The sequence below is a fragment of the Pseudoflavonifractor sp. HCP28S3_F10 genome, assembly GCF_052065415.1.
GTDB lineage: Bacteria > Bacillota > Clostridia > Oscillospirales > Oscillospiraceae > Pseudoflavonifractor_A.
Genome location: NZ_JBQHUB010000013.1, coordinates 1 through 56189 on the forward strand (window position 1 = coordinate 1; position 56189 = coordinate 56189).

Sequence of the window (56189 nt, forward strand, 5' to 3'; positions counted from 1 at the left end):
GCCTGACAACGCTGAAGACAAGACGGTGACCTGGACCTCCAGCGACGAAACCGTTGCAACCGTTGAAAACGGCAAGGTGACCGCTGTTAAGGCGGGTACCGCGACCATCACTGCCAAGGCTGGTGAGCAGTCTGCTTCCTGCGCCGTGACCGTGAAAAATAGCGATAGCGGTTCTTCCGGCGGCGGTGGCGGCGGCAGCAGCGTCACCACCTACGCCATCACCGTGAAGGACGCCAAAAACGGCGATGTGTCCGCCAACCGCAAGAGCGCCTCCAAGGGCACCACCATCACCCTGACTGTGGCCCCCGATAAGGGCTATGTGCTGGACGACATCACCGTGCTGGACAGCAAGGACAAGGAGATCAAGCTCTCCGAAAAGGGTGGCAAGTTCACCTTCACCATGCCCGCCAGTAAGGTCACCGTCCAGGCCACCTTCGCCGAGATCGTGGCAGAGCCTGAGAACCCCTTCGTTGACGTGGCTGACGATGCTTACTACTTCGACGCGGTCCTGTGGGCTGCTGAGGAGGGTATCACCGGCGGTACTTCTGCCACCACTTTCTCTCCCAACGCTACCTGCACCCGCGCTCAGGCCGTCACCTTCCTGTGGCGTGCTGCCGGCAGCCCCGCTCCCAAGAGCAGCGAGATGCCCTTCACGGATGTAGCCTCTGACGCTTATTACCACGACGCCGTCCTGTGGGCCGTGGAGAATGGCATCACCAAGGGCACCAGCGACACCACCTTCAGCCCCAACGCGAAATGCACCCGCGCTCAGATCGTCACCTTCCTGTGGCGTAGCCAGAAGTCTCCCGCCTCTGATAGCGTGAATCCCTTTACCGATGTGGCGGCTGACGCCTACTACAACACCGCAGTTCTGTGGGCTGCTGAAAACGGCATCACTGGCGGCACCAGTGCTACCACCTTCAGCCCCAACAATGACTGCACCCGCGCCCAGATCGTAACCTTCCTGTATCGCTGCTTGGGCTAAATAATCAGGGAACCATAGCACACCCCAGAAGCAAACCATGGGGCGGCGGTGTTTGCCGCCGCCCCATTCGTCTTAGAATGAGGTAATCGTATGAAGCGAAAGGACCGACCCAGCATCGTCCAAAAATTCGGTATCTTCCTGTTCCTGCTGGGCGCTGTCGCCAGTGTGTTGATTGTGTTTTCCTTCGTGCGGGACTATTCGATGGGAATGTTTAGCTCTGGAGCGGAGAATCTTCCCAACTTTGCTTTTGACAGTAGGCAGGATCAGGAACTGTTTTATGTGATGGAGATTTCCTGTTCGATGGGCCTGATGCTTGGTGGTCTTGGTTTATTCATTGAAGACATTCGGGCTTATCTGAAAGAGCGCCGGGGCCAGGATAAGCAGTAACGGCACAGCAGGCCATCTCTCCCAGCAAAAGAAAAAGCACTGGATGGCTGGCATCCAATGCTTTCCTATTTGTTTTCTCTTTTCTCTTTGCCCTCGGTTAGTGCCTCGATGCTTTTACAGAAGTCAATGTACCGCTGAGCGTCATTCGCAGACATCCCATGGAAGAAATCGTAAACGCATTTGGGGACAGCATTGGGAACTGCTGTTTCCGGAAATACCAGCGCATCAAGACTGATGTCCAGATCCTGCGCCAGGATAATGACGGTGTCAAAGCGAGGAATGCTCTGTCCGGTCTCTGCCTGTAAGACGGTCCGATAGCTCATTCCAAGCTTGATAGCAAGCTCTCTTTGCGTCTGATCCCGTGCTTTGCGCTTTTCGAGGACTTTCTCTCCAAACTCGTCTATCGGATCATGCACTATAACTCACCTCAAGGATATTCTAATGGATATTCGCCTCCTGATAAATCACCAAAGAAATCATACTGAGTGAGTAGAAACTCACTTTTATGGGCGGGAGATGGAGGTTTTACCGATGAAGAGATACAAAATTCGACAGAAAGGATGTGCATAACGTAAGGCGAACAGCTGCTTTCGGTTACGAAAAAGAACTGGAAGCGAGCTGCTGAGAAGAGGTGCGATTGGGTATAAGCTAAAGCTCACTTACCATGAGTTAAAATACACCTTCTTATCCGCACACCTGTTTCTCCCAGACCCGCCGACTGCACATCCGCTGAATATAGCCAGAAGAACGCCCCATGCAGGAAGTAGATCCTGCATGGGGCGTTCTTGCCGAATTTTGACGATTTCTGTCGGCTGTCGTTCTCCTCCTGTTCGTGTGCGTTTGCAAAAAGAACCAACACACGATCTATGGAAGGAGAATACAAATGAATCACAATGAAATGGTAAGCTATGTGGAGAATCTTCTGACAAGCTATCGCAACGATCTGCGCAAGCGCGACCTGCTGCGTTTTGAAATGACTCACTCCCGGAATATCACGGATGAGGAGGTGCTGGAGGCCATGGCCCTTGCCAAAGGCGACGGTATCGGCTCCCCCGGGGGCTACATCTCGGACAAGACCTTCTACATCGCGGTGAACTACCAGGAGAAGGCTGAGCGGCTGAACCGCGAGAAAGTGACTTCCATTTCGGAGGAGCTGGTCCGTTTGGAGCAGAAGCTCTCCCGTCTGGAATACTGCGTCAAGCAGCTGCCCTCCAGCCGCGCCGAGGTGATCCGTGGTCTCTACTTTGAGAAGAAGGAGCTGAAGAACCTCGCCCTTGAAATGCACATCAGTGACCGGACCGTGCAGCGGTACCGGGACAGCGCCATCGAGGAGCTGGCTTTGATGTATGAGACGCTGCAGAACGCGGGTGTGGAGCTCCGGGAGTAAAGACCCGGGGAAGGTCCTTCCGTGGCCACAGAGGGGCGCAAAAGCGCTTACAGGCAGCAAAATAACGGAGGAGGGGCTGTGTTCACGCAGCCTCTCCTCCATTCGAAGGGAGTGTTGTTACCAAAGCCGCATTTGGGCATCTGCCGATACCTTCGATAACAGCGGCGGCGTCATGTGCAGGAAATCACCGGCAGCTTGCGGCTGCTCCAGCCAAGGCGCGATCTGGTCTTTTCGCAGCACCAGCGGCATCCGGTGGTGGACTTCCCGCATGGATTCGTTGGCCTGCGTGGTCAGAATGCAGTAGCAGGGCTTTCCGTCCCGGACGGCATACAGTCCTGCCATATAGAGAGCTTCTTCTCCCGGCAGATTGAACCGGTACTTTCGTTTCTGTGCGTCCCACTCATAAAAGCCCGTAGAAGGGATCACACAGCGTTGTGAGGCGACGCTGGCACGGAACATGGGTTTGTCTGCCGCCGTTTCCGCACGGGCGTTGATGACCAGGTTTCCGGGCATTTTATAGCCCCAGGACTGCAGCTCCGGGTGGATACCCTCGTTCGTGGAGACCAGGACAGGCGCCGTGGCCGTGGGCCGGATCTCGCCGGGCGTCCAGGCTCCTGCTCCATGCCTGCGGTCTACCTCTTGTATGATTTGTAGAATTTCAGCACACTGTTCTGCCGTGAACTGATAGCGTCCGCACATCAAAACCACCGCCTATGCCTAAAGATCAGCTTGTGTACTCCAAGATATAGTATAACATGCGTGTCAAAAGAAATCGCCGGCATTGTCACGTCGCCAAATATTACCGCTTGCATAAATCAAACAAATGTTCTATTATTAAGCTGAATATCAGCCCTTAATTGAAAAATTGAAGGTCTGGTTTTTCTGAAAAAACTTTTGAATTGCGACCATCATACAAACAGGGGGTGACGCGCAATGGGACGCCATATTATCCATGCAGATATGAATTGCTTTCTATGCATCCGTTGAAATGCAGCGGCACCCGGAACTGCGTGACAAACCCCTTGCAGTTTGTGGGAGCCAGGAAGAACGGCACGGGATCGTACTGACCGCCAATTACATCGCAAAGCCCCGCGGCGTCAAGACCGGCATGGCCATCTGGCAGGCCCGCCAATGCTGCCCGGATCTGGTAGTGCTGCCGCCGGATATGGGGGAGTATATCCGGATCAGTAAAATGGCGCGGGAGATCTACGAGGACTATACCGACCAGGTGGAGCCTTTTGGCCTTGACGAAAGCTGGCTGGACGTGACGGGCAGCGTGGGGCTTTTTGGCTCTCCCATGACGATTGCCAAGGAGATCAGCGACCGGATCAAGTTTGAACTGGGTATCACAGCGAGCCTTGGGGTTTCAGACAACAAGATCACGGCAAAGCTGGGCAGCGACTATAAGAAACCGGATGCCATTACCCGGATTGAGGCGGACAATTACAAGGAGATCGTCTATCCGCTGCCGGTGGAGGACCTTCTCTATGTGGGGCCGGCTACCAGCAGAAAACTGCGCTCCGTCGGCATCAGCACCATAGGAAGGCTTGCTGAGTGTCCGGTGGATGTCCTGACACACAAGCTGGGTAAAATGGGCGCGATCCTCCATATGTTCGCCAACGGCCGTGATACTTCACCGGTGCAGAAGTCCGACCATATCCCCAACATCAAGTCTGTCGGCAACAGCGCCACGACGCCCCGGGATTTAGTCAATGACGAGGACGTCCATCTGATGCTTTTCCTGCTGGCGGAGAGTGTGGCCTCCCGGATGCGGGAACTGGTATCACGCTGTACGGTGGTAGAGGTTTATGTGCGGGATGTGGAACTCAACTCTTTTTGCCGGCAGCGCAAGCTGAAGAATCCGACCTGCTCCAGCGCTGAGATCGCCGCAGTCGCTTTTGACCTTTTCCGCAGGAATTATCATTGGGATAAGCCAATACGGAGCATTGGCGTCCGGGGCGCCGGCCTGGTGGAAATGGATTCCTGCCTGCAGCTGTCCCTGTATGATGACGATATAAAGCGGGACAGATGGGAGCGGATCGATCAGACAGTGGATGGATTGCGGGAGCGGTATGGCTATATGAGCGTTCGACGGGCCGTGACGATGATGGACCCGCTGCTCGGGCGGATCAATCCCAAGGATGACCACACGGTGCATCCGGTGGGCTATTTCGGAGGTTGATGACATGGAACAAAGGGAAAAACGCTATGTGCCGGTGATCGTCCGCTTTGACACAGACGGAAAAATGCGCCCCATGGAAATCGAGTTTTCCGAGGGACAGACCTTTCCGGTGGATAAGATCCTGGATGTACGCCGCGCCGCCTGCCAGAGTGTGGGCGGCGTGGGTGACCGCTATACCTGCCGCATCCAGGGAAAAGAATCCTATCTGTGGTTTGAGAAGGGGCGATGGTTTGTAGCTGCGAAACAGGTACAGGGAAAGTCATAAGAACCATGCAGGCCACCCCAATCAGGGTGGCCTTTGTTATAAATGATCGTCACTGGCGAGGCTGGCCTGTACTTCTAATTCCGCTTCGTCCAGGGAGAGCGCGTATGGGCAGGCGTGTTTCCATTCTGCACAGCTGTCAGAAGTCCTCCAGTGGGGCCAAATGCTGTGAGAGCGGCGTTCCACTGGTGAACTGTCGCCTCGTTGTCGTGATGATGTCCTTGCCTTGCCGTAAAACACCATGCTATAATTATGATGCAAAAAGGATATTCCCCGTGCATTATGCGTGGGGAATATCCTTTTGTAATTTCACAAAAGGAGGAAGCACCATGACGGCAGCAAAACGGAAAGAAAAAATGTTTTCTGATTACCCTGACGTTGTGACGGTCAAGCAGATGTGTTCCATGTTGGGCGGCATTGGCATGAAGACTGCCTATGCTCTTTTAGAGAGTGGCCAGATCCGCTATACGAAGATCGGCAAATCCTTTAAGATCCCGAAAGTGTTCATTATCGAATATTTAGTGGGTGAAAACTAAAAGTTTCGCCGTAGGGAATTCAAAATAAACCTTTTAGACGCATTGGAGGAGAGAACTGCGCATGGTATAATGATCCTGTCATTGGCAGGGCACTATGCCGCTACAAAAAGGAGGTTTATTATGGTAGCGGGCCATCTGCAAGTAAAGAAAAACTATTACTATATGGTGCTCAATTTCAAAGATGAGAGAGGAAACAGAAAACCCAAATGGATTCCCACTGGCATTCAGGTGGGCGGGAAAAAGAATGAAAAAATGGCGCAGGATATGTTGCTTGAAGCCCGTTGTAGCTACAAAGAAGCAATCATCCGTGTGACTGAGCCATCTGACATGCGTATGAACAGCAATATGCTGTTTGCGGACTATATGCTGAGCTGGCTCTCCATTATCAAAAACTCTGTGGAGGAAGTAACGTATGCGGGATATGAAATAAATATCAAAAAACGGATTGATCCTTATTTCCGTAAGCTCAAGGTTTCCTTGGCCGATCTGACTGCTTTGGACATTGAATCATTCTATGAGTATTGCTTCAATGATTTGAAGGTGAAAGGCAGCACTGTGCAGCATTTCCACGCCAATCTTCATAAGGCGCTAAAGTATGCGGTAAGACACGATTTGATCTCTGCAAACCCGATGGAAAAAGTAGATCGGCCGAAAAGCCGTAAGTTTGTTGGCTCATTCTATTCTCTCGAAGAAGTGGATGAACTTTTCAAATGCGTCAAAGGAGACCCGGTCGAATTTCCTATTCTTATGGCAGCATTCTACGGACTGCGGCGTAGTGAGATTGTGGGCCTTCGGTGGCAATCCATAGACTTTACCGGAAATACGATTATGATCGACCATACTGTTGTGCAGTTTCGCTCCGAAGGCCAAATGAAAGTAATCCCTAAGGATCGCACCAAAAATGAATCCAGCTGTCGGTCTTTGCCGCTGGTTCCGCAGTTTCGAGAACTGCTGCTCCGAATGAAAGAGCGGCAGAATCAGTGTCGCAAACTGTGCGGGAGCTGCTATACAGACAGTGGGTACATCTATGTAAATGACCTGGGCATTCCCTATAAGCCTAATTTTGTGACTCAACATTTCAAAGTCCTATTGAAGAAGAATGGCTTGCGCGACATCCGTTTTCATGATCTGCGCCATACCTGTGCATCGTTGCTTCTCAAGAACGGAGTGTCTATGAAAGAAATCCAGGAGTGGCTGGGACATAGCGATTATTCAACAACTGCGAACATTTATGCGCATTTGGATACAACATCAAAAAATACATCGGCCTTAAAGATGACTGGAGCATTGAGTATTGATCCTGGAATCAGCGCAATTTTTTGATTTCAGTCTCAGAAAGCGCCGACCTCGGTAAGCGAGAGACATGGCTAAAACAGACAAAAACGCCCGGTTTCTCTAAGCTGAGAAACCGGGCGTTTTTGTTTGGTGCCGGTGGTGGGACTCGAACCCACACGCTGTCGCCAGCGGCGGATTTTGAATCCGCTACGTCTACCAATTCCATCACACCGGCAAATTTGCCGAAATCCCCTCAGGAGAGAACTGTGGAGAGAACTCGGAAAATTGCTAAATAAAGTATACCTCGAAAGCCTTGAAAAATCAAGGGGTCGCCAGAACGATGGATTGTTAGACGTACTGGCTTTTGAGTCAGTCTCGTCTGCCATTCCGACACACCGGCGTACCAGTTTCCTATTATATCGGACGGGAAGGGATTTGACAAGAGAAAACAGAAAAATTTTGCCGCGACGGTGGGAGAACGAAGGGCAAAATCAGAAATAGGAATACCATTTGCCGCGAAACTGTGGTACAATTAACAAATAATAAATTTACGACAAATTCACGGATCGCGCACAGGCCGCAGAAGGGCGCTGCGCCTTTTCAAATCACAGAGAAAGGTCGGACAGAATGAAAAATACTGCCGGACTCGCCGTCATGCTGCTGGCCCTGCTGTCTCTGGCGGGCTGTTCCCTGCATTCGGACGATGACCTCTATCATATCCCTGAGCCGCCCAGGGAATTCCAGAACCTGACCAACCGGATCTCCACCGTTACGGACCAGGGGGCGGAGTACAGCGCGCCGCTGAGCGGGGAGAACATCCAGAACATCCAGCTCCAGGACCTGGACGGAGACGGTGTGGTGGACTCGGCGATCACTTTTTTCCGCATGAGCGGCGAGGAGAACCCGCTGAAGATCTACATTTACCGCCAGACTGAGGGAGATTATGAGCTGGAGGCGGTGATCGAGGGAGCCGGAACGGCCATTAACTATGTGGACTACGTGAATCTGGACGACAAACCGGACAAGGAGATCGTGGTGAGCTGGCAGTACAGCGACAAGCTCCACTTCCTGGACGCTTACCGGGTGTCCGGCGGACAGGTGGTCCAGATGCTGCACACGGACTATACCTATTTCAAAATTTTCGATATGGACCGGAACAATGACCAGGAGATCGTGGTCATCAACCAGCAGACCGACCTGCCCGGCCAGGTGGAGCTCTATGACTGCCGGGATGGGCTGATGGAGCTGGACTCTGCCGCCGGGATCTCCCGCACCGACCTCATGACGGCTGAAGCGGGCCAATCCGCGGCCAGCATCAAGGAGAGCGACGTGCGCAAGGGGTATCTCAAGGATATGGTGCCCGCCATCTTCGTCACATCCGACCTCTTCCGGGAGAGCAGCAATTTCCGTTATACCGATATCTTCGCCTGGGAGAGTGGGGAGGACGGGAAAAAGACGCTGCGGAATGTGACGCTGGATCCGGAACAGGGCTACAGCGTCAGCACGGTGGGCAATTACGCCGTGGTGGGGCCCACCGATATCAACAAGGATTCCATCCTGGAGCTGCCCTCCTCGGTGGAGATCAGGGAGTATAAGTCCACCGGGACCGTTCCCAACTTCTGGCTCAACCGCTGGAACCAGTATGATGCGGAAGGGCAGCCCCACTATATCTACTCCACCTACTACAATGACCGGGACGGCTGGTATCTGGAATTGCCGGAGGAGTGGCTGGGCAAGATCACCCTCTCCCGCAGCGACACGGCGGGCGGCGGCGAGCGGGCAGTCATCTTCTCCTACTGGGAGGAGGACAGCGGAGAGGAGCCGATCCCCTTCCTGACTATCTACCGCCTGGCAGGCAGCAACCGGGTGAGCCGGGCCGGTCTGCCCGGACGGTTCCGCCTGGCGGACAGCGGCGAGGAAAATCCCAGCATCCTGTACGCCGCCCGCTTTGAGGAGCACGGCTGGGACTGCGGACTGGACGAGGAGGAGCTCAGAGCGAAATTCCATGTGATCCGCGCCGACTGGGGCTCCTTTGACTGAATGGGTATTTCGTGAGACAGGAGAGTGAAGGATGTTGAAAAAGGTACTGGTATTGGAAGACGAGGCCAATATCCGCAGCTTTGTGGTCATCAATCTGAAGCGGGCCGGCTATGAGACCATTGAGGCCGGCACCGGCGAGGAGGCCCTGGAACAGCTCAAGCACAACCCCGATATCAAGGTGGCGCTGCTGGACATCATGCTGCCCGGTATGGACGGCTTTGAGGTCTGCCGCCGGATCCGGGCCAGCAACAACCAGATCGGCATCATCATGCTGACCGCCCGTACCCAGGAGATGGACAAGGTCACCGGCCTGATGACCGGGGCGGACGACTATGTGACCAAGCCCTTCTCCCCGGCAGAGCTCACCGCCCGGGTGGACGCCCTCTACCGCCGGGCCGGCGGCGTGGTGGTGGAGAATACCGGCGAGATCAGCCAGCCCCCCTTCCTGCTCAATACCCGCAACCGGACGCTGGAGAAAAACGGCCAGCGGGTCAAGCTGACCCAGGTGGAGTACGCCATCGTCAAGCTCTTCATGGAAAATCCGGGCAAGGCCCTCTCACGGGAGGAGATCCTGGATACAGTGTGGGGCCGGGATTATTTCGGTGAGCTGAAGATCGTGGATGTGAATATCCGCCGTCTGCGGATCAAGATCGAGGACGATCCCACCAATCCATCCTTTATCAATACTGTGTGGGGCTACGGCTACAAATGGGGCGCGTAAGCCCGGATCCTCTTCCAGGTGGTGCATAAATGAAGAAGATGAAGGGCATTCGGAAGCGCTGGATGATGAACAACATCAGCGCCGCCCTGGTGATCGTTCTGCTGGCAGTGACCGCCTTCTCGGTGGCCATGGTCAGCTACTACTACTCCAGCATGAGCCGGGGGCTGGAGGAAAAGACCCGGACCGCCGTCAACGTGTTCGGCGGCTATAAGACGGAGGCGGCCTATTATCAGAACGCCTACACCTTTGTCAACAACCAGTTTGAGGACCGGGACCGGCTGGAATTTCAGATCCTGGACAGCGATGGCGCGGTTCACTTCTCCAGCTACCTGCTCATCTCGGGCTACAAGCCGGGCACGCCGGACATCGACGAGGCCCTGGGCAGAGTGGAGGGGGTCTCCCCCCGGATGCGGATGTGGACAGGCAATGACCCCAGCACCGGCGAGCATATCATGGCGGTGTCCTGCCCCCTGATGGTGGACGGCCAGGTGGTGTCGGCCATCCGCATGGTCACCTCCCTGACCTGGGTGGACCGGCAGATCTTCCTGGTGGTGGGCGTCTCCCTGCTGGTGGGCATGCTCATTCTGGTCATGCTCTATTTCTCGGGGCTCTTCTTTGTCCGCTCCATCGTGGACCCGGTGGCCGACGTGACCCGCACCGCCGAGCACATCGCCGCGGGGAGCTACGGCATCCAGATCGAGAAGAAGTTTGATGACGAGGTGGGCGACCTCATCGACGCCATCAACAATATGTCGCTGAAGATCAAGCAGTCGGAGAAGATGAAGAACGAGTTCATCTCCTCAGTGTCCCACGAGCTGCGCACCCCCCTCACCGCCATCAACGGCTGGGCCGAGACCATCATGAACGGCGAGGTGCGGGACGCCCAGGACGTGAAGAAGGGCATGGGCATCATCGTCAGCGAGGCCCGTCGCCTGACCAACATGGTGGAGGAGCTGCTGGAGTTCTCCCGCATCCAGGACGGCCGGTTCACCCTGTCTATCGAGCCGGTGGATATCAAGGCCGAGCTGGAGGACGCGGTCTATACCTACAAGGAATTTTTCCGGCGGGAGGGCATCGAGCTGACCCATACCGACTGCGAAGAGGAATTCCCGGTTATGAACGCCGACCCGGAGCGGCTGCGGCAGGTGTTCTGCAACCTGCTGGACAACGCAGCCAAGCACGGCGGCAGCGGAAAGCGCATCGACACCGCCATCCGCCGGGAGGAGGATCAGGCGGTTATCACCATCCGGGACTACGGCCCCGGCATTCCGGAGGAGGAGCTCCCCCACGTCAAGACCAAGTTCTACAAGGGCAGCTCCAAGGCCAGAGGCAGCGGCATCGGCCTGGCGGTGTGCGACGAGATCGTGGCCCGGCACCAGGGTACGCTGGACATCGGCAATGCCGAGGGCGGCGGCTGTATCGTTACCATCCGGTTCCCGATTGGAACATAAGTTCGACTTCCCGGCTTGCAAATGATGGGGGATTCTGGTACAATCGGAGCGGAGAAAGTCCGGGGATGCCTCTCGCGCTGTCTCCAAGATAGAAAGATCCGAAAGGGATCACAAAGGAGTTTTCTATGCCTGAACAGGAAGCAAGAGCCTGCGCCAGACCGTTCAAGACCATGATCGGCGGCCAGGCGCTCATTGAAGGGATCATGATGATGGGGCCGGAAAAGAAGGCCGTGGTGGTCCGCCGCAGCGACGGCGGGCTGGAGGAGCAGGTGGAGGACCGGGTGCTCATCAAGGACAAGCATCCCATTTTCGGCGTACCCCTGATCCGGGGCGTATTCAACTTTGGTTCCTCCATGGCCAACGGCGTAAAGGCCCTGATGTACTCAGCGGAGTTTTACCCCGAGGATGACGAGCCGGAGGAGCCCTCCAAATTCGAGCGCTGGCTGGAGGAAAAGCTGGGCAGCGAGAAGGTGTACTCCCTGGTGGTGACCCTGGCTCTGGTGCTGGGGATCGCCTTCTCGGTGGGGCTGTTCATCCTGCTGCCCACTGCCGTGGTGGGAGGCGTCGGCTGGCTGTTCCACGGTATGCCCATGTGGGTGCGCAACGTGCTGGAGGGCGTGGTGCGCATCATCATCTTTATGGCCTATCTGATGCTCTGTTCCAAAACAAAGGATATGCACCGGGTGTTCCAGTACCATGGCGCCGAGCACAAGACCATCTTCTGCTACGAGGCCGGCCTGCCTCTGACGGTGGAGAACGTGCGCCGTCAGCCCCGGCACCATCCCCGGTGCGGCACCAGCTTTTTGTTTGTGGTCATCGTGGTAGCCATCCTCATCTCCAGCTTTGTGTTCTCCTTTGTGGAGATCACCAACGTGTTCGCCCGTATGGGCGTCCACCTGCTGCTGCTGCCGGTGGTGGTGAGCATCACCTATGAGCTCAACCGCTGGGTGGGCCGCCACGACAATCCGGTGACCCGCCTGCTCACCGCGCCCGGCCTGTGGCTCCAGAACTGGACCACCTTTGAGCCGGACGACTCCATGATCGAGGTGGGCATCCGCTCCCTGGAGCTGGTGCTGCCCAGCGAAAAGGGCAAGGACGCGTGGTAATGAGAAGCGCGGAGGCGAGCGGAGCAGGGCGGATGGACCGGAGGGAGGGCGCGAAACCGAAGGACCGCGGAGCGGGCCTGTTTCAAGCCCGAGACGGAGGGAAGCCGCCCGTCGCGCAGCCGCCGCAGCGTGACCAAACGGCATTTGACCACAGAGAGAAACTGAGTCAGAGGGTGATTCCATGGCGACCACCTATAACAACCTGTATCTGGATGCCAGGAAGAGGCTGAAGGCCGCCGGGATCGAGGCGGCTCAGCTGGAGGCCAGGGAGATCGTGTGCTTTGCGGCGGAGAAGTCCCGGGACCAGTTTTACCGGGATTTGACCCTGTATGCCTCCGACCAGGTGGAGCAGAAGATGGCCGAATTGGTGGAGCGCCGTCTGGCCGGGGAGCCTGTGGCCTATCTCATCGGCGAGTGGGAGTTTTACGGCCTGCCGCTGGATATTTCCCGGGACGTGCTCATCCCCCGGCTGGACACCGAGGTGCTGGCCGAGCAGGCCATCCTGCTGGCCCGGGCCGCCGGAGAGGGGGCGCGGGTGCTGGACCTGTGTGCCGGCAGTGGCTGCGTGGGTCTGGCGGTGGCCGCCAATGTGCCGGGATGCCGGGTGGTGCTGGCCGATGTGTCCGAGGGGGCGCTGCGGATCTGCCGGCAGAATGTGCGCCGCAACGACCTGAACGCCCGGGTCACCTGTGTCCAGGCCGATGCCCGGCAGGATCCGCCGGCCGCCCTGTGGGATTTTGATGTGATTGTCAGCAACCCGCCCTACATCCCCAGCCGGGATATCCAGGGGCTGGACTCCTCGGTGAAGGACTATGAGCCCCGGATGGCCCTGGATGGCGGAGACGACGGGCTGGACTTCTACCGCGTGATTGCCCGCAAGTGGAAAAGCGCCCTTCGGCTGGGGGGCACCCTCCTCTTTGAGGTGGGCATGGGACAGGACCGGGATGTGGAGGCCATTTTGTCCGGAGAGGGCTATGAACACATCCGCAGTTTTCAGGATACCGGCGGCATCTGGCGCGTGGTGACCGGAGAGGTCAACGGTTAAGAGTCCGGTTTATTGGACAGTACATATGCGATACTCAGAGTGTACACAGGGCGGGGCAAGGCGTCCGTCCTGTTCTCCATACGGCGCCGGCCGGGGGCCGGCCGGAAAGGAAGGGGATAACAATGGCAGATAAGAAAAAGATGGTGGAAGCGGCGGCTCCTGCGGCGGATAAGAAGAAGGCCCTGGAGACCTGCCTTGCCAATATCGAAAAGACCTACGGAAAGGGCACGGTCATGCGTCTGGGCGAGAACAGCAACGTGGTGGTGGAGGCCATCCCCACCGGCTCCCTGTCCCTGGATCTGGCGCTGGGCATCGGCGGCGTGCCCAAGGGCCGCATCATCGAGGTGTACGGCCCCGAATCCTCCGGTAAGACCACTCTGGCCCTCCATATCGTGGCCGAGGCACAGAAGCGGGGCGGCGAGGTGGCCTTCATCGACGCGGAGCACGCCCTGGACCCGTCCTACGCCCGTGCGCTGGGGGTGGATATCGACTCCATGCTCATCTCCCAGCCCGACACCGGCGAGCAGGGCCTGGAGATCTGCGAGGCCCTGGTCCGCTCCGGCGCCATCGACGTGGTGGTGGTGGACTCGGTGGCCGCGCTGACTCCCCGGGCCGAGATCGAGGGCGACATGGGCGACAGCCACGTGGGCCTGCTGGCCCGCCTGATGAGCCAGGCCCTGCGCAAGCTGGCCGGCTCCATCGCCAAGACCAACTGCATCGTGGTCTTTATCAACCAGCTCCGCGAGAAGGTGGGCGTGGTCTACGGCAACCCCGAGGTCACCACCGGTGGCCGTGCGCTGAAGTTCTACGCCTCGGTGCGGATGGACGTGCGCCGGGTGGAATCCCTGAAGAGCGGCGGTGAGGTCATCGGCAACCGCACCCGGGTCAAGGTAGTCAAGAACAAGGTGGCCCCTCCGTTCCGTGAGGCCGAGTTCGACATCATGTACGGCGAGGGCATCTCCAAGGTGGGCGAGCTGGTGGATCTGGGCGTCAAGCTGGACGTGATCCAGAAGTCGGGTTCCTGGTTCTCCATGGGCGAGATGCGCATCGGCCAGGGCCGGGATGCGGTGAAGCAGTATCTGAAGGATAATCCCGACGTGGCCCAGCAGATCGAGGAGGAGATCCGCCGCAATTCGTTTAAACTCATGTCCAGCCAGTCCCAGGTGGCGGCCCGTGCCGCCGGCCGGGCAGTGGATGTGAGTGCCGAGGATTTTGAGGACGGCGGCGACAATGCGTCTGAATAAGCTCTCGCCCTCCCAGAAGGTCCGGGGCCGGTGGCTCCTTTACCTGGAGGATGGCAGTATCCTGCGGGTGGGGGAGAACGAGGTGGTCTCCTTCGGGCTGTACGCGGGGATGGAGCTGACGGCGGAGACCCTGGAGGCGCTGCAGGCGGCCCAGCGGCGCTCCGCCCTGCGGGAGAAAGCCCTGCGGGCGCTGGAGCTGCGTCCCCTTTCCCGGAAGGAGCTGGTGGACAAGCTCACCGCCCGCCCACGGAAGCGGGGGAGCGGGGAGCAGGAGGAGCCCCCTGACCGGGAGGCCGCCCAGGCGGTGGCCGACTGGCTGGAGGAGCTGGGCTATCTCAACGATGAAGAATATGCCAAGAGTGTGGTGCGCCACTACTCGGCCAAGGGCTATGGGGCCCGGCGGCTCCGGGACGAGCTCTGCCGCCGGGGCGTCCCCCGGGAGTACTGGGAGGAGGCCCTGGCCGAGGCGGAGGAGTCTGATGAGTGCATCGACGCCTTCCTCGCCAAAAAGCTGCGGGGGACCGAGCCCGGGGACCGGAAGGCACTGAAGCGGGCGTCCGACGCCCTGGCCCGCCGGGGATATTCCTGGTCGGAGATCCGGGACGCGCTGGCGCGGTATGGCGCGGAGCTGTAGGGCGGGGCGCCTCCGCCCCGCCGTGAGACGCGGCACCCTCCCGACCCGTGTGAACAGCATAAAAATAACCCAAATTGGAGCGATCATATGTCTTATCGAGTAGCATTTGTATCTCTGGGCTGCGCCAAGAATCTGGTCAACACCGAGCAGATGATGGCACTGTGCCGCGAGGCTGGGTATACCGTTACCGGCGAGGCCGAAGGGGCCGACGTGGCCGTTTTGAATACCTGCGGCTTCATCGAGTCGGCCAAGAGCGAGGCCATCGACAACATCCTGGAGCTTGCCCGGCTGAAGGAGCAGGGCAAGCTGAAAAAGCTGCTGGTCACCGGCTGCCTCACCCAGCGCTACCGGGAGGAGATCCGCACGGAGCTGCCCGAGGTGGACGGCATGCTGGGCACCGGCAGCTATACCGACGTGGTCTCCGCGGTGGAGGAGCTGATGGCCGGGGAGCACCCGGAGCACTTTGGCGACATCCACCGTACCTATGAAGATGGGGAGCGGATGGTCACCACCGCGCCCTATACCGCCTTTCTGAAGATCGCCGAGGGGTGCAGCAACGGCTGCGCCTTCTGCATCATCCCCAAGCTCCGGGGCCGCTACCGCAGCCGCTCCATGGAGTCTCTGCTCCATGAGGCCAGAGGCCTGGCCGACCGGGGCGTGAAGGAGCTTATCGTCATCGCCCAGGACATCACCCGCTACGGTCTGGACCTGGGGGACGGCAGCACCCTGGCGGGCCTGCTGCGGGAGCTGTGCAGGCTGCCCTTCCACTGGATCCGGCTGCACTACCTGTACCCCGAGGCGGTGACCGACGAGCTCATCGGGACCATCGCGTCGGAGAAGAAGATCCTCCACTATCTGGATATCCCCATCCAGCACTGCAACGACGGCATCCTCTCCGCCATGCGCCGGCGGAACACCAAGGCCGAGCTGGTGGAGCTCTTTGCCAGGCTCCGCGCCGCCATGCCCGATGTGGTCATCCGTACCTCTCTCATCTGTGGCCTGCCCGGCGAGGGGGAGGCCGAATTTGAGGAGCTGTGCGAGTTCCTGCGGGAGCAGAAGCTCCAGCGGGCCGGCGTGTTCCAATACTCCCGGGAGGAGGGCACCCTGGCCGCCCGGATGGAAAATCAGGTGGAGGACGACGTGGCCCGCCGCCGGGTGGAGCTGGTGGTGGACCTGCAGTCCCGGGTCATGGACGAGTGGAACGAGAGCCGCCTGGGCGAGGTGGTGGAGGTCCTGTGCGAGGGCTTCGACAGCGCCGAGGGCTGCTTCGTGGGCCGCACCTGGGCCGACTCGCCGGAGATCGACGGCCGGGTGCTGTTCACCGCCGGGGGACTCGTCCCCGCGGGCGAGTTTGTCAATGTCCGCCTGACCGGGGTCTCTGATGGGGACCTCACCGGCGAGATCGAGGAGTGAAGCTATGAATACCGCCAATAAGCTGACCATGCTGCGGATCGTGATGATCCCGGTTTTTCTGGTCATCCTTTACCTGAATTTTCCCTTCAACCGCTACCTGGCCCTGCTCATCTTCATCCTGGCCAGTGTCACCGACTTTATCGACGGCTACATCGCCCGGCACTATAACCAGGTCACCGACTTCGGCAAGTTCATGGACCCGCTGGCTGACAAGATGCTGGTGATGGCTGCCATGCTGTGGTTCGTGGAGGCGGGGCGCATGCCCGCCTGGGCCCTCCTGATTGTGGTGGTGCGGGAGTTCGCCGTCAGCGGCCTGCGGCTCATCGCCGTGGACAACGGACGGGTCATTGCCGCCGCCTGGTCGGGCAAGGTCAAGACGGCCTCCACCATGGTGGGCATCTGCCTGATGCTGCTGCCGGTGCCCCGGGCGGTAGACCTGGCGGTCACCGCCGTGATCGTGGTGACAACGGTATATTCCGGTGTGGAATACTTCGTGAAAAACCGTGACGTGATCGATTGGAGCCACATGTGAGCGGGGAGAAGCGGTCCCTCCGGGTGGGAATGATGCTGCTGGGCATCTTTCTCATGGGTACCGGAGTGGCATGCATGGTCAAGTCCCGTACCGGCACATCGGCCATTACCAGTCTGCCCACCATCCTGAATGTGATCGTGCCCCGGATCTCCCTGGGGACCTTTACATTCCTGTTCAACATGCTCTTTTTCCTGGGACAGTTTCTGGTGGAGCCGGGCACCTTCCGCCCATCGAAGCTGCTGCAGATCGTGCCCACCTTTTTCTTCGGGCTGGCGGTGGACGTGAACATGTGGCTGCTGGGCTGGTGGGTGCCGCCAAACTACGCCTTTCAGCTGGCCACCCTGCTGTGCGGCGTGGTCATCTTCGGCCTGAGCCTGGCTATGATGATCTCGGCCAATGTGATCCTCATGCCCATCGACTCTTTCATGTCGGCGGTGTGCCGCAGGTTCCATATGGAGTTTGGCAACGTCAAGACAGGGCTGGACGTATCCATGGTGATCCTGTCCACAGTCGTCTCCCTGCTGGCGCTCCACCGTCTGGTGGGCGTGCGGGAGGGCACGGTGGTGGCCGCCGTCTGCGTGGGCCAGTGCTGCCGCCTGTGGCGCCGGTTCACCGACCGGCTGGTGGGGACTGAACAGTAGTCTGAGGAGAGGGCCGCAAAAGCGGTCCTCTTTTTGCGTGCCTGTATCGGAGCGAGAAGGATGCCACGCCCTTGACACCCGGGACGTGCTATGCTAATATAATGTATCAAAGAACAGCGCGAGGAACGGAAAGAGTAGCATCTCACCCGGCGGACAGAGAGGGCGCGTCAACGGCTGAAAGCGCGCCACTGGCGGAGGATGTGAAGTGCGTCCGGGAGCGCGGGACGTAATGGTCCCCGGTTGGCCGCCGTTAGCGGGCCGGGCTGGTTGCTGGACCGGCCATGAGTGAATACAAGAGTGGAACCGCGACTGTGAAGCCGCCTCTTGTGCCCGAGCGGGCATAGGGGGCGTTTTTTGTCGGCTGTTTTCGGCCGAGACCGCAAAAGGAGGCGCTCTATGACACGTTTAGGCGAGACTCTGGCTGCCTACCAGGCCCGCGACCCGGCGGCCCGGAGCAAGCTGGAGGTCTTTCTGCTCTATCCCGGCGTACACGCCACCATCTACTACCGCATTGCCCATTTTCTCCATGTTCACGGCCTTAAGTTCCTGGCCCGGCTCATCTCCCAGTGGGGCCGTCTGTGTACCGGCATTGAGATCCACCCCGGTGCCAAAATCGGCCGCCGCCTGGTCATCGACCACGGCATGGGCATCGTCATCGGCGAGACCGCCGAGATCGGGGATGACTGCCTGCTCTACCACGGCGTCACCCTGGGGGGCACCGGCAAGGACCAGGGCAAGCGCCACCCCACCATCGGAAACAATGTGATGGTGTCCAGCGGCGCCAAGGTGCTGGGCCCCTTCAAGGTGGGGGACAATTCCCGCATCGCCGCCAACGCGGTGGTGCTTACCGAGATCCCGCCCAACGCCACTGCTGTGGGTGTCCCCGCCCGGGTGGTGCGCATCGCCGGGGAGAAGGTGGACTACGCCGGCAGCGTGGACCAGATCCACGTCACCGACCCGGTACAGAAGGAGCTGCAGGCCCTCAGCTCCCGGCTGGAATTTGTGGAGCGGCTGCTGGATGAACAGAGCCGCACCCATGGGCCGGATAGCGAAAAAGACCATTCCAACACAAGAGAGGAAGTAACCATATGAAGCTTTACAATTCCCTGACCCGCACCAAGGACGAGTTCAAGACCCATACCCCCGGCCGGGTGGAGATGTACACCTGCGGCCCCACAGTGTACCACTTCGCCCACATCGGCAACCTGCGCAGCTATATCATGGAGGATGTGCTGGAGAAATTCCTGCGCTACGAGGGGTACGACGTGAACCGGGTGATGAACATCACCGACGTGGGCCACCTGGCCAGCGACGCGGACACCGGCGAGGACAAGATGCTCAAGGGCGCCAAGCGGGAGCACAAGACGGTCATGGAGATCGCCAAATTCTACACCGACGCCTTCTTTGAGGACTGCCGCAAGCTGAACATCAAGCGGCCCGACGTGGTGGAGCCCGCCACCAACTGCATCGACGAGTATATCAAGATCGTCTCCGGCCTGCTGGACAAGGGCTACGCCTACCTGGCCGGCGGCAACGTGTATTTCGACACCTCCAGGCTGGGCAAGTATTACGTGTTCAACGACCACGACGAGGAGGACCTGGCCGTGGGCGTGCGGGACAGCGTGGAAGAGGACCAGAACAAGCGCAGCAAGGCCGATTTTGTGCTCTGGTTCACCAAGTCCAAGTTTGAGGACCAGGCCCTGAAGTGGGACTCCCCCTGGGGCGTGGGTTATCCCGGCTGGCACATCGAGTGCTCCGGCATCTCCATGAAGTACAATGGCGAGTATCTGGACCTGCACTGCGGCGGCATCGACAACGCCTTCCCCCACCACACCAACGAGATCGCCCAGTCCGAGTCCTACCTGGGCCACCCCTGGTGCCCCCAGTGGTTCCATGTCCATCACCTGAACACCACCAGCGGCAAGATGTCCAAGTCCAAGGGGGAGTTCCTCACCGTCTCTCTGCTGGAGGAGAAGGGCTATGACCCCCTGGTCTACCGCTTCTTCTGCCTCCAGTCCCACTACCGCAAGGGTCTGGTGTTCTCCTGGGAGAACCTGGACAACGCCGCCACCGCCTACCAGAAGCTCATCAGGAAGATCGCCGCCCTGACCGGCGCCGACGGCCAGGTGGATGAGGCAGTGGCCAGGGAGTACAGGGAGAAGTTCATCCAGCAGGTGGGCAACGACCTGAACACCTCCATGGGCATCACCGCCCTGTACGACGTGCTCAAGGCCAAGACCAACGATGTGACCAAGCGGGCCATTCTGGCCAGCTTTGACCAGGTGCTCTCCCTGTCCCTGCTGGAGAAGGCCGCCGCCCTCCGGGAGAAGGAGGCCGCCCAGGCCAAGACGGCCCAGGCCGGGGGGGACTATGTCATCCAGGGCGAGGGCGACCCGGCCATCGACGCGCTGGTGATGCAGCGCTACGAGGCCAAGAAGGCCAAGAATTTCGCCGAGGCCGACCGCATCCGCGACGAGCTCAAGGCCCAGGGCGTGGAGATCACCGACGTCAAGGGCGGCGCAGTCTGGAAGCGGGCGTGAGCCGGTGAAGCGGATCTACGTGCATGGTTTGGGGCAGACCCCTGCCAGCTGGGAAAAAACGCTCCTGTATCTGAACGACGGGGAGGAGAACGTCTGCCTCGATCTGGCCGGGATGCTCCGGGGGAAAGAGGCAAATTACCAGAACCTCTATCAGGCGTTCTGCGCTCTCTGCGATGAGACCGGCAGTCCCGTGGACCTGTGCGGTCTGTCCCTTGGCGGTGTGCTGTCGCTGAACTATGCCGCCGATCATCCGGAGAATGTCCGCTCGTTGGTGCTGATCGCCCCGCAGTACCGGATACCGAAGAAGCTGCTGCGGGTCCAGAATACGCTGTTTCGTTTTATGCCCGGATCCATGTTTCGGCAGACGGGCTTTGGGAAGAGAGAATTGATTCAACTGTGCGGGAGCATGGCGGAGCTGGACTTCAGCGCGTCGCTCCACAAAATCACCTGTCCGGTGCTGGTGGTCTGCGGCCAGCGGGACCGGGCGAACGGAACGGCCGCCGGAAAGCTGGCCGGTATGCTCTCCCATGCCGAACTGAGGATCGTGGGCGGCGCGGGCCATGAGGTGAACGTGGACGCACCGGAGCAGCTGGCGGCGCTCCTCGCTGAGTTTTACGGATGAAACAAAAAACAGGCACGGTATGGGATTCCATACCGTGCCTGTTTGCTGCTGGGACGATTATTTGACGGTGACGCTGTATCCGCTGGCGCCGGGCAGAGCGGCGATGAGCTGCCGCACAGCGGCGGCGGCCCGCTCATCGGCGGCGGTGAGCAGGCCGTTTTCAATGGCCTTGGCCTCCACGCTGTCCTTCTGGTCGGCGGTGAAGGCGGTGTAGTCGCTGATCTGGATGGGGTTGAAAATGTTCCGGGTCTCGTCAAAGATCTCCAGGCTGTCCTCGTCGATCTCGTGGGAGAGAATGGCGGCCCGGGGCAGGGTGACGGTGATGTGATCCCCGGAGACCTTGCACTCCACGCCGGACAGGTCGATGCCCGCCTTGATGACCCCGTCGTAGGCCACAATGAAGCGCTTGGTGGTGAAGGGGACCTTCCAGCCGTAGAAGTCCACCTGGTTCTCAAACTTTCCCATATTGGTGTAGTGATATTCCACCGTGGCCAGCTCCTGAATGGTGGAGAGCTGCTGACCCAGAAGCTCGCTGGTAATGACGGGGGCGGGGGCCTCCCGCTGCAGGAGAAGGCCGCCCAGCAGGAAGGAGAGGGCCAGGGCGGCCAGCAGGAAGAGCAAAAGAATGACCTTGGTCTTGAACCGCATCCCCCGGCGGGCCGGACGCTCCTCCTGTGCACGGTTGAAAAATGGCATATGGTTTCATCCTTTCTGCCGCAGAGCGGTTGATTCGGCAGACATCATGATAGCGAAGTTTGGGGAAAAACGCAAGGAGAATGGGCAAATTGAAACCATATGTAATATCTTGTAATACTTTTGGCACCGCTGCCTACTCCGGAAAAAACGGGAGGCGGCTGATGCCGCCTCCCGTGATCCGCAGCCCTAATCCGAAGAACCGCCGCGGAGGGTGCGCATGGAATTGAGGATGGCGATGACCGACACGCCCACATCGGCGAACACGGCCTCCCACATGCTGGCTTTGCCTATGGCTCCCAGGAAGAGCACCAGGAACTTGACCCCCAGGGCAAACGTGATGTTCTGCCGGACGATGGTCAGGGTCCTGCGGGCGATGCGGATGGCCACCGCGATCTTGGAGGGCTTGTCGTCCATGAGAACCACGTCGGCGGCCTCGATGGCGGCGTCGGAGCCCAGGGCACCCATGGCGATGCCGATGTCGGCCCGGGAGAGGACGGGAGCATCGTTGATGCCGTCTCCCACGAAAGCCAGCGCGCCGCCGGAGGAACGGCGGTCCAGCAGCTCCTCCACCCGGGCCACCTTGTCGGCGGGGAGGAGCTGGGCGTGGACCTCATCCAGGCCCAGCTCGGCGGCCACCGCCTCGCCCACGGCCCGGGCATCGCCGGTGAGCATGACGGTGCGGCGGACGCCGGCTTGCCGCAGATCGGCGATGGCCTGGGCGGCGTCGGGCTTGACTTCGTCGGAGATGACCAGGTGGCCCATATATTCCCCGTCCACCGCCACATGGACGGTGGTGCCCGTCTTGTGGCAGGGATGCCAGGAGACACCGGCCTCCTCCATCAGCTTGTCGTTGCCTGCCCACACCGTGCGGCCGTCCACCAGGGCCCGGACGCCCCGGCCGGAGAGCTCCTCCACGCCGGCGACCCGGGCAGAGTCAATCTCTTTGCCCCAGGCGTCTTTGATGGAGCGGGAAATGGGATGGTCCGACCAGCACTCGGCCAGAGCGGCCAGTTCCAGCAGGGTAGATTCGTCACAGCGGTCAGGGTGAATGGCGGTGACGTTGAATACGCCCCGGGTCAGGGTGCCGGTCTTGTCAAAGACGACCACTTCGGTACGGGCCAGTACCTCCAGATAGTTGCCGCCCTTGACCAGCACGCCGGCCCTGGAGGCGCCGCCGATGCCGCCGAAGAAGGCCAGGGGTACCGAGATGACCAGGGCGCAGGGACAGGAGATGACCAGGAAAGAGCAGGCCCGGCTGAGCCAGTCGCTCCATACGCCGTGGAAGAAGAGGGGCGGGATCAGGGCCAGCAGAGCGGCGGCAATGACCACCGCGGGGGTATAATACCGGGCGAATTTGGTGATGAAGGCCTCAGCCTTGGCTTTGCGGCTGGAGGCGTTCTCTACCAGCTCCAGGATACGGGAGACGGTGGACTCCTCAAAGGCTTTGGTGACCTGGACCCGCAGCACGCCGCTGAGGTTGATGCAGCCGCTGACCACATCGCCGCCGGGAGAGACCTCCCGGGGCAGGGATTCGCCGGTGAGGGCGGCGGTGTTCAGGGTGGAGGAGCCCTCCAGCACCACACCGTCCAGGGGGACACGCTCCCCGGGCTTCACTACGATCACGTCACCCACCGCCACATCCTCCGGGTCCACCTCCTCCAGAGCGCCGTCCCGTTCCAGGTTGGCGTAGTCGGGGCGGATGTCCATGAGGGAGGAGATGGACCTGCGGGACTTGCCCACAGCGAAGGATTGGAAGAGCTCTCCCACCTGGTAGAAGAGCATGACGAATACGGCTTCCGGGTACTCACCGATGACCAGCGCGCCCACGGTGGCCAGGGCCATCAGGAAGTTCTCATCAAATACCTGGCCATGGGCGATATTGCGCCCGGCTTTCCAGAGAATATCCCATCCGATGAGAAGATAAGGGATGAGAAAGGCGGCCAGCCGGACCGGGCCGGAGAGGGGGAGCAGGGAAACGAGGATCAGCAGCGCGCCGCTGGCCAGAATGCGCAGGAGCATCTTTTTTTGTTTTTTATCCATAGTGGGCCTCCTGTCGGGAAAATGGTCTGCCTCGGGAAGAGAAGGGGGAACGGCAGACCTCCGTTACCCGGGACTCAGAATTGGATCATACAGTCCGGTTCGATCTTTTTGCAGATGCCGGCCGCCTGCCGGAGGATCTCGTCAAAACGGGCGTCGTCGGCGTCCAGGGTCAGACGCTGGGTCATAAAGCTGACAGTCGCGTCGTTCACGCCGGGCAGGGCCTTGATGGCGGCCTCCATTTTGGCGGCGCAGTTGGCGCAGTCCAGGTCGATGAGTTTGAAGCGCTTTTTCATATCATGTCATCCTTTCCTATTATGTGCAGAATGATGCGGGACTTACTCGGCCACGTGCTCCATACCCTGGTCCAGGATGGTGCGGACGTGGGAATCCGCCAGGGAGTAGAAGACCGTTTTGCCCTCCCGGCGGTACTTGACCAGCTTGCTCTGCTTGAGGGCACGGAGCTGGTGGGAGATGGCGGACTGGGTCATACCCAGCAGGTTGGCGATATCGCACACGCACATTTCCGATTCAAAAAGTACATAAAGAATTTTGATGCGGGTGGAGTCGCCGAAGATCTTGAACAGCTCGGCCAGGTCATAGAGGATCTCTTCGTCAGGCATGTTCTCATTGACCTGGGCGACGATGTCCTCATGGACGTGGATGTACTCGCAGTTCTCCACTTCGTTAAGTTCAGACGGAGTCATGGCGGATCTCCTTTCTAACATATGAGCTATTGTTCATATGTTTATTATACAGATAAAAATAGATCTGTCAATAGGCAAGGAGAAATTATTTGCGCATCAGGCGGCGCTGTGGTACGATAGCAAAAAAGGAGGAGAGGCCCCATGCGGAGGAAAGACCGGGAAATGGACCGGGCATTTGCCCTGGAGGTGCTGGACAAGGCCGAGTGGATGACGCTGGCCATGACAGGGGAGGACGGCACGCCCTACTGCGTCCCCGTCAATGCGGTGCGGGAGGGGGACTGGCTCTATCTGCACAGCGCGCCGGAGGGAGAAAAGGCGGAAGATCTTCGCCGCCGGCCCAGGGTGTGCCTGTCGGCGGTGGGGGATACCTGCGTGATCCCGGAGCAGTATACCACCGCGTTTGAGAGCGCTGTGGTCCGTGGAGAAGCGGGGGAGCTGATTGACCCGGAGAAAAAGCGGCGGGCCCTGCATCTTATCTGCCAAAAATATTGTCCCGGCCAGGAGGCGGACTTTGATCGGACCATCGACAGGAGCATTGCCCGTACCGCTGTTTTCAGGATCCATATCGACGAGATCGCTGGCAAGTGCAAAAAGCAGCCTGGCCAGGGCTGAGAGCAGCGAAGGCCGCGTCCGGGAACGAACAGGAGTCTTCCGGGACGCGGCCAGCCTGTGCGAAAAAATGAAGAAACAAAAAATAGGGTTGACAAATGAGGAATAAGTCACTATAATATCATTTGTTCGGTATTGAGCGCAATATATGGGGGTATAGCTCAGCTGGGAGAGCGCTTGAATGGCATTCAAGAGGTCAGCGGTTCGATCCCGCTTATCTCCACCACGAAAAGAGACAGCCTGACGGCTGTCTTTTTCATTTCCACCAGGTTTTAAGAGAGCACTTTCAGGCAAACAAACAACAGCGGTTCGATCCCGCGTATCTCAGTTTAAAAGCCATGAACTCTTACGAGTTCATGGCTTTTTCTGCATATAAAAAGTGGGCGGATACCCGGTATCCGCCCACTTGGTTTTTATCCTGCGGTTACGCTGCAGTCCAATGGGACGATATTCACATAACTGCTGCCCTGACCCAGAGTGATGGGGTTGCCGTTCAGGTCGGTGTAGCAGAAGGGACTGTTGCGGTCGGCCTTGCTCCAGCGGATGTCAATCATCTTTCCGCCGCAGGCAAAATAGCCGGTGCCGCCGCTGGTGAGGTCTACGGTGATACGGCCCTTGTCATCACCGGGGATGTTGGCGCAGCGTGTCTTGAGAGTGATGACGTTGGTGACCCCCACCTGCTCGCCGGTGTTGCCGTCCACATAGGGTTTTCCGTACTCCTCCACCATGTACAGTCCACTCTGGGCGTCATAGGTAAAGACGCCGGTCTTTACATTGGAGAAGGGGACCGTGATGGTGTTGGCAGCGGTACCGCCCTCCGGCGTGCCGTCAGGGGCAAAGCGCAGACCCAGATCGTATCCCTCGGGGTGGTCCTTGCGGAAGGAGTAGCTTTCAAACCTTTCGGTAATGGTGCTGCCGGTGGTGATGACGCTGTGCTCATAGCCCATATTCTGCCGCCGGTCCGCGTCCCGCCACATCAGATTGGAGCCGGGACTGGTGCCGCAGTAGGGGCCGTTGACACCGTCCAGGGCGGTGACGTTCCAGGCCTTGATCTTGTTATAGGCGTCCGGGCTGCCGCCGGCGTGGATGTACACCGCGTCATGGCCCAGCGCCAGCTCCAGATAGTAGGTGCGGGAGGAGCGGATGGAGCCGATCGCTCCCACGCCGCTGGGGTCCTGGTAGAGACCAAGCATGCGGGTGATGCCGCCCTCAGCCAGACACTCGTAGATGATGTCAGCCTCCGCTACTCCCACTTGGGGCAGGGCCCGCTTCAGGTTGTTGAGCATGATGGCCACCGGGCGCCGGTTCACATAGGCCTCGTCGATAGGCATTCCGGTGAGGGGATTCACCGGGCCGGCATAGGTGGGCTCCGGCGTAGCGGTGGGCGCGGGCGCAGGCACCGCCGGGGGGGAGACCGTGACCGCGGGGACCGAATGCTCCGGCGCGGGTGAATGGTCCGCAGCGGGGCTGCCGCAGGCCGACAGGGCCAAAAGCAGCGTCAGGCAGAGGGGGACAAGTCTCTTTCGCATGGCGGGCTCCTCACTTTCGTTGTCAGTGATGTGGATAAAAACATGATACGCTTTCAGGGGATTTCTGTCAAGACGTACAAAAATATGGGGAAGACTGGCGGAAAAGGACGGCGGCCGCCGGACTTGCCAACCGGAGGAAAATACCGTATAATGGATAAGAAAAGATCGCGGTCCCCAAAATGGAGCAGAGAGGTGGACATGCCATGAGCCGTTTCGGGTTTATTCACAATAAGATGGAGATCAAATTCCTGATCCTCTATATCATGGCGCGGGTGGCGTCTCCCATCGACTTCCCCACGCTGACCGAGCTGACCATGTGCGACGAGGGTGTGGACTATTTCGAATTTGCCGAGGCGGTGGCCGAGCTGGTGGAGACCGGCCACCTTACCCTGGAGGAGGACCGCTACTCCATCACCGATAAGGGCCGTCAGAACGGCGAGAGCTGCGAGAGCAGCCTGCCCTACTCGGTGAAGCACAAGTGCAATTCCAACCTGGCCCGGCTCAACGGTATCCTGCGGCGCAACGCCCAGGTCCGCACCGAGGTCCACCCCAGGCCGGACGGCAGCCTCACCGCCCGCATGATCCTGGATGACGAGAGCGGGAACATCATGACCATCGAGCTGCTGTGCGTCAACGAGGATCAGGCCGCCCGGCTGTCCGAGGGCTTCAAGGCCAAGCCCGAGCGGGTCTACAACGAGGTGCTCTCCGCCCTGCTGGACAAGGAAGACGCCAAGGAAGAGGAGTAATACCGGGCCGCGGATGTGGAGTCCGCGGCCTTTTTGCGGCTGTAAGGAATTATATCCCGCGGGGGACGGGGGTGTCCTCGCAGGACGCCTCATCCCATTCCGGGGTTGTCCTGGGGGAAAAAACCGGATATAATAAACTGATATGATATGACAAAGCCCCGGGAGGCGTACTATGAAAACACTCATGGTCATCGACGGCAATTCCATCATCAACCGGGCGTTCTACGGCGTGCGGCCTCTGAGCACCCGGGACGGGACGCCCACCAACGCCGTTTACGGTTTCCTCACCATCCTCTTCAAGCTGCTGGAGGAGGTGGGGCCCGACGCGCTGTGCGTCACCTTTGACCGGAAGGCCCCCACCTTCCGCCATCTGGCCTACGAGGGGTACAAGGCCCAGCGCAAGGGGATGCCAGACGAGCTGGCCGCCCAGATGCCTATCCTGAAAGAGGTCCTGGAGGCCATGAACATCCCCCGCTACGAGCTGGACGGGTGGGAGGCAGACGACCTCATCGGCACCATCGCCGCCCGGGATACCGCCGCGGGATGGGACACGGTGGTGGTCACCGGCGACAAGGATTCCCTCCAGCTCATCACCGACCACACCACCGTGAAGCTGGTCACCACCCGCATGGGGCAGACCACCACCCGGGACATGACCCCCGCCGCCTTCCGGGAGGAGTACGGCTTCGACCCCATCCACATGATCGACCTGAAGGCCCTGATGGGGGACGCCAGCGACAACATCCCCGGCGTCAAGGGCGTAGGGGAAAAGACCGCCATGGACCTGATCCGGCGCTTTACCAGCGTGGACGCCATCTATGCAAAGCTCCCCGATCTGGAGGGAGTGAAGCCCGCCGCCCTGAAAAAGCTGGCCGAGGGAGAGGCGGACGCCCGCATGTCCTACGATCTGGCCACCATCCGGTGTGAGGCGCCCATTGAGTTCCGCCCGGAGGACGCGGTGCGGCAGGAGGTCAACGGCCCGGCACTCTATGAGCTCTTTTTGAAGCTGGAGTTTGCCAAGCTCATCGACAAGCTGGGCCTCAAGGCCGCCCAGGGGGAGGGACCGGCGGAGAGACAGGTGTTCCAGGGCAGCTGTGAAAGCGAATTTCTCACCGACAGAGCCCGGATGGAGGAGCTGCTGGCCCGGTGGCGGGAGCGGGATCATGTATCTTTCCTGGCCCTGCCCGGCCTGAACGGGGTGTGCGTGGAGTGCGGCGAGGGCGGGAACGGCCATGCCGTGCTGGCGCTGGCCGACCGTCTGGACTGCTACAACGACTTTTTGAAGGGCTTCTTCGCCCCGGACATCAAAAAGGTGTCCCACGACGTGAAGCCCATCATGAATACCCTGCTGGGGGAGGGGCTGTCCGCGGAGGGCTTTGTCTTTGACACCGCTGTGGCCGCCTATCTGCTCTCACCCACCGACGGCAGCTATGACCTGGAAAAGCTGGGGCTGACCTATTACAATTTCCAGCCTCCCAAGGCGGCGGACTATCTGGCCGACGGCGCCTTCGGCCCCCTGGCCGACCAGACGGCCCCACTGGCTGCCTGGCTGAGCCACACTGCCCTCGTCGAAGCGCTGTATGACACCCTGTCCCGGCGGCTGAAGGAGCTGGGCATGGACAGGCTCTACCATGAGGTGGAGCTCCCTCTCTGCCCTGTTCTGGCCCGGATGGAGCGGGCGGGGGTGCTGGTGGACCGGAAGGCATTGGCCGACTTCGGGACTATGCTCAATGAGCGCATCACCCAGGTCCAGGCGCATATCTATGAGGAGGCGGGGGAGGAGTTCAACATCCTCTCGCCCAAGCAGCTGGGCCACATCCTCTTTGACAAGCTGGGCCTGCCGCCGGTGAAAAAGACCAAGACCGGCTACTCCACCAACGCCGAGGTGCTGGAAAAACTGCGGGGCCAGGCTCCCATCGTGGACGCGGTACTGGAGTACCGGCAGTACACCAAGCTCTCCTCCACCTATGTGGAGGGCCTGACCAAGGTCATCGCCCCCGACGGGCGCATCCACACCTCCTTCCAGAACACCGTCACCGCCACCGGACGGCTCTCCTCCGCCGAGCCCAACCTGCAGAATATCCCGGTGCGCACCGAGCTGGGCGCCGAGCTGCGGAAGATGTTCGTGCCCGGTCCGGGGAACGTGCTGGTGGACGCGGATTACTCCCAGATCGAGCTGCGGCTGCTGGCCCACATCGCCGGGGACGAGCACATGATCGCCGCCTTCCGAAGCGGGGAGGACATCCACACCATCACCGCCGGGCAGGTGTTCGGCGTGCCGCCGGAGCTGGTGACCAGACAGATGCGCTCGGCGGCCAAGGCGGTGAATTTCGGCATCGTCTATGGCATTTCCGACTTCTCTCTGTCACAGGACATCGGGGTCACCCGGAAAGAGGCCCGGGAGTATATGGAGCGCTACTTTGAGAAATATGCGGGAGTGCGGGCCTATATGACCGACGTGGTGGAGCGGGCCAAAAAGGACGGCTTTGTCTCCACCCTGATGGGCCGCCGCCGCTGGCTGCCCGAGCTCAAGTCCTCCAACTTCAACATGCGCTCCTTCGGCGAGCGGGTGGCCCTCAACATGCCCATCCAGGGCACTGCCGCCGACATCATCAAACTGGCCATGATCCGGGTGGACCGCCGCCTGCGGGAGGAGGGGCTGGAGGCGCGGCTGGTCCTCCAGGTTCACGACGAGCTCATCGTGGAGTGCCCCGAGGCTGAGGCGGAGACGGTCAAAAACCTGCTCACCGAGGAGATGGAGGGAGTCGTGGCCCTGTCGGTCCCCCTCACCGCTGACGCCCACGCCGGAAAGAGCTGGGCCGAGGCCCACTGAGAAGCAAACACGGAACGAAGGAGGAGAAGAAATGGGGATCGGGGATATCCTGCTGTTCCTGCTGGCCTGCGCCGTCATGACGCTGCTGGGCATCCTGCTGCTGTTCAAGCCCGAGTGGTTCTGGAAGCTGGAGAACTTTCTGGATACCAGGGGCGGGGAGCCCTCCGAGTGGTATGAGACCAAGAGCCGTCTGCTGGGGGCTGTTTGCCTGATTCTGGGGATCGGAGGGGCGCTGGCCCTTCTGATGCTCACCGCAGCCGGACTTCTTCTTTCCATCTGAGCGGACATCAAAGATTGGGAGTTTTGTATATGCAGTATCAACTGGTGCCCATGGACCGCAGCCACATCCCCGGCATCGCCGCGCTGGAGCGGGCCTGCTTTTCCCACCCCTGGACCGAGGCCATGCTGGAGGAGGAGCTCTACAACGACGCGGCCTCCTTCATCGTGGCTGAGGGGGAGGACGGCGCGGTACTGGGCTATGCCGGCGTCCATGTGATCCTGGACGAGGGCTATATCGACAACGTGGCGGTGGACCCGGCCTGGCGCCGGCAGGGCATCGCAGACGCCCTTATCGGGGCCTTTGTGCGCTTTGGAGAGGCCAATCTGGCCTTCCTCACCCTGGAGGTCCGGGCCAGCAACGCCCCCGCCATCGCCCTTTATGAGAAGCACGGCTTCTACGAGGTGGGTCGGCGGAAAAACTACTATGACGACCCGAAAGAGGACGCGGTGCTCATGACCCGGGAGTGGGACCGGCCATGAGCGGGCCCGTTCTGCGCCCGCTGAGCCGGAAACAGGTCCGGCGGGTCTACCGATGGGAGCTGAGCGCCGCCTTTCCCCCGGCGGAGCGGCGGCCCCTGTGGAGCATCCTGCGCATGATGGATGACGGCGTGTACGACGCCCTGGGCTGCTGGCGGGGAGATGAGCTGCTGGGCTACGCCCTGCTGTGGCGGGGCGCGGACTTCGTGCTGCTGGACTATCTGGGGGTGTGCCAGGGCAAGCGGGGACAGGGGACGGGCACGTGGATGCTGGAGGCCCTCTCCCGCCGCTATGCCCATACCGCCGGGCTGCTGGCGGAGGCGGAGGCTGAAGGACCGGGCGCCCCGCCGGAGGTCAACGCCCTCCGGGCCAGACGGCTGGCCTTCTACCGCCGCTGCGGGTTCACGGACGTGGGCTATGAGGCCGATATTTTCGGAGTCCGCTACGCCGTGCTGGGCCGCCGGGAGGACGGCAGCCTGGACCCGGCGGCCGCCATGGCCGCCCACGACGCCCTGTACCGCTCCCGGCTGCCCCGGCGGCTCTACCGCCGCTTTATCCATATCCCCGCTGACGGGGAAGTGACCGAAAGAAGGAACGAGACATGATCATTCTGGCTGTGGAATCCTCCTGCGACGAGACCGCCGTGGCGGTGGTCCGGGACGGCCGCACCGTACTCTCCGACGCCATCGCCTCCCAGGCCGACATGCACGCCACCTACGGCGGCGTGGTGCCCGAGATCGCCTCCCGCAAGCATGTGGAGGCCATCGCCGGCCTGGCTGACCAGGCCCTGTCCCAGGCCGGGGTCACCAGGGCGGACATCGACGCCGTGGCGGTGACCTACGCCCCCGGCCTCATCGGCGCGGTGCTGGTGGGGGTCAATTTCGCCAAGTCGGTGGCCTATGCCCTGGGTAAGCCCCTGATCCCTGTCCACCATGTGCGGGGCCACATCGCCGCCAACTACATCACCCATCCTGATCTGGAGCCCCCCTTCGTCTGCCTGTGCGTGTCGGGGGGCAACACCATGATCGTGGATGTGAAGAGCTACACCGACATGGAGATCCTGGGGGCCACTCGGGACGACGCGGCGGGGGAGTGCTTCGACAAGGTGGCCCGTGTGCTGGGCATCGGCTACCCCGGCGGCGCCCCCATGGACCGCCTGGCCCAGGGCGGGGACGACCGGCGGTACGACCTGCCCCGGTCCCATGTCCATGACGCGCCGCTGGACATGTCCTTCTCGGGACTCAAAACGGCGGTGCTCAACCTGGCCCACAACGCCCGGCAGAAGGGGGAGGAGCTGGACCTGCCCGGTCTGGCCGCCTCTTTCGGCGCGGCGGTCAGCGACACGCTGGTCCCCCGGACCATGGAGGCCGCGGCCAGGAAAGGCTACGGCAAGGTGGCGGTGGCCGGCGGCGTGGCCGCCAACTCCCGGCTGCGGCGTGACCTGGAGCGGGCCTGCGCCAAAAGCGGGGACAGGCTCTATATGCCCGAGCTCAGGCTCTGCGGCGATAACGGCGCCATGATCGGCTGCCAGGGCTATTACGAGTACCTGGCGGGCAGACGGGCTGGCATGGACCTGAACGCCTACGCCACCCGCGATATCGGAAAGGGTTAACGGGAAGAGCCCGGGACCGCGTGCGGCGGCCCCGGGCTCTTTTTGACAGTAAGTTTTTTGCATATGAAAGGCTGTGAACCTGCAAAAAATGCGTGATGAACTATTATGTAAAGTAAAAGAAAGGAAAAAGAAGCGGGAAGGGAAGCTGAAATATGGAAAATTCCGTGAAAAAGTGAGAAAGTGATGGAAATAGGGGGATAAGTAGTGTGGAAAACCAGGTGGAAAATGTGGATAACAGACCGTAAAGCAGGACGGATGATGCGGGTTATGTAAAATGAAAGACAACGGCAGCGGGACAAGAAAAGGTCTGGCGGAACGGTAATTTTCCCATCAGAGATCCTGGCCAGGCAGAAAGAACAGGGCGGCGGGATCCGCCCTTTTTTGCATCCTGACGCCGAAAAATGAAGGAAGGAATACAGACCGTATAGAGGACGGTCAGCAGGGGGTGTCGGCACACCGCAGGACGGCCAGGAACTGCTTGCCGTACTGGGCCAGCTTGCGGCTGCCCACGCCGGGGATCCGCTCCAGCTCGGACAGGGTGGAGGGCTTGCGGGCGGCCATCTCCCGCAGGGTGCGGTCGGTGAAGATGACGTAGGCGGGCAGGCTCTTTTTTCGGGCCAGCTCGGAGCGCAGGGCCCGGAGCTGCTGGAAGAGGGCCTCGTCCGGCGGGGCAGCGGGGGCGGAGGACCCACGGGCGGCAGCGCGGTCGGAGCGGCGGCCGTCGGAGCGCTGCCGCATGGTGATGGTGCAGTCCCTGCCGGAGAGCTCCCTGGCCCGGGGGCCGGGGATGAGGACGGGGTATTCGCCCCCGCCGGTGTCCAGATAGCCGGCCTGGGTGAGAAAGCGGATGCGCTCCCGGACCTGGGCCACCGACAGGTGGGAGAGCAGGCCGAAGGCATGGCGCCGGTCCAGATCCCAGCGGAGGACCCGTTCGCTCTCCTTGCCGCAGAGCAGCTCGGCGATGGTGACGGCGCCGAACCGGCCGCCGCACTCGCCCACGGCGTCCAGAATGGCCCGGGCCTCTCTGGTGATGTCCACCTCCTGCCAGGCGGCCTTGCAGTTGGAGCAGTTGCCGCAGCCCGTCCCGGGCGGCTTCTCCCCAAAGTAGCGCAGGATGGTGTGGCGCAGGCAGCCGGTGGTGGTGCAGTAGCGGGCCATGGCGTCCAGCCGGTCGAACTGCCGGCGTCGGAGGGCGGCCATGGTCTCCTCGTCCACCCCCTCAGAGGCCGCGCCCTGCTCGATGAGGTAGCGGTTGACGGCGATGTCCCGGCCGCTGTAGAGCAGGATGCAGTCGGCGCTGCCGCCGTCCCGCCCGGCCCGTCCCGCCTCCTGATAGTAGCCCTCCAGGTCCAGGGGCATGTTGTAGTGGACCACATAGCGGACGTTGGACTTGTCGATGCCCATACCGAAGGCGTTGGTGGCCACCATCACGCTGCACTCGTCCCGGGCGAAGGCGTCCTGGCTGGCCTGCCGTTCCTCCGGAGGGAGCCCGGCGTGGTACCGCCCAGCGGCCACCCCGCGGGCCTGGAGGAAGGCGCACACCTCCTCCACCGCCTTGCGGGTGGAGCAGTAGACCACGCCGCTCTCACTGCGCCGCAGCAGGAGGATGGAGAGCAGCTCCTCCTGCTTGTTCCGGGGATGGCGGACCTCAAAATAGAGGTTGGGCCGGTCAAAGCCGGTGGTGGTGGTCACCGGGTCGGACAGGCGGAGCTTGTCCAGAATATCCCGGCGTACCTCCGGCGTGGCGGTGGCGGTAAAGGCCCCGATGGGGGGACGGTGGGGGAGCTGGTCCACAAAGGCGGGGATACCCAGATAGCTGTGGCGGAAGTCGGTGCCCCACTGGGAGACGCAGTGGGCCTCGTCCACCGCCACCAGGGAGATATGGGCCTGACGGGCGAAGCGGAGGAAGCCGGGGCTCTCCAGCCGCTCGGGGGCCACATAGATGATCTTGTACCGTCCCTGCCAGGCCCGCTCCAGGGCCAGGGCGTACTGCCGCTCGGTGAGGGAGCGGTTCAGATAGGCCGCCGGGACGCCCGCCTGTACCAGGCTGCCCACCTGGTCCTTCATCAGGGAGATGAGGGGGGAGATCACCAGCGCCACGCCGGGCAGCATCAGGGCGGGGAGCTGAAAGCACAGGGATTTGCCTGCGCCGGTGGGCATGACGGAGAGCACGTCCCGCCCCTCCAGCAGGGCGTCCACCGCCCGCTCCTGACCGGGCAGGAAGCCGTCGTAGCCGAAATAGGCCTTGAGCAGATCCAGCTTGTAGGACATGAAGTCGATCCCCCTTTACACGCAGGTTTTCCATTTTAATGTCTGGTGAATAAGCCGCGCCCAGTACGCAACATTTTAGCACGTTTCGGGGCGGGCAGCAAACGTGGGAAATACAGGGCAAAAAGAAAGCCCCGGCTCTCCGGAGGAAGAGTCGAGGCTTTGTCATATGAAACAGACTCAGGCCAGCTTGCTCTTGGCCAGCTCGGTGAGCTGGGTGAAGGCGGCCTTGTCGTGGATGGCCATCTCGGAGAGCATCTTGCGGTTAATCTCCACACCGGCCTTCTTCAGGCCGTTCATGAAGGTGGAGTAGTTCATGCCGTTCTGCTTGCAGCCGGCGGAGATGCGGGCGATCCAGAGCTGACGGAAGTCGCGCTTCTTCAGGCGGCGGCCGGTGTAAGCGTACACCAGGGACTTCATGACCTGCTCCTTGGCCATCTTGAAGTGCTTGGACTTGGCGCCAAAGTAGCCCTTGGCCAGCTTCAGGGTCTTATTTCTTCTCTTGCGCGTCATCATCGCGCCTTTCACTCTAGCCATTGTGGTTAGCCTCCTATATCAATGAGTAAATGTTCGATTATTTGTAGGGGATCATGCGCTTGATGGCGGGCGCGTTGGTCTTGTCCGCGTAGGCGGAGGCACGGAGCGCTCTCTTGAGCTTGGTGGTCTTGCCGTGGCCGTTGAGCAGGTGACGGCGCTTGGTCTGGCCGCGCTTGACCTTGCCGGTCTTGGTCAGGCTAAATCTCTTCTTAGAGCCGCTGTGGGTTTTCAGCTTAGGCATGGTGGTGATCTCCTTTACTTTAACAATATGGGGATTCAGAAGCGAATCACTTCTTGGTTTCCTTCGCGGTCTTGGGGGAGAGGAAGATGGACATATGCCGTCCTTCCAGCTTGGGTTCCTTATCCAACGCGGCCACCTCGGCGCAGTCCTCGGCGAACTTGACCAGCAGGTCGCGGCCGATGTCGGTGTGGGCCATCTCGCGGCCGCGGAAGCGGACCGTCACCTTGACCCGGTTGCCCTCGCCCAGGAACTTCTGCGCGTTGCGGAGCTTGACGTTGAAGTCGTTGACGTCGATGCTGGGAGACATGCGGACCTCTTTGATCTCCACGACGCGCTGATTCTTCTTGGCCTCTTTCTCACGCTTGGTCTGCTCGAACTTGTACTTGCCGTAATCCATGAGCTTGCAGACCGGAGGAACGGCGGTGGGCGAGATCTTTACCAGGTCCAGATCGGCTTCGACCGCCTTCTCCAGCGCCTCGCGGGCAGACATGATACCAAGCTGCTCGCCGGTGGCGGAGACCAGACGGACTTCCTTGTCGCGGATTTCCTCGTTGATTTGATGACCCTTGTTGCTGATAGGACAGCACCTCCCATTCTCAATGACAAACAAAAAACGGATACCAGCCCGGTACCCGCATCGCATGACAGACCCACCGGTAATCCGGTGTGCCGAAACCATGTTGACCTCTTCGCTGTGCGCTGGAGGTGAGGACGGGGCGCCGTTCTGCTTTATTGTGCCCAATCAGTATAGCAGTATCGGAACCGCTTGTCAACGGTGAATTGCTTTCTTTATGTAAAAAAGAACCCGGTTTTGCTCTTCCATTTTGGATGAAACTATGGCAGAATAGATTGGAAAGAACGGTTTGGAGCCCTTCTGCGCCCCGGACCGGAGGAGAGAGCATGAAAGGAAAAGGAGGGGACCCCTATGCACCGGCGTCTGTTCGCTGCGGCGCTGACGGCGTCCATCTGTCTGACGGGGCTGGCGGCCCCGGCTTTGGCCAATGCCCCCACGTATGAGAGCACCATATTGTTCACCCACGACACCCACGACCACTTCCTGCCCGCCCCGGCGGAGGAGGGGGGTACCTACGGCGGCTACACCCGCCTGGCCTCCCTGCTGAAGGAGGAGCGGCAGGCCCACCCGGACGCCATTACGCTGGACGGCGGGGATTTCTCCATGGGCTCCCTGTTCCAGACCATCTATTCCACCGACGCGCCCGAGCTCCGGGCGCTGGGGGCCATGGGATACGACGTGACCACCTTCGGTAACCACGAGTTTGACTACCGCGCGGAGGGGCTGGCCGATATGCTCTCCGCCGCCCGGGAGAGCGGGGACCCTCTGCCTGCTATCGTCTGTGCCAACTACAAGCCGCCGGAGGCGGATACCCGCAGCCGTCAGGCGTGGGAGGACTACGGCGTCACCGACTACACGGTCATTGAGCGGGGCGGGATCAACTACGGCGTGTTCGGCCTGATGGGACAGGACGCGGATGACTGCGCCCCCATGTCGGGTATGGAGATGGAGCCCATGATCGACGCGGCAAAGCGGACGGTGGCGGCCATGGAGGAGGACTTGGCGGCGCAGAACGCCCCCTATTTCATCATCTGCCTCTCCCACGCCGGCACCGAGAACGGAAAGGGCGAAGACTATGAGCTGGCGGAGAAGGTGGACGGCATCGATATGATCCTCTCGGGCCACACCCACACCACCCTGGAAGAGCCCATCCGTGTGAAGGACACCCTCATCGTCTCCGCCGGGCCCTACACCACCAACCTGGGTTCTCTGACCCTGCGCTGGAAGCCCAACGGGGAGAAGGAGATCCTGGACTACCGTCTCATCCCGGTGGACGATTCGGCGGCCGAGGACCCGGACATGGTGAAGATGGCCAGGGTCTTCAAGGACAAGGTGGGGGAGAACTACCTGAAGGACTACGGCCTGACCTACGATCAGGTGCTGGCCGATAACCCCTATTCCTTTACCCCCATCAGCGTCTTTGGGGACGAGCAGCGGGAGGAGCCTCTGGGCAACCTCATCGCCGACTCCTACGTCTACGCGGTGAAGGAGGCTGAGGGGGCGGACTATGTGCCCGTGGACTTCGCGGTGGTGGCCGCCGGGGTGATCCGGGCCTCCTTTGCCCAGGGGAACATCACCACCGCCGACGCCTTCAACGTCTCTTCCCTGGGCGTGGGAGCCGACGGCACCCCGGGCTACCCCCTGGTGTCGGTGTGGATCTATGGCCGGGAGCTGAAGGACGCCTTTGAGGTGGACGCCTCGGTGACCCCCCTGATGCCGGCTGCCCAGCTCTACGGCGCGGGGATGGAGTGGTCCTTCAATCCCCACCGGCTCATCTTCAATAAGGTGACGGACTGCGCCCAGGTGCTGGAGGATGGGACCCGCAGGCCCATTGAGGACGACCGGCTCTACCGGGTGGTCACCGGGCTCTACTCGGGCCAGATGCTGGGCACCGTCAACGGCAAGTCCTTCGGCCTGCTGACCATCACCCCCCGGGATGACCGGGGAGAGCCTGTTGAGGACCTGGAGGCCTTTATCGTCCACGGCCAGAACGGCGCTGAGGTGAAGGAGTGGTACGCCCTGGCCTCCTATCTCCAGTCCATGGGCACGGTGGAAGCGCGGTACAGCAATCCTGAGGGCCGCAAGACAGTAGTACCCTCCTGGAACCCCGCCGCGCTGCTCTCACAGCCCAACGGTCTGGCTCTGGCGGTGTACGGCGGAGGGCTGCTGGTACTGCTGCTGGTGGTCGTGGGGACCTGCCGCCTGGCCACCCGGCGCAGGCGGCGCCTGCGGGGCTCCGGGCGCCGGAGCGGAAGCCGGGGATACCGGCGTTACCGGGGCTGATACTAAAACCTGATAAAAAGCGTGAAAAGCTTTTTATAGCGCGCAGCGCGTCAGGTTTTTATGAGACGCGGTATCATGCATCCTGCATGATACCAGTGCGCGCAGCGCACGGAATTTCAAATGAAAGCATTTCATTTGAAATTAGTATGAAAGCGGAGAGGAGGGGTCCGTATGGCGAAATCGGCCAATCAGAAGCTGAAGCTGCTCTACCTCAGGAAGATCCTGGAGGAGCAGACCGACGAGGACCACCCCATGGCGGTGGCCGAGATGATCGGGCAGCTGGAGCAGTACGGCGTGTCCGCCGAGCGCAAGAGCATCTATGACGATCTGGAGGCCCTGCGCCTGTTCGGTCTGGACGTGGTGCAGACCAAAACGGGAAACCGGACCGGATACTACATCGGCCAGCGGGAATTCGAGCTGCCCGAGCTCAAGCTGCTGGTGGACAGCGTCCAGTCCTCTAAATTTATCACCCACAAAAAGACACTCTCCCTGATCCGGAAGATCGAGGGGTTGGCCAGCGTCCACGACGCGCGGCTCCTCCAGCGGCAGGTCTACGTCCGCAACCGGGTCAAGAGCATGAATGAGAGCGTCTACTACAATGTAGACGAGATCTCGGACGCCATCAGCCGGGACCGGAGCATCTCGTTCCGCTACTTTGAATATACCGTGGGCAAGGAGCGCCGCTTCCGCAGGGGCGGGGGGCGCTATCAGGTCAGTCCCTTCGCCCTGATGTGGGACGACGAGAACTACTACATGCTGGCCTGGGACGCCGCCGCGGCCAGGCTGAAGCACTACCGGGTGGACAAGATGACCGGGATCCTGGTGACCGAAGTCCCCCGCCAGGGCCGGGAGGCCTTTGAGCAGGTGGACATGTCGGCTTACGGACAGAAGGTGTTCGGCATGTTCACCGGCGAGGAGCGGACGGTGCGCCTGCGCTTCGCCGCCCATCTGGCAGGGGCCGTCATTGACCGCTTCGGCAAGGACGTGATCCTGACGGCGGAGGACGGGGACCATTTCACCGTCAGCGTCTCCGTGGCCGTGAGCCCGCAGTTTTACGCGTGGCTCTTCGGCTTTGGCGGAGAGGTGGAGATCCTGGGGCCCGAGGAGGTCCGGCGCGGGATGTATGACCGGGCCGCCCAGGTAGCCGCGCTCTATTAAAGGTATAACGGTATAAAACGGACAGGCGTGGGAAATTGTTTCCCGCGCCTGTCCGTTTTATGGGACTGCGCTTCGGTTAAGATGGAACCAGAACAGAGGGCGGCCCCAGCGCCGCCCGGAGAGGAGTGCACGATGGAAGAGCGCTATGTGACGATCACAGGATTTCGGCATTACTATGGGATGCGGCCCTTCGCCATCGGGAATGTGATCCGCTGTCAGAAGGAACCACGCAACCAGTATGATGGAGAGGCTATCCGGTGCAGCCTGCCCATGATCGGGACAGTGGGATACCTGGCCAACAGCACCTCCACCGTGGCGGGAGGTACCATGAGCGCCGGACGAATCTACGACCAGGTGGGATCGCGGTTCCATGTCCGGGTGCTGTTTACCACCTCCAGCAAGATCATTTGTCGGGTGGAAACCGGCACCTTGGAGTCGCTGGAACGGGAGATATGGACACAGAACGAGGATGGCTGGCAGGAGGATCAGCAGCAGAATGAGCGCGAGATGAGTTTTTGATGCGGAGCATAAAAACGTCGCCGCAAGCAATATGACGCTTGCGGCGACGTATATGAATGCGATAAAAATACGATCTAGCACTGTCTCCCGTCACTCGGACGCGAGCCCAGCACAGCGGGTCGCGGCCGAAAGCGAGGAGCAGCAGAATGAGTGCGAGATGAGTTTTTGATGCGGAGCATAAAAAACTCGTCGCAAGCGATATGACGCTTGCGACGAGCTGGAGCAGGGTACGGGAGTCGAACCCGCCTTAACGGCTTGGGAAGCCGCTGTAATACCGATATACCAACCCTGCAAGGGAACTGACTTGGATAGTATAGCACAGGACAGGAGATTTTGCAAGGAGATTTCTCGACCGCCATTCCGCTTTTTTCGCCGCGGGGCGCTGTCCCCCGGAAGGCTTTGCGAAATCCATCGAACGCGGTTCCACGATAAAAAATATACTCCCGCCCCCTTCCGTATGAACCGGTCTGCTCCGGAAATACTGATAGCAGACCGGTTTTGCGGGAGGAGCATTTTTATGCAGGGAAAAGTGGAGATCTGCGGCGTAAACACGGCAAAGCTGAAGGTTTTGAAAAATGAGGAGACCATAGAGCTGCTCAAGCGGACCAAGAAGGGAGATATGGAGGCCCGGGAGAAGCTCATCGCGGGCAATCTGCGCCTGGTGCTCTCCGTGATCCAGAAATTCACCGGCCGGGGAGAGAATGTGGACGACCTCTTTCAGGTGGGCTGCATCGGGCTTATCAAGGCCATCGATAATTTCAATACCGACCTGGACGTGCGCTTTTCCACCTATGGGGTCCCCATGATCGTGGGGGAGATCCGGCGCTATCTGCGGGATAACAGCGCCATCCGGGTGTCCCGTTCCATGCGGGATACCGCTTATAAGGTCCTGCAGGCCAAGGAGGCCTTTCTGGCCGAGCATCAGCGGGAGCCGTCAGTGGATGAGGTAGCCAGGCAGCTGGGCGTCAGGCGGGAGGACGTGGTGTTCGCTCTGGACGCCATCGTGGACCCGGTCTCCCTTTACGAGCCGGTCTACTCCGACAGCGGGGACGCCATCTGCGTCATCGACCAGGTGAAGGACTCCAAAAACACCGACGAGAGCTGGCTGGAGCATATCGCGCTCAAGGAGGCCATGGACCGCCTCTCCGAGCGGGAGCGCCATATCCTGAACCTGCGCTTTTTTGAGGGGCGGACCCAGATGGAGGTCTCCGCCGAGGTGGGCATTTCCCAGGCCCAGGTGTCCCGGCTGGAGAAGAACGCCATCCGGCAGATCCGGAAGAATATGTAGCTGTTCGGAAAGAGGACAGGGCCGCCGCGTAGGTCCGCGGCGGCCCTGTTTATTCCACAGGAAGACGCTTACACGCCGCTGGCGCCGTAGTTGGCCAGCACACGGGCGCTGGGATCGTCCACATCACAGCCCTGCCAGGACTTGTTGGGCATCCAGAAGGCGGGAATCATGGCGGCCTGGCCGGGGTAGTACTCCTCAAAGATCTCCCGGTAGAGCAGGCTCTCCTTGGTGAAGGGAGGCACGTAGTCATACCTGGCCCGCAGGGTCTCGAACTCCTCGTCGGTATAGTGCTGTCCGGCATATTCCTTCAGGTCGTCCACCATGCTGTGGCCCACGGCGTCGCTGAACGCGGCCTTCTCCCGCCAGAGGATCTCGTCGGGCAGCCAGCCGCCCTCCTGGAAGGCCCGGCGGAGGAGGTACTTGCCCTTGCCGTAGGTGTTGAGCTTTTTGGCCGGGTCGATGGACATGACATAGCGGACGAAGTCCAGGTCGCCGAAGGGGACCCGGGCCTCCAGACTGTTGTCGGCCAGGCAGCGGTCGGCCCGGAGCACATCGTAGCAGAACAGCTCCCGCAGGCGCTTCTGGGCCTCCTCCTGGAAGGCCTCGGCGCTGGGGGCGAAGTCGGTGTACTTGTAGCCGAAGATCTCGTCGGAGATCTCGCCGGTGAGCAGGACCTTCAGGTCGGTCCGCTCATGGATGGCCCGGCACACCAGATACATACCCATGCTGGCCCGGATGGTGGTGATGTCAAAGGTACCCAGGGCGGCAATGACGGTGCGCAGGTTGGAGAGCACATCCTCCCGGGTCATGATGACCTCGGTGTGGTCGGCGCCCAGGTAGTCGGCCACCTGGCGGGCGTACTTGAGGTCGATGGCGTCGGTGTCCATGCCGATGGCAAAGGTGCGGATGGGCTTGTCGCTGAGCCGGGCGGCGATGGCGCACACCAGACTGGAGTCCAGGCCGCCGGAGAGCAGGAAGCCCAGGGGGGCGTCGGCGTCCAGCCGCTTTTCCACACCGGCCACCAGCTTTTCCCGGATGTTGGCGGCAATGGTGTCCAGATCGTCGTGGACATATCGGTCCACATGGGAGATGTCGGTGTAGCGGTGGAAGGCGCCGCCGCACCAGTAATGTCCGGGCGGGAAGGGGCGGACCTCGTCCACCCAGCCCACCAGGTTCTTGGCCTCGCTGGCAAAGGCGATATGGCCGCTCCCGGAGTAGCCGTAAAACAGGGGACGGATGCCGATGGGGTCCCGGGCGGCGATGACCTGGCCGCTCTCCGCGTCATAGAGGATACAGGCGAACTCCGCGTCCAGGTGGCCGAACATGTCCGGGCCATACTCCCGGTAGAGGGGGAGGAGCAGCTCGCAGTCCGAGCCGCTGCGGAAGGTGTAGCCCCGCGCCTCCAGCTCCCGCTTCATGGCGCGGAAGCCGTAGAGCTCGCCGTTGCAGACGGCCCAGCTGCCGTCCCGCTCAAAGGGCTGCATCCCGTCGGGAGTGAGACCCATGATGGCCAGACGGGCGAAGCCCAGCAGGCCGAAGGGGGTCCTGGCCACCTGCATGGCGTCGGGGCCCCGGCTCTCCGTCCGGCGGAGATACCCCGCGAAGGTCTCAGGCGTCATATCCTGCCCCAGATAACCGATGATTGCACACATAATGCACCGCTCCTTACTCAACTAAAATTAGGACGAAAAAAGCAGCCGGTCCGTCCCCAGTTGATTAGGACGAATCTGCTGCCGATCCGCGGTGCCACCTAAATTGCCGCTGCCCAAACGGACAGTCCGGCCCCTTTTCGCGTTCACCATGAAACGCTAGCCCTGTAACGTGAGCGGCACGGCTCGCCTACTGCCCGCGGCGCGGGGTTCAGCTTGCAGCTCCGGAGTGTTCGTTCAGGCCAACGCACGGGCGGGACTCGCACCTTGCTCCCGCTCTCTGTGCCGGCGAAGCGGCCGTACTTTTCTCCATCGTGGCTGTTGGTGGTAGTTTAGCACAGTAAAGCGGCAGCTGTCAATGCGTGATTTTTCACAAATGAAGGGGGCAAAATTTGCAGAACGGCCGGTAGAAAACCGGGCGTTCCCGGGAGCGGACAGGGGCGGGAGCGCACCAAAGACTGCCGCGGTCATAGAATGGCTTGGAAGTAATTCCGCACCAACTTGATCTAGGAGGTATTGCAATGCCTGAACGAATGCAGCCGGGTCCTGTGCAGGAGGGCGACGCCATCCGCGAGGCCGTATGTGTTGACACCAGAAAAATCTTTGACAGTTGCAAAGATAAGGACTGCATTGAAGATCTGCGCTTTTACCCTACCCAGGAGTCCAAATGCGCCCTTGACCGGGCCATCAGCGTGAAGGCCGGAAAGGCCGAGCTGCTCTACGTGTACATCGACGTAGAGCCTGTCGGGTTCAACCGCGGGTTCTACACGGTGGACGTCCGCTACTACTACCGGGTCACCGCCGACGCCTTTGTGGGCGCCGCCCGTCCGGTGGAGATCTGCGGCCTGTGCGTCTTTGACAAGCGTGTCATCCTCTTCGGCAGCGAGAGCAGCGCCAAGGTGTTCTGCTCCGGCGCGGACTTTGCGGGGATGGAGGAGCAGATGCGCAGGAGCAGCGTGCCCACCGCAGTGGTGGAGGTGGTGGATCCCATCGTCCTGAACATGAAGCTGGTGGATGTGTGCGAATGCCGTCCCTGCGACTGCGAGCTCACCGAGATCCCGCCCTGCATCTGTGCCTGCTTCGGCTGTGACCTGTACTTTGGCGGCGAGGGCAAACGGCTCTATGTCAGCCTGGGCCAGTTCTCCATCATCCGCCTGGAGCGGGACACCCAGCTTCTGATGCCGGTATACGACTACTGCATGCCTGATAAGGAGTGCGCCTGCGGCGGTGACGACGATCCCTGCGAGGTGTTCCGCCACGTCCAGTTCCCGGTGGATGAATTTTTCCCGCCCAACAGTATCAGCGGTATCCCCGAGTGCTACCGTGAGATCAAAAACTGCAGCCTGACCTGAACGCAGGCGGACTGCCGGTCAGACAGGCGGCATGACATGCTCCGGCATGCCATGCCGCCTTGGGCTGTCCGGAGATAAACGGGATCCTGCGAAAACTGCTATTCTATTTCCCGTCAAAATCTGTTATAATAATGCGTACTGAACAAAGCTGATTGGCCTTGAAAGTCAAGGCTTACAAGGCCAATTGGCTTTGTTCGGGTGCAAGGTTTTTGGGCGAAACTGCCCGAAAACCTTGCACGTTCCAATGAAGCGCTGCGGCGCTTCATTGGAAATACGCATTGTAGCAATGCCTGAATTCGATCAAAAGGGCTATTCTCAGCCCTTTTGATCGAATTGTGCGGCTGCTGCCGCACGAATAAACCGCAAAGCGGTTTATTCAGCAGATATTATAATAAAACACTGTCCTTAATAGAGTGAGGAGCATGAGTTTGCCTGCCTGGAGGAAACGATGGACGTCTATTCCGAATTGATCAGAGAATTGAATCAGGCCTGCCCGGGGATGGAGCTGCTGGAGCACGAGCCCATGGCCCGGCACACCTCCTTCCGGATCGGCGGTCCGGCCCGGCTGATGCTGCGCCCGCGGAACGGAGAGGAGGCCGCCCTGGCCCTGCGGACCGCCCGGGAGCTGGGGATCGAGCCCTTTTTCATGGGCAACGGGTCCAACCTGCTGGTCTCCGACCGGGGCTATGACGGCTTTGTCATCAAGGCCTTTGACGGTATGGGGAGGATGGAACGGCTGGACGGGGACCGGATTTGGGCGGAGAGCGGAGTGCTCCTGTCCCGGCTGGCTAATTTCGCCCTGGCGGAAGGGCTGACCGGGCTGGAATTCGCCCACGGTATCCCGGGCAGCCTGGGCGGCGCGGTGACCATGAACGCGGGGGCCTACGGCGGGGAAATGAAGGATGTGGTGGTCTCCACCGACTGCCTGGACCGGACGGGACGGCGGGAGACCGTCACCGGGGCGGACCATGGCTTTGCCTACCGCCGCAGCGCCTTTTCTGACGGGAGCCGCTTTCTGCTGGGCAGCACCCTGCGCCTGACGGCCGGGGACCCGGCGGCCATCCGGGCCAGGATGGAGGAACTGGCCGCCCGGCGGAAGGAGAAGCAGCCCCTGGAGTATCCCAGCGCGGGCAGTACCTTCAAGCGGCCCGAGGGCTATTTTGCCGCCGCCCTCATCGAGGAGTGCGGACTGAAGGGATATGCCGTGGGGGGCGCCCAGGTATCCGAAAAGCACGCCGGGTTCGTGGTCAACCGGGGAGGAGCCTCCTGTGAGGACGTACTCCGGCTCACCGGCCACATCCGTGAGACTGTGCTGCGGGAGACCGGCGTGACGCTGGAGCTGGAAGTCCGGCTCCTGGGCGCAGCGGGATAAAGAGGTGTTTGAAGTGGAATTCGTTATCATCTCCGGCCTGTCCGGAGCGGGAAAGAGCAAGGCGGCCTCTTTTTTGGAGGATATGGGCTTTTACGTGGTGGACAACATGCCGGCGCCGCTGATCCCCCGGTTTGCCGAGCTGTGTATGGCGGGACAGGGGAGATACGACCGTGTGGCCCTGGTCACCGACATCCGGGGCGGACAGACCTTCGACGGGCTGTTCGATGCCCTGCGCACCCTGGAGGAGATGGGCTGCGCCTACCGCATCCTCTTTGTGGAGGCTACGGTGGAGACCATCATCAAGCGCTATAAGGAGACACGGCGGGTCCATCCCCTGGCCCGGAGCGGCCGTTCCCTGGCCGAGGCGGTGCAGCAGGAGCGGGACGCCCTGACTCCGGTGCGGCAGCGGGCGGAGTACATCGTGGATACCAGCGCCCTGTCCACCGCCAAGCTGCGGGGAGAATTGCTCCGGCTCTTCGGAGACGGACAGGAGGCCCATGCCATGAGCGTCAATGTGGTATCCTTCGGCTTCAAGTATGGTATCCCCATCGAGGCCGACCTGGTGTTCGACGTGCGCTTTCTGCCCAATCCCTATTACATCGCGGAGCTGCGCCACCAGACCGGGCTGGATGAGCCGGTGCGCTCCTTTGTGTTCAACTACCAGCAGACCCGGGAGTTCATGACCCATCTGGAGAACCTGATGAGCTTCCTCCTGCCAAAGTACGTGGCGGAGGGCAAGACTGTGCTGGTCATCGGCATCGGCTGTACCGGCGGGCAGCACCGCTCGGTGGCCATCACCCGGGCGCTGGCGGAATTCATCCGGCAGAAGGGCTACCAGGCCAGCGAGAATCACCGGGATATGACCCGGGCGTAAAGGAGGAAGCGCCGCATGGAAGAGCATATCCCATACAGCGCGCGGCGGTCGGGAGGGCCCAGAGTGGTAGCCATCGGCGGCGGCACCGGCCTTTCCACCATGCTGCGGGGACTGAAGCTCCACACCCAAAATCTGACCGCCATCGTTACCGTGGCCGACGACGGCGGCGGCTCCGGCGTCCTGCGGGAGGACCTGGGCATGCCTCCTCCCGGGGACATCCGCCACTGCATGGAGGCCCTGGCCAATGCCGAGCCGGTGATGGAGCAGCTGCTCAGCTACCGTTTCCCGGCCGGGTCCGGCCGGCTGACCGGCCAGTCTTTCGGCAACCTGATCCTGGCCGCCCTCAACGGCATCTACCCCTCCTTTGACGAGGCGGTGGCCCGGATGAGCGAGGTCCTGGCCATCTCGGGCCGGGTGCTGCCGGTGACCAACGCCGACGTGAAGCTGGAGGCCACCTTTGAAAACGGTACCTCCGTGCTGGGGGAGTCCAAGATCTTTCAGTTCAAGAAGGAGCAGGACTGCCGCATCCGCAGCGTCCGCCTTCTGCCCGAGCATCCGGCGGCCCTGCCCGCCGCGCTGGAGGCCATCGCCGACGCCGAGCTCATCCTGCTGGGGCCGGGGAGCCTCTATACCAGCGTGATCCCCAATCTGCTGGTGGACGGCGTATCCGAGGCGGTGTGCCGCTCCGGGGCGCTGAAAATGTACATCTGCAACATCATGACCCAGGACGGCGAGACCGAGGGGATGACGGCGTCGGACCACGTGGCCGCCCTGCTGCGGCACTCAGGCCCGGGGCTGGTGGACCTGTGCCTGTGCAACTCGGCGCCGGTGCGGCCCCGCCTGGTGGAGCGGTATAAGGAAGAGGACGCCGCCCCCATTGTGGTGGACCGGGAGGCCATCGAGGCCCTGGGGGTGGAGCTGGTGGAGCGGCCCGTGTCCTCCGAGACCTCCAACTATGCCCGGCACTCGGTGACCAGGCTGGCCCAGGCTGTGATGGATATCTACCGGGAGCGGGCCGAGACCCGGATCTTTTAAGGGGGGGAGCGCAGGTGTCTTTTGCGTCGGAGGCCAAGGCGGAGCTGTGCCGGGGGGGACTGTCCCACCGGTGCTGCGCCCAGGCGGAGGCCTATGGGGTGCTCCTCTTCTGCAGCCAGTTTTCCGGGCGGGGTGCCCGCATTGTCACCGAGTCGGAGGAATTTGCCCGCCGTCTGCCCGCCCTGTTCAAAAAGGCGTTCAAAGTACGCTTTGACCGGCAGCCCGAAAGGCTGGACAGGCCGGGGAAGTACGTTTTTGCCCTTGAGGACGGGGACAAGCTCTCCGCGCTGTGGGATGCCTTCGGGTACGACCCGGCCGAGAGCCTGGCCCATCACATCAACTTCGCCGTCCTGGAAGAGGAGCACTGCCGCAGCGCCTTCTTCCGGGGGGCCTTTCTGGCGGGCGGGTCGGTGACCGATCCGGCCAAGCGCTACCATCTGGAGCTGGCCACCTCCCACTACAGCGTGAGCCGGGAGATGAGCGCTCTGCTGATGGAGGCCGGCTTTTCTCCCAAGGAGACCACCCGCAAGTCCAATTACATCACCTATTTCAAACAGAGCGAGGCCATCGAGGACTTTTTGACGGCCATCGGTGCGCCCCTGGCCGCCATGGGCGTGATGAACGCCAAGGCGGAGAAGGCGGTGGTGGGCGGCGTGAACCGCCGGGTGAACTGCGACGCCGCCAACCTGGACAAGGCGGTGGAGGCGGCCCAGGAGCAGATCGAGGCCATCCGTCATCTGGAAGAGCGGGGCCTGGCAGAGGACCTGCCCGCCCGTCTGAGGGAGACCGCCCGGCTGCGGGTGGAGCACCCGGAGCTCACCCTCTCCCAACTGGCCGAGCTGTGCACCCCGCCGGTGACCAAGTCCTGTCTCAACCACCGCCTGCGCAAGCTGATCGAACTGGCCGGGAGCTGACGGTGCGGGGCGCCGGCTGCAATTGATTGGAGGAGCATCATGTCCTTTGTCCATCTGCATGTGCATACGGAATTCAGCCTGCTGGACGGCGCCTGCCGCATCCCGAAGCTGGTGGAGCGGGTGAAGGAGCTGGGGCAGGACGCGGTGGCCATCACCGACCACGGCGTCATGTACGGCGTCATCGACTTCTACCGGGCCTGCAAGGCAGCGGGGATCAAGCCAATCATCGGTTGCGAGGTCTACGTGGCCCCCCGGAAGCGTACCGATAAGGTCCACGAGCTGGATGCCGAGGCCCGCCACCTGGTCCTCCTGTGCGAGAACGAGGAGGGCTACCGCAATCTGTGCCGGCTGGTGAGCGCCGCGTTTCTGGAGGGGTTTTACGTCAAGCCCCGGGTGGACATGGAGCTGCTGCGGCAGCACCATGAGGGACTCATCGCCCTGTCGGCCTGCCTGGCGGGGGCGGTGCCCCGGCTCCTTCTGGGCAGCAACTATGCCGGGGCCAAACGGGAGGCCCTGGAGATGCGGGAGATCTTCGGGCCGGACAACTACTATCTGGAGCTCCAGGATCACGGCATCCCCGCCCAGAAGGAGGCCGCCGCGGGGATCCTGCGCCTTCATCAGGAGACCGGCATCCCGCTGGTGGTGACCAATGACGCCCACTACCTCACCCGGGCTGACGCCGCCATGCAGGATACTCTGATGGCCATCCAGATGGGCAAGACGGTGGACGACCCCACCCGGATGCGGTTCGAGACCCAGGAGTTCTATATCAAGTCGGAGGAGGAGATGGCCGCCCTCTTCCCGGAGTGGCCCGAGGCGGTGGAAAACACCGGGCGCATCGCCCGGCGGTGCAATATGGAGTTTGAGTTCGGCCGCTACCACCTGCCGGAATTCAAACTCCCGGAGGGGTACACCGACGGGGACGCCTATTTCCAGAAGCTCTGCGATGAGGGCTTTGCCCGCCGCTATCCAGCCGCCCCCGAGGGATACCATGAGCGGCTGGAGTACGAGATGGGGATCATCCGGCAGATGGGCTTTGTGGAGTACTTCCTCATCGTCTCCGACTTTATCGGCTACGCCAAGAGCCGGGGCATCCCGGTGGGGCCGGGCCGCGGCTCGGCGGCGGGGAGCATGGTGGCCTACTGCCTGGCCATCACCGATGTGGATCCTATGAAGTATGATCTGTACTTCGAACGCTTCCTCAACCCCGAGCGGGTGACCATGCCCGATATCGACGTGGATTTCTGCATCCGCCGCCGGCAGGAGGTCATCGAGTACGTCCAGAACAAGTACGGCTATGACCATGTGGCCCAGATCGTCACCTTCGGCACCATGGCGGCCCGGGGGGCCGTCCGGGACGTGGGGCGGGCGCTGAACATCCCCTACGCCGATGTGGACGCGGTGGCCAAGCAGATCCCCAGCGGGCCGGGGGCCCTCCACATCACCCTGGAGGAGTCGCTCAAGCTCTCCAAACCCCTGCGGGACCTCTACGAGGGGGACGAGCGGGTCAGGACCCTCATCGACACCGCCCGCTCCATCGAGGGCATGCCCCGCCACGCCTCCACCCACGCCGCCGGCGTGGTCATCACCCGCCGGCCGGTGGTGGACTATGTGCCCCTGGCCAAAAACGATGAGTCGGTGGTCACCCAGTACGTGATGACCACCCTGGAGGAACTGGGCCTGCTGAAAATGGACTTTCTGGGCCTTCGGAACCTGACGGTGCTCAACGACACGGTGGAGATGGTGCGCCGCAGGCAGCCCGGCTTCACCCTGGCCCATATCCCGGACCACGACCCGGCGGTCTTTCAAATGCTCTCCGACGGCAAGACCTCCGGCGTGTTCCAGATGGAGTCGGCGGGCATGACCGGCGTGTGCGTGGGTCTCAAGCCCCAGAGTATCGAGGACATCACCGCCATCATCGCCCTCTACCGGCCCGGCCCCATGGAGTCCATCCCGCGGTTCATTGCCTGCAAGCAGAATCCGGACAAGGTGACCTACAAGCACCCCAGGCTGGAGCCCATCCTGTCCGTCACATATGGCTGTATCGTCTATCAGGAGCAAGTGCTCCAGATCTTCCAGCAGCTGGCGGGCTACTCTCTGGGACAGGCCGACATGGTCCGCCGGGCCATGAGCAAGAAAAAGCGCAAGGAGATCGAAAAGGAGCGGCAGTTCTTTATCCACGGCGACCCTGCACGGAAGATTGCCGGCTGCATCGCCAACGGTATCCCGGAGCAGACGGCCGAGGCTATTTATGAGGAGATCGACGCCTTTGCCGAGTATGCCTTCAACAAGGCCCACGCGGTGAGCTATGCCATCGTGGCCTACCAGACGGCCTGGTTCAAATGCCACTGGCCCCGGGAGTATATGGCGGCCCTCCTCACCTCGGTGCTGGACTCCAGCGAGAAGGTGGCGGAGTATATCGCCGAGTGCAAGGACTGCGGCATCGCCCTGCTGCCGCCGGATATCAACGAGTCCGGGGCGAACTTCACCGTGTCGGGCGAGCATATCCGTTTCGGCCTGGCGGCGGTGAAGGGCGTGGGCTGGGGCATCGTGGGGGATATCCTGAAGCAGCGGGAGAAGGGGCCCTTCACCTCTTTTCCTGATTTCTGCCTGCGGCTGTATGACTGCGACCTGAACAAGCGGGTGCTGGAGAGCCTGATCCGCTGCGGCGCCTTCGACTCCATGGGGGTGTACCGTTCCCAGCTGCTGGACGCCTACGAACAGGTGGTGGACTCCATTGCCCAGAGCAAGCGCAAAAATCTGGCGGGACAGTTCGACCTGTTCGGCGGGGGAGGGGACGCCATGGAGACCGCCCCCGAGCTGGTGCTCCGGGACATTCCGGAGTTCTCCCGCCGGGAGCTGATGACCATGGAAAAGGAGACCACCGGATTGTACCTCACCGGCCACCCCATGGACGAATACCGGGAGGCGGCCAGGAGCTTCCATGCCGTTCCCATCGGGGCCATCGTGGCCGATTTTGCCCAGGAGGGCGGACCGGAGCGCTTCGCTGACGGGCAGAAGGTGGTCATTGCCGGTGTGGTAACATCCTCCAAGACCAAGACCACCCGCAATAACTCCCTCATGGCCTACGTGACGCTGGAGGACGATACCGGCTCCATGGAGATGCTGGTCTTTTCCCGGGTGCTGGGGGAGAGCGGCCCCTACCTGAAGGAGAACATGCCTGTCGTGGCAGAGGGGCGCATTTCTGTCCGGGACGAGAAGGCCCCCCAGCTCATGTGCGACCGGGCGGGCCCCCTGGGGGCGGAGGGCGCGAAGGAGAAAGAAAAGTCACCCGCTGCTCCCAAATACCGCAAGCTGTTCCTGCGCCTGCCCTCCCAGAGCGACCCACGGTGGGCACGGATCCGGCGCATCCTCATCATGTTCCCCGGGGAGGAGCCCCTCTCGGCCAAATTTATGGACACGGGGACCTGGTCCCAGAAGCTGCCCTGTCAGGTCCACCCCATCCTGGTGCAGGAGCTGAAGGAGCTGCTGGGTGAGGAGAACGTGGTGGTGCGCGCGGCAAAAGCCGGCGAGCGCATCCCCGCGGCGGAAGGGAGCGGCCTATGTTAAAAAAAGCGGCGTCTATCCTCTTTCACCGCATTACCATGACGGCCCTGCTGCTGGTGCTGCAGCTGGCGCTGCTGATCCTGATGATGGTGCGGTTTTCCGACTATTTTGTCTATTTCTACTGGTTTTGCATCCTGCTGTCGGTGGTGGCGGTGCTCTATATCGTCAGCGACTACAGCGACCCGGGGTATAAGATCGCCTGGATCATCCCCATCCTGATCTTCCCGGTGTTCGGCGGGCTGGTCTATCTGCTGCTGGGCGGGAACCGGCTCACCAGCGGTATGCGGCGGCGGATGCAGGGCGTGGAGCAGCAGATGGCCGACGCCCTGGCGGCCGACTGCAAGGCGGACAGGCTCTATCCCTACGGAAGCGACGCGGTGAACCAGAGCCGCTATCTGGAGCAGTATGCCCACTGCCCGGCCTACCGGAACACGGAGGCGGTCTATTTCCCCCTGGGAGACGACGTGTTTCCCCGGATGCTGGAGGAGCTCAAACGGGCCGAGCGCTATATCTTCATCGAATATTTCATCATCGAGCCCGGCGTGTTCTGGGACTCCATCCTGGCCATCCTGGAGGAAAAGGCCAGGGCGGGGGTGGATGTGCGGGTGATCTACGACGATATCGGCTCCCTCTTCACCCTGCCCAAAGACTATGCCGCCCAGCTGGAGAAGAAGGGCATCCGCTGCTGCGTGTTCAACCGGTTCGTGCCGGTGCTCTCCCTGCGGCTCAATAACCGGGACCACCGGAAGATGTGCATCATCGACGGCCACACCGCCTTTACCGGCGGGATCAACCTGGCGGACGAGTACATCAACCGCACGGTCAAATACGGCCACTGGAAGGACAGCTCCATCCTCCTGCGGGGGGAGGCGGTGTGGAGCATGACAGTCACCTTCCTGTCAACGTGGGATTATATCCGCGGCGAGAAGGAAACACTGGAGGATTTCCGCGCGGAACGGCTGCCCGCCCTGCCCAGGGAATGCGGCAATTATTTCGCACAGCCTTATGTGGACAGCCCGCTGGACAACGAGCCGGTGGGGGAGACGGTCTACCTCAACCTGATCAGCAAGGCCCGCAGCTACGTGTATATCACCACGCCCTATCTCATCATCAGCGACAGTGTGAACACGGCCCTGTGCAACGCCGCCAAGTCGGGGGTGGACGTGCGCATCATGACTCCCCACGTGCCCGACAAGAAGATCATTTTCGAGGTCACCCGGGCCCACTATGAGCGGCTGTTGGAGGCGGGTGTGCGGATCTACGAGTACACCCCCGGCTTCGTCCACGCCAAGAACTTCGTGGTGGACGACATATACGGCACGGTGGGCACGGTGAACATGGATTACCGCAGCATGTTCCTCCACTTTGAAAACGGCGTGTGGCTGTGCGGCGCGCCCTGCCTGATGGATATCAAGGCCGACTTCCTGGCTACCCTGGAGCAGTGTGAGGCCATTACCCTCCAGCGCTGCCGGTCCCACTCGTCGGGGCGCCTGCTGCTCCGGTCGGTGCTGCGGATCCTGGCGCCGCTGATGTAAGAGACAAAACAGCGATAAAAAAGAACGGCCCGGCAGAAAATACCGGGCCGTTCTTTTTAGTACAGAGGGATTCAGTCCTGGGGCTGATAGAAGTCGCACCAGGGCCGCAGGGTGCAGCTGCCGCAGTCGGGCTTGCGGGCCATGCAGACCGCCCGGCCGTGGAGCACCAGCCGGTGGCAGAAGTCGTTGGATTCCTCCGGCGGCAGGACGGCGCGGAGCTGAGCCTCCACCTTGGGGGGCTCCTTGGTGCCGTCGGTGAGGCCCAGACGGCCCGAGATGCGGATGCAGTGAGTGTCGGCCACCACCGCGCCGGGGGTGTTATAGATGTCGCCCAGGACCAGGTTGGCCGTCTTGCGGCCCACGCCGGGGAGCTTCAAAAGCTCCTCCATGGTGGCGGGCACCTTCCCGCCGTATACCTCCAGCAGCATCCGGGAGGCGGCCACGATGTCCCGGGCCTTGGCCCGGAAGAAGCCGGTGGAGTGGATGATTTCCTCCACCTCGGCCACATCGGCCCCGGCCAGGGCCTCCAGTGTGGGGAAGCGGGAGAAGAGGGTGGGCGTGACCATGTTCACCCGCTCATCGGTACACTGGGCAGCCAGACGGGTGGAGAAGAGAAGCTCATAATCCTTGCGGTAATCCAGGGAGCAGATGGCCTCGGGATAGGCTTCCTTGAGGGCATTGACGATGGAGAGAACATCATCGGCAGATTTCATTTGCAGTTCACCTCGGTCAGATGTGGAAGCGGATTGGTTTTAAATGTAAGAAAAATACAGGGACAGTCAGAACATTGCACCTATCTATCCAGTTTACCATATGGAAAAGAAAAAAACGATAGCCTTTTTTAAAAACCATGGTTGTAATTTATTGAAAGCTCAGCTATAATCATGGATAGTCGTTAAAATATACTCAATAGTATAGGAGTATTTAGGAGGAATCAAAAAATGGTCAAGGATATACTGGATTTTGTCATTGCCCATGATCCTGAAGTGGGACAGGCAATGGAGCAGGAATTTCTGCGTCAGCGCCAGAACATCGAGCTCATCGCGTCCGAGAACTTTGTCAGTGAGACCGTTCTTGCTGCGGCCGGCTCGGTGCTGACCAACAAGTACGCTGAGGGCTATCCCGGCAAGCGGTACTACGGCGGCTGCCAGTGCGTGGACGTGGTGGAGAATATCGCCCGTGAGCGGGCCTGCAAGCTCTTTGGCGCTGACCACGCCAATGTGCAGCCCCACAGCGGCGCCAATGCCAACTACGCGGCCTATCAGGCCCTTTGCAAGGTGGGCGATACCGTGCTGGGCATGGATCTGGCCAACGGCGGCCACCTGACCCACGGCAGCCCCGTGAACTTCTCCGGCAAGAACTACAACATGGTGTCCTACGGCCTGAACGCCGAGGGCTTCATTGATTACGACAATGTGCGGGATATGGCCAGGAAGCATCAGCCCAAGATGATCATCGCCGGCGCTTCCGCCTATCCCCGGTTTATCGACTATAAGGCCTTTGCCGAGATCGCCCATGAGGTGGGCGCCTACCTGATGGTGGATATGGCCCACGTGGCCGGCCTCATCGCTACCGGCCTGCATCCCAACCCCGTGCCCTATGCCGACGTGGTCACCACCACCACCCACAAGACCCTCCGCGGTCCCCGCGGCGGCATGATCCTCTGCAAGGAGGAGCTGGCCAAGAAGATCGACTCCGCCATCTTCCCCGGCAGCCAGGGCGGTCCTCTGGAGCACATCATCGCCGCCAAGGCCGTGGCTCTGGGCGAGGCCATGAAGCCTGAGTTCAAGGCCTACCAGGAGCAGGTGCTCAAGAACGCCAAGGCTCTGGCCGCCTCCCTGATGAAGGAAGGCTTCGACCTGGTCTCCGGCGGCACCGACAACCATATGATGCTGGTGGACCTGCGCAAGGCCGGCGTTACCGGCAAGGAGCTGGAGCGCCGTCTGGATGAGGTGCACATCACCCTGAACAAGAACGCCATCCCCAACGATCCCGAGAAGCCCTTCGTCACCAGCGGCGTGCGCATCGGCACCCCCGCCGCCACCAGCCGCGGCCTGAAGGAAGAGGACATGACCGTTATCGGCCAGCTGATCTGGCAGGCCGCTACCGACTTCGAGGCCAAGGCCGACTCCATCCGCGCCGCTGTGGCCGCCATTACCGACAAGTATCCTCTGTACCCCGGCAACTGATCACAGCACGATAAGATAAGAAATGGGGAGGGTCCCGGGTCCCTCCCCAATTTTGTGGACAAAAGGCCGAACGCATGTTAGAATGATTCCAAACCATGACGGAAAGGGCGGCGGACCGGCTTTGCGGAAGCAGAAGGAGGAGTAAGCGATGGGCTTCGGCTTCGATTTTATGTTCAATGTATTTCCGGTATTTTTTGGACTGTTTTTCGTGGTTTTCCTGGTGGTTTTTATAACTGTGGCAGTCAAGGGACTCTCTCAGTGGAACAAAAACAACCATTCGCCCCGGCTGACGGTGGAGGCCGCCGT

53 protein-coding genes and 3 tRNA genes (1 of these 56 running past the window's edge) are annotated in these 56189 nt (G+C 61.1%); 41 read left to right on the plus strand and 15 right to left on the minus strand.

What is annotated here, in order from left to right:
• Both ACTNBZ_RS07200 and ACTNBZ_RS07205 read left to right on the plus strand, forming a co-directional pair.
• On the plus strand, nucleotides 1-985 hold a 985-nt coding region (locus ACTNBZ_RS07200; RefSeq protein ID WP_441208993.1), incomplete at its 5' end, for an S-layer homology domain-containing protein.
• Between the two features lie 90 nt (nucleotides 986-1075).
• Nucleotides 1076-1372: a hypothetical protein gene (locus tag ACTNBZ_RS07205; RefSeq protein WP_441208994.1), complete on the plus strand. Its 297-nt coding sequence runs from the start codon at nucleotides 1076-1078 to the stop codon at nucleotides 1370-1372.
• A 65-nt stretch (nucleotides 1373-1437) separates the two neighbouring features.
• On the opposite strand, the gene ACTNBZ_RS07210 is transcribed toward ACTNBZ_RS07205, so the two are convergent.
• Nucleotides 1438-1788 carry a helix-turn-helix domain-containing protein gene (locus ACTNBZ_RS07210; RefSeq protein WP_441208995.1) on the minus strand — a complete coding sequence of 117 codons (351 nt, stop codon included), beginning with the start codon at nucleotides 1786-1788 and terminating at the stop codon, nucleotides 1438-1440.
• Nucleotides 1789-2255: 467 nt separating this feature from the next.
• Here ACTNBZ_RS07210 and ACTNBZ_RS07215 point away from each other — a divergent pair, with 467 nt between their 5' ends.
• Nucleotides 2256-2759 carry a hypothetical protein gene (locus ACTNBZ_RS07215; RefSeq protein WP_441208996.1) on the plus strand — a complete coding sequence of 168 codons (504 nt, stop codon included), beginning with the start codon at nucleotides 2256-2258 and terminating at the stop codon, nucleotides 2757-2759.
• A 117-nt stretch (nucleotides 2760-2876) separates the two neighbouring features.
• Here ACTNBZ_RS07215 and ACTNBZ_RS07220 read toward each other — a convergent pair whose 3' ends face one another.
• Nucleotides 2877-3458 (minus strand): SOS response-associated peptidase, encoded by a 582-nt coding sequence (locus ACTNBZ_RS07220; protein WP_441208997.1) that lies wholly within the window; start codon nucleotides 3456-3458, stop codon nucleotides 2877-2879.
• Nucleotides 3459-3747: 289 nt separating this feature from the next.
• Here ACTNBZ_RS07220 and ACTNBZ_RS07225 point away from each other — a divergent pair, with 289 nt between their 5' ends.
• The 4 genes from ACTNBZ_RS07225 to ACTNBZ_RS07240 all read left to right on the plus strand — a co-directional run bounded on the left by ACTNBZ_RS07225 (nucleotide 3748) and on the right by ACTNBZ_RS07240 (nucleotide 7062).
• Nucleotides 3748-4941 carry a Y-family DNA polymerase gene (locus ACTNBZ_RS07225; RefSeq protein WP_441208998.1) on the plus strand — a complete coding sequence of 398 codons (1194 nt, stop codon included), beginning with the start codon at nucleotides 3748-3750 and terminating at the stop codon, nucleotides 4939-4941.
• Nucleotides 4942-4945: 4 nt separating this feature from the next.
• On the plus strand, nucleotides 4946-5206 hold the full coding sequence (locus ACTNBZ_RS07230) for a hypothetical protein (RefSeq protein WP_441208999.1): 261 nt from the start codon (nucleotides 4946-4948) through the stop codon (nucleotides 5204-5206).
• Nucleotides 5207-5532: 326 nt separating this feature from the next.
• Complete coding sequence (locus ACTNBZ_RS07235; RefSeq protein WP_441209000.1) at nucleotides 5533-5739, plus strand: helix-turn-helix domain-containing protein; 207 nt, start codon at nucleotides 5533-5535, stop codon at nucleotides 5737-5739.
• 120 nt (nucleotides 5740-5859) lie between these two features.
• On the plus strand, nucleotides 5860-7062 hold the full coding sequence (locus ACTNBZ_RS07240; RefSeq protein WP_325195045.1) for a tyrosine-type recombinase/integrase: 1203 nt from the start codon (nucleotides 5860-5862) through the stop codon (nucleotides 7060-7062).
• A 100-nt stretch (nucleotides 7063-7162) separates the two neighbouring features.
• On the opposite strand, the gene ACTNBZ_RS07245 is transcribed toward ACTNBZ_RS07240, so the two are convergent.
• Nucleotides 7163-7249: transfer RNA gene (locus ACTNBZ_RS07245), tRNA-Leu, on the minus strand.
• 392 nt (nucleotides 7250-7641) lie between these two features.
• On the opposite strand from ACTNBZ_RS07245, the gene ACTNBZ_RS07250 reads away from it, so the two are divergent.
• The 13 genes from ACTNBZ_RS07250 (at nucleotide 7642) to ACTNBZ_RS07310 (ending at nucleotide 21003) form a co-directional block, all read left to right on the plus strand.
• Nucleotides 7642-9054 carry a hypothetical protein gene (locus ACTNBZ_RS07250; RefSeq protein WP_441209001.1) on the plus strand — a complete coding sequence of 471 codons (1413 nt, stop codon included), beginning with the start codon at nucleotides 7642-7644 and terminating at the stop codon, nucleotides 9052-9054.
• Nucleotides 9055-9088: 34 nt separating this feature from the next.
• Nucleotides 9089-9775 carry a response regulator transcription factor gene (locus ACTNBZ_RS07255; protein ID WP_441209057.1) on the plus strand — a complete coding sequence of 229 codons (687 nt, stop codon included), beginning with the start codon at nucleotides 9089-9091 and terminating at the stop codon, nucleotides 9773-9775.
• A gap of 29 nt (nucleotides 9776-9804) precedes the next feature.
• Entirely contained in the window at nucleotides 9805-11226 is a 1422-nt protein-coding gene (locus ACTNBZ_RS07260; RefSeq protein WP_441209002.1) for a sensor histidine kinase, read from the plus strand.
• A gap of 125 nt (nucleotides 11227-11351) precedes the next feature.
• Nucleotides 11352-12332: a DUF1385 domain-containing protein gene (locus ACTNBZ_RS07265; protein WP_441209003.1), complete on the plus strand. Its 981-nt coding sequence runs from the start codon at nucleotides 11352-11354 to the stop codon at nucleotides 12330-12332.
• Between the two features lie 181 nt (nucleotides 12333-12513).
• Nucleotides 12514-13377 carry a peptide chain release factor N(5)-glutamine methyltransferase gene (prmC, locus tag ACTNBZ_RS07270; protein ID WP_441209004.1) on the plus strand — a complete coding sequence of 288 codons (864 nt, stop codon included), beginning with the start codon at nucleotides 12514-12516 and terminating at the stop codon, nucleotides 13375-13377.
• A gap of 122 nt (nucleotides 13378-13499) precedes the next feature.
• Nucleotides 13500-14621, plus strand: coding sequence for a recombinase RecA (recA, locus tag ACTNBZ_RS07275; protein WP_441209005.1), 1122 nt, complete (start codon nucleotides 13500-13502; stop codon nucleotides 14619-14621).
• Nucleotides 14608-15255, plus strand: coding sequence for a regulatory protein RecX (locus ACTNBZ_RS07280; protein ID WP_441209006.1), 648 nt, complete (start codon nucleotides 14608-14610; stop codon nucleotides 15253-15255). Before recA ends, ACTNBZ_RS07280 begins: the two co-directional genes overlap by 14 nt.
• Nucleotides 15256-15342: 87 nt before the next feature.
• Entirely contained in the window at nucleotides 15343-16668 is a 1326-nt protein-coding gene (rimO, locus tag ACTNBZ_RS07285; protein ID WP_441209007.1) for a 30S ribosomal protein S12 methylthiotransferase RimO, read from the plus strand.
• Between the two features lie 4 nt (nucleotides 16669-16672).
• Nucleotides 16673-17200, plus strand: a complete 528-nt coding sequence (gene pgsA / locus ACTNBZ_RS07290; protein WP_441209008.1) for a CDP-diacylglycerol--glycerol-3-phosphate 3-phosphatidyltransferase — start codon at nucleotides 16673-16675, stop codon at nucleotides 17198-17200.
• On the plus strand, nucleotides 17197-17841 hold the full coding sequence (locus ACTNBZ_RS07295; protein WP_441209009.1) for a YczE/YyaS/YitT family protein: 645 nt from the start codon (nucleotides 17197-17199) through the stop codon (nucleotides 17839-17841). Before pgsA ends, ACTNBZ_RS07295 begins: the two co-directional genes overlap by 4 nt.
• 396 nt (nucleotides 17842-18237) lie before the next feature.
• Complete coding sequence (gene epsC, locus ACTNBZ_RS07300) at nucleotides 18238-18933, plus strand: serine O-acetyltransferase EpsC (protein WP_441209010.1); 696 nt, start codon at nucleotides 18238-18240, stop codon at nucleotides 18931-18933.
• The gene (gene cysS, locus ACTNBZ_RS07305; RefSeq protein ID WP_441209011.1) at nucleotides 18930-20381 is read left to right on the plus strand and encodes a cysteine--tRNA ligase; all 1452 of its coding nucleotides are present in this window, start codon (nucleotides 18930-18932) and stop codon (nucleotides 20379-20381) included. Before epsC ends, cysS begins: the two co-directional genes overlap by 4 nt.
• A 4-nt stretch (nucleotides 20382-20385) precedes the next feature.
• Complete coding sequence (locus ACTNBZ_RS07310) at nucleotides 20386-21003, plus strand: alpha/beta fold hydrolase (protein ID WP_441209012.1); 618 nt, start codon at nucleotides 20386-20388, stop codon at nucleotides 21001-21003.
• Between the two features lie 57 nt (nucleotides 21004-21060).
• On the opposite strand, the gene ACTNBZ_RS07315 is transcribed toward ACTNBZ_RS07310, so the two are convergent.
• From ACTNBZ_RS07315 to ACTNBZ_RS07330, 4 genes are all read right to left on the minus strand, one after another.
• Complete coding sequence (locus tag ACTNBZ_RS07315; RefSeq protein ID WP_441209013.1) at nucleotides 21061-21699, minus strand: DUF4230 domain-containing protein; 639 nt, start codon at nucleotides 21697-21699, stop codon at nucleotides 21061-21063.
• A 186-nt stretch (nucleotides 21700-21885) separates the two neighbouring features.
• Entirely contained in the window at nucleotides 21886-23739 is a 1854-nt protein-coding gene (locus ACTNBZ_RS07320; RefSeq protein ID WP_441209014.1) for a heavy metal translocating P-type ATPase, read from the minus strand.
• Between the two features lie 74 nt (nucleotides 23740-23813).
• On the minus strand, nucleotides 23814-24032 hold the full coding sequence (locus tag ACTNBZ_RS07325; RefSeq protein ID WP_441209015.1) for a heavy-metal-associated domain-containing protein: 219 nt from the start codon (nucleotides 24030-24032) through the stop codon (nucleotides 23814-23816).
• Between the two features lie 42 nt (nucleotides 24033-24074).
• Nucleotides 24075-24443 carry an ArsR/SmtB family transcription factor gene (locus tag ACTNBZ_RS07330; protein WP_441209016.1) on the minus strand — a complete coding sequence of 123 codons (369 nt, stop codon included), beginning with the start codon at nucleotides 24441-24443 and terminating at the stop codon, nucleotides 24075-24077.
• A gap of 141 nt (nucleotides 24444-24584) precedes the next feature.
• On the opposite strand from ACTNBZ_RS07330, the gene ACTNBZ_RS07335 reads away from it, so the two are divergent.
• Complete coding sequence (locus ACTNBZ_RS07335) at nucleotides 24585-25055, plus strand: pyridoxamine 5'-phosphate oxidase family protein (RefSeq protein WP_441209017.1); 471 nt, start codon at nucleotides 24585-24587, stop codon at nucleotides 25053-25055.
• Between the two features lie 147 nt (nucleotides 25056-25202).
• A tRNA-Ala gene (locus ACTNBZ_RS07340) sits at nucleotides 25203-25278 on the plus strand.
• A 187-nt stretch (nucleotides 25279-25465) separates the two neighbouring features.
• On the opposite strand, the gene ACTNBZ_RS07345 is transcribed toward ACTNBZ_RS07340, so the two are convergent.
• Complete coding sequence (locus ACTNBZ_RS07345) at nucleotides 25466-26581, minus strand: DUF3048 domain-containing protein (protein ID WP_441209018.1); 1116 nt, start codon at nucleotides 26579-26581, stop codon at nucleotides 25466-25468.
• Between the two features lie 203 nt (nucleotides 26582-26784).
• Here ACTNBZ_RS07345 and ACTNBZ_RS07350 point away from each other — a divergent pair, with 203 nt between their 5' ends.
• The 6 genes from ACTNBZ_RS07350 (at nucleotide 26785) to tsaD (ending at nucleotide 32528) form a co-directional block, all read left to right on the plus strand.
• Nucleotides 26785-27327 (plus strand): DUF4364 family protein, encoded by a 543-nt coding sequence (locus tag ACTNBZ_RS07350; RefSeq protein WP_441209019.1) that lies wholly within the window; start codon nucleotides 26785-26787, stop codon nucleotides 27325-27327.
• A gap of 172 nt (nucleotides 27328-27499) precedes the next feature.
• Nucleotides 27500-30160: a DNA polymerase I gene (gene polA / locus ACTNBZ_RS07355; protein ID WP_441209020.1), complete on the plus strand. Its 2661-nt coding sequence runs from the start codon at nucleotides 27500-27502 to the stop codon at nucleotides 30158-30160.
• A 31-nt stretch (nucleotides 30161-30191) separates the two neighbouring features.
• Nucleotides 30192-30440 (plus strand): DUF6199 family natural product biosynthesis protein, encoded by a 249-nt coding sequence (locus ACTNBZ_RS07360; RefSeq protein WP_441209021.1) that lies wholly within the window; start codon nucleotides 30192-30194, stop codon nucleotides 30438-30440.
• A 29-nt stretch (nucleotides 30441-30469) separates the two neighbouring features.
• The gene (rimI, locus tag ACTNBZ_RS07365) at nucleotides 30470-30919 is read left to right on the plus strand and encodes a ribosomal protein S18-alanine N-acetyltransferase (protein ID WP_441209022.1); all 450 of its coding nucleotides are present in this window, start codon (nucleotides 30470-30472) and stop codon (nucleotides 30917-30919) included.
• Nucleotides 30916-31521 (plus strand): GNAT family N-acetyltransferase, encoded by a 606-nt coding sequence (locus tag ACTNBZ_RS07370; RefSeq protein WP_441209023.1) that lies wholly within the window; start codon nucleotides 30916-30918, stop codon nucleotides 31519-31521. The genes rimI and ACTNBZ_RS07370 overlap by 4 nt, the downstream gene beginning before the upstream one ends.
• Complete coding sequence (gene tsaD / locus ACTNBZ_RS07375) at nucleotides 31518-32528, plus strand: tRNA (adenosine(37)-N6)-threonylcarbamoyltransferase complex transferase subunit TsaD (protein WP_441209024.1); 1011 nt, start codon at nucleotides 31518-31520, stop codon at nucleotides 32526-32528. Before ACTNBZ_RS07370 ends, tsaD begins: the two co-directional genes overlap by 4 nt.
• Before the next feature lie 435 nt (nucleotides 32529-32963).
• On the opposite strand, the gene recQ is transcribed toward tsaD, so the two are convergent.
• The 4 genes from recQ to infC all read right to left on the minus strand — a co-directional run bounded on the left by recQ (nucleotide 32964) and on the right by infC (nucleotide 36217).
• The gene (gene recQ / locus ACTNBZ_RS07380) at nucleotides 32964-34799 is read right to left on the minus strand and encodes a DNA helicase RecQ (RefSeq protein ID WP_441209025.1); all 1836 of its coding nucleotides are present in this window, start codon (nucleotides 34797-34799) and stop codon (nucleotides 32964-32966) included.
• A gap of 177 nt (nucleotides 34800-34976) precedes the next feature.
• Complete coding sequence (gene rplT / locus ACTNBZ_RS07385) at nucleotides 34977-35333, minus strand: 50S ribosomal protein L20 (protein WP_441209026.1); 357 nt, start codon at nucleotides 35331-35333, stop codon at nucleotides 34977-34979.
• A 37-nt stretch (nucleotides 35334-35370) separates the two neighbouring features.
• Nucleotides 35371-35574, minus strand: a complete 204-nt coding sequence (gene rpmI / locus ACTNBZ_RS07390) for a 50S ribosomal protein L35 (RefSeq protein WP_441209027.1) — start codon at nucleotides 35572-35574, stop codon at nucleotides 35371-35373.
• A 46-nt stretch (nucleotides 35575-35620) separates the two neighbouring features.
• Nucleotides 35621-36217 (minus strand): translation initiation factor IF-3, encoded by a 597-nt coding sequence (infC, locus tag ACTNBZ_RS07395; RefSeq protein ID WP_441209028.1) that lies wholly within the window; start codon nucleotides 36215-36217, stop codon nucleotides 35621-35623.
• 282 nt (nucleotides 36218-36499) lie between these two features.
• Here infC and ACTNBZ_RS07400 point away from each other — a divergent pair, with 282 nt between their 5' ends.
• From ACTNBZ_RS07400 to ACTNBZ_RS07410, 3 genes are all read left to right on the plus strand, one after another.
• Nucleotides 36500-38431, plus strand: a complete 1932-nt coding sequence (locus tag ACTNBZ_RS07400) for a bifunctional metallophosphatase/5'-nucleotidase (protein ID WP_441209029.1) — start codon at nucleotides 36500-36502, stop codon at nucleotides 38429-38431.
• A 171-nt stretch (nucleotides 38432-38602) separates the two neighbouring features.
• Nucleotides 38603-39589, plus strand: a complete 987-nt coding sequence (locus ACTNBZ_RS07405) for a helix-turn-helix transcriptional regulator (protein ID WP_441209030.1) — start codon at nucleotides 38603-38605, stop codon at nucleotides 39587-39589.
• Between the two features lie 132 nt (nucleotides 39590-39721).
• The gene (locus tag ACTNBZ_RS07410; RefSeq protein ID WP_441209031.1) at nucleotides 39722-40108 is read left to right on the plus strand and encodes an HIRAN domain-containing protein; all 387 of its coding nucleotides are present in this window, start codon (nucleotides 39722-39724) and stop codon (nucleotides 40106-40108) included.
• Between the two features lie 218 nt (nucleotides 40109-40326).
• Here the strand turns inward: ACTNBZ_RS07410 and ACTNBZ_RS07415 are convergent.
• Nucleotides 40327-40400: transfer RNA gene (locus ACTNBZ_RS07415), tRNA-Gly, on the minus strand.
• Nucleotides 40401-40625: 225 nt separating this feature from the next.
• Between ACTNBZ_RS07415 and sigG the strand changes: the two genes are divergently transcribed.
• Nucleotides 40626-41396 (plus strand): RNA polymerase sporulation sigma factor SigG, encoded by a 771-nt coding sequence (gene sigG, locus ACTNBZ_RS07420; RefSeq protein WP_441209032.1) that lies wholly within the window; start codon nucleotides 40626-40628, stop codon nucleotides 41394-41396.
• 68 nt (nucleotides 41397-41464) lie between these two features.
• On the opposite strand, the gene asnB is transcribed toward sigG, so the two are convergent.
• On the minus strand, nucleotides 41465-43048 hold the full coding sequence (gene asnB, locus ACTNBZ_RS07425; RefSeq protein WP_441209033.1) for an asparagine synthase B: 1584 nt from the start codon (nucleotides 43046-43048) through the stop codon (nucleotides 41465-41467).
• A 518-nt stretch (nucleotides 43049-43566) separates the two neighbouring features.
• Between asnB and ACTNBZ_RS07430 the strand changes: the two genes are divergently transcribed.
• From ACTNBZ_RS07430 to cls, 7 genes are all read left to right on the plus strand, one after another.
• On the plus strand, nucleotides 43567-44397 hold the full coding sequence (locus ACTNBZ_RS07430) for a hypothetical protein (RefSeq protein ID WP_441209034.1): 831 nt from the start codon (nucleotides 43567-43569) through the stop codon (nucleotides 44395-44397).
• A gap of 448 nt (nucleotides 44398-44845) precedes the next feature.
• Nucleotides 44846-45769 carry a UDP-N-acetylmuramate dehydrogenase gene (murB, locus tag ACTNBZ_RS07435; protein WP_441209035.1) on the plus strand — a complete coding sequence of 308 codons (924 nt, stop codon included), beginning with the start codon at nucleotides 44846-44848 and terminating at the stop codon, nucleotides 45767-45769.
• Nucleotides 45770-45782: 13 nt separating this feature from the next.
• A complete protein-coding gene (rapZ, locus tag ACTNBZ_RS07440) occupies nucleotides 45783-46643 on the plus strand; it encodes an RNase adapter RapZ (protein ID WP_441209036.1) in 861 nt (286 codons plus the stop codon).
• 15 nt (nucleotides 46644-46658) lie between these two features.
• A complete protein-coding gene (locus ACTNBZ_RS07445; RefSeq protein ID WP_441209037.1) occupies nucleotides 46659-47678 on the plus strand; it encodes a gluconeogenesis factor YvcK family protein in 1020 nt (339 codons plus the stop codon).
• Between the two features lie 14 nt (nucleotides 47679-47692).
• Complete coding sequence (whiA, locus tag ACTNBZ_RS07450) at nucleotides 47693-48592, plus strand: DNA-binding protein WhiA (RefSeq protein WP_441209038.1); 900 nt, start codon at nucleotides 47693-47695, stop codon at nucleotides 48590-48592.
• A 39-nt stretch (nucleotides 48593-48631) separates the two neighbouring features.
• Nucleotides 48632-52162: a DNA polymerase III subunit alpha gene (locus tag ACTNBZ_RS07455; RefSeq protein ID WP_441209039.1), complete on the plus strand. Its 3531-nt coding sequence runs from the start codon at nucleotides 48632-48634 to the stop codon at nucleotides 52160-52162.
• The gene (cls, locus tag ACTNBZ_RS07460; RefSeq protein WP_441209040.1) at nucleotides 52156-53694 is read left to right on the plus strand and encodes a cardiolipin synthase; all 1539 of its coding nucleotides are present in this window, start codon (nucleotides 52156-52158) and stop codon (nucleotides 53692-53694) included. Before ACTNBZ_RS07455 ends, cls begins: the two co-directional genes overlap by 7 nt.
• 71 nt (nucleotides 53695-53765) lie before the next feature.
• Here the strand turns inward: cls and nth are convergent, their stop codons facing one another.
• The gene (gene nth, locus ACTNBZ_RS07465; RefSeq protein ID WP_441209041.1) at nucleotides 53766-54407 is read right to left on the minus strand and encodes an endonuclease III; all 642 of its coding nucleotides are present in this window, start codon (nucleotides 54405-54407) and stop codon (nucleotides 53766-53768) included.
• Nucleotides 54408-54635: 228 nt separating this feature from the next.
• Here nth and glyA point away from each other — a divergent pair, with 228 nt between their 5' ends.
• Together glyA and ACTNBZ_RS07475 are read left to right on the plus strand one after the other, a co-directional pair.
• Nucleotides 54636-55883 carry a serine hydroxymethyltransferase gene (gene glyA, locus ACTNBZ_RS07470; RefSeq protein ID WP_441209042.1) on the plus strand — a complete coding sequence of 416 codons (1248 nt, stop codon included), beginning with the start codon at nucleotides 54636-54638 and terminating at the stop codon, nucleotides 55881-55883.
• A 169-nt stretch (nucleotides 55884-56052) separates the two neighbouring features.
• On the plus strand, nucleotides 56053-56189 hold the start of the coding sequence (locus ACTNBZ_RS07475) for a DUF2500 domain-containing protein (RefSeq protein ID WP_441209058.1). 223 nt of this gene lie beyond the right edge of the window; only the first 137 of its 360 coding nucleotides appear in the window; the start codon lies at nucleotides 56053-56055; its stop codon lies beyond the right edge, outside the window.

Bases quoted from the DNA above. Each gene is read 5' to 3' on its own strand.
- infC (WP_441209028.1), bottom strand. From the start codon at position 36,217: ATGCGATGCGGGTACCGGGCTGGTATCCGTTTTTTGTTTGTCATTGAG.
- ACTNBZ_RS07265 (WP_441209003.1), top strand. From the start codon at position 11,352: ATGCCTGAACAGGAAGCAAGAGCCTGCGCCAGACCGTTCAAGACCATG.
- ACTNBZ_RS07405 (WP_441209030.1), top strand. From the start codon at position 38,603: ATGGCGAAATCGGCCAATCAGAAGCTGAAGCTGCTCTACCTCAGGAAG.
- ACTNBZ_RS07240 (WP_325195045.1), top strand. From the start codon at position 5,860: ATGGTAGCGGGCCATCTGCAAGTAAAGAAAAACTATTACTATATGGTG.
- polA (WP_441209020.1), top strand. From the start codon at position 27,500: ATGAAAACACTCATGGTCATCGACGGCAATTCCATCATCAACCGGGCG.
- ACTNBZ_RS07330 (WP_441209016.1), bottom strand. From the start codon at position 24,443: ATGACTCCGTCTGAACTTAACGAAGTGGAGAACTGCGAGTACATCCAC.
- asnB (WP_441209033.1), bottom strand. From the start codon at position 43,048: ATGTGTGCAATCATCGGTTATCTGGGGCAGGATATGACGCCTGAGACC.
- glyA (WP_441209042.1), top strand. From the start codon at position 54,636: ATGGTCAAGGATATACTGGATTTTGTCATTGCCCATGATCCTGAAGTG.
- ACTNBZ_RS07260 (WP_441209002.1), top strand. From the start codon at position 9,805: ATGAAGAAGATGAAGGGCATTCGGAAGCGCTGGATGATGAACAACATC.
- murB (WP_441209035.1), top strand. From the start codon at position 44,846: ATGGACGTCTATTCCGAATTGATCAGAGAATTGAATCAGGCCTGCCCG.
- ACTNBZ_RS07230 (WP_441208999.1), top strand. From the start codon at position 4,946: ATGGAACAAAGGGAAAAACGCTATGTGCCGGTGATCGTCCGCTTTGAC.
- ACTNBZ_RS07400 (WP_441209029.1), top strand. From the start codon at position 36,500: ATGCACCGGCGTCTGTTCGCTGCGGCGCTGACGGCGTCCATCTGTCTG.
- ACTNBZ_RS07410 (WP_441209031.1), top strand. From the start codon at position 39,722: ATGGAAGAGCGCTATGTGACGATCACAGGATTTCGGCATTACTATGGG.
- ACTNBZ_RS07250 (WP_441209001.1), top strand. From the start codon at position 7,642: ATGAAAAATACTGCCGGACTCGCCGTCATGCTGCTGGCCCTGCTGTCT.
- rplT (WP_441209026.1), bottom strand. From the start codon at position 35,333: ATGGCTAGAGTGAAAGGCGCGATGATGACGCGCAAGAGAAGAAATAAG.
- cls (WP_441209040.1), top strand. From the start codon at position 52,156: ATGTTAAAAAAAGCGGCGTCTATCCTCTTTCACCGCATTACCATGACG.
- rpmI (WP_441209027.1), bottom strand. From the start codon at position 35,574: ATGCCTAAGCTGAAAACCCACAGCGGCTCTAAGAAGAGATTTAGCCTG.
- pgsA (WP_441209008.1), top strand. From the start codon at position 16,673: ATGAATACCGCCAATAAGCTGACCATGCTGCGGATCGTGATGATCCCG.
- ACTNBZ_RS07315 (WP_441209013.1), bottom strand. From the start codon at position 21,699: ATGCCATTTTTCAACCGTGCACAGGAGGAGCGTCCGGCCCGCCGGGGG.
- ACTNBZ_RS07205 (WP_441208994.1), top strand. From the start codon at position 1,076: ATGAAGCGAAAGGACCGACCCAGCATCGTCCAAAAATTCGGTATCTTC.
- ACTNBZ_RS07280 (WP_441209006.1), top strand. From the start codon at position 14,608: ATGCGTCTGAATAAGCTCTCGCCCTCCCAGAAGGTCCGGGGCCGGTGG.
- prmC (WP_441209004.1), top strand. From the start codon at position 12,514: ATGGCGACCACCTATAACAACCTGTATCTGGATGCCAGGAAGAGGCTG.
- epsC (WP_441209010.1), top strand. From the start codon at position 18,238: ATGACACGTTTAGGCGAGACTCTGGCTGCCTACCAGGCCCGCGACCCG.
- sigG (WP_441209032.1), top strand. From the start codon at position 40,626: ATGCAGGGAAAAGTGGAGATCTGCGGCGTAAACACGGCAAAGCTGAAG.
- ACTNBZ_RS07225 (WP_441208998.1), top strand. From the start codon at position 3,748: ATGCAGCGGCACCCGGAACTGCGTGACAAACCCCTTGCAGTTTGTGGG.
- ACTNBZ_RS07335 (WP_441209017.1), top strand. From the start codon at position 24,585: ATGCGGAGGAAAGACCGGGAAATGGACCGGGCATTTGCCCTGGAGGTG.
- nth (WP_441209041.1), bottom strand. From the start codon at position 54,407: ATGAAATCTGCCGATGATGTTCTCTCCATCGTCAATGCCCTCAAGGAA.
- ACTNBZ_RS07360 (WP_441209021.1), top strand. From the start codon at position 30,192: ATGGGGATCGGGGATATCCTGCTGTTCCTGCTGGCCTGCGCCGTCATG.
- ACTNBZ_RS07235 (WP_441209000.1), top strand. From the start codon at position 5,533: ATGACGGCAGCAAAACGGAAAGAAAAAATGTTTTCTGATTACCCTGAC.
- ACTNBZ_RS07370 (WP_441209023.1), top strand. From the start codon at position 30,916: ATGAGCGGGCCCGTTCTGCGCCCGCTGAGCCGGAAACAGGTCCGGCGG.
- ACTNBZ_RS07455 (WP_441209039.1), top strand. From the start codon at position 48,632: ATGTCCTTTGTCCATCTGCATGTGCATACGGAATTCAGCCTGCTGGAC.
- ACTNBZ_RS07445 (WP_441209037.1), top strand. From the start codon at position 46,659: ATGGAAGAGCATATCCCATACAGCGCGCGGCGGTCGGGAGGGCCCAGA.
- ACTNBZ_RS07350 (WP_441209019.1), top strand. From the start codon at position 26,785: ATGAGCCGTTTCGGGTTTATTCACAATAAGATGGAGATCAAATTCCTG.
- rimO (WP_441209007.1), top strand. From the start codon at position 15,343: ATGTCTTATCGAGTAGCATTTGTATCTCTGGGCTGCGCCAAGAATCTG.
- ACTNBZ_RS07345 (WP_441209018.1), bottom strand. From the start codon at position 26,581: ATGCGAAAGAGACTTGTCCCCCTCTGCCTGACGCTGCTTTTGGCCCTG.
- recQ (WP_441209025.1), bottom strand. From the start codon at position 34,799: ATGTCCTACAAGCTGGATCTGCTCAAGGCCTATTTCGGCTACGACGGC.
- cysS (WP_441209011.1), top strand. From the start codon at position 18,930: ATGAAGCTTTACAATTCCCTGACCCGCACCAAGGACGAGTTCAAGACC.
- recA (WP_441209005.1), top strand. From the start codon at position 13,500: ATGGCAGATAAGAAAAAGATGGTGGAAGCGGCGGCTCCTGCGGCGGAT.
- ACTNBZ_RS07320 (WP_441209014.1), bottom strand. From the start codon at position 23,739: ATGGATAAAAAACAAAAAAAGATGCTCCTGCGCATTCTGGCCAGCGGC.
- rimI (WP_441209022.1), top strand. From the start codon at position 30,470: ATGCAGTATCAACTGGTGCCCATGGACCGCAGCCACATCCCCGGCATC.
- tsaD (WP_441209024.1), top strand. From the start codon at position 31,518: ATGATCATTCTGGCTGTGGAATCCTCCTGCGACGAGACCGCCGTGGCG.
- ACTNBZ_RS07325 (WP_441209015.1), bottom strand. From the start codon at position 24,032: ATGAAAAAGCGCTTCAAACTCATCGACCTGGACTGCGCCAACTGCGCC.
- ACTNBZ_RS07220 (WP_441208997.1), bottom strand. From the start codon at position 3,458: ATGTGCGGACGCTATCAGTTCACGGCAGAACAGTGTGCTGAAATTCTA.
- ACTNBZ_RS07430 (WP_441209034.1), top strand. From the start codon at position 43,567: ATGCCTGAACGAATGCAGCCGGGTCCTGTGCAGGAGGGCGACGCCATC.
- ACTNBZ_RS07215 (WP_441208996.1), top strand. From the start codon at position 2,256: ATGAATCACAATGAAATGGTAAGCTATGTGGAGAATCTTCTGACAAGC.